General features: G+C 65.1%; 51 protein-coding genes and 2 tRNA genes. 26 read left to right on the top strand and 27 right to left on the bottom strand.

Going from position 1 to position 56,983, the window contains the following annotated elements; genetic code table 11:
• Positions 1 to 167 precede the first annotated feature (167 nt).
• The 4 genes from D5S08_RS09180 to D5S08_RS09165 all read left to right on the top strand — a co-directional run bounded on the left by D5S08_RS09180 (position 168) and on the right by D5S08_RS09165 (position 1,943).
• Positions 168 to 749 (top strand): hypothetical protein, encoded by a 582-nt coding sequence (locus D5S08_RS09180; RefSeq protein WP_126665528.1) that lies wholly within the window; start codon positions 168 to 170, stop codon positions 747 to 749.
• A gap of 158 nt (positions 750 to 907) precedes the next feature.
• Positions 908 to 1,219, top strand: a complete 312-nt coding sequence (locus tag D5S08_RS09175) for a hypothetical protein (RefSeq protein WP_121117774.1) — start codon at positions 908 to 910, stop codon at positions 1,217 to 1,219.
• Entirely contained in the window at positions 1,219 to 1,683 is a 465-nt protein-coding gene (locus D5S08_RS09170; protein WP_121117772.1) for a hypothetical protein, read from the top strand. Before D5S08_RS09175 ends, D5S08_RS09170 begins: the two co-directional genes overlap by 1 nt.
• Positions 1,684 to 1,706: 23 nt before the next feature.
• Positions 1,707 to 1,943: a hypothetical protein gene (locus tag D5S08_RS09165; RefSeq protein WP_121117770.1), complete on the top strand. Its 237-nt coding sequence runs from the start codon at positions 1,707 to 1,709 to the stop codon at positions 1,941 to 1,943.
• A 731-nt stretch (positions 1,944 to 2,674) separates the two neighbouring features.
• Here D5S08_RS09165 and D5S08_RS09160 read toward each other — a convergent pair.
• From D5S08_RS09160 to D5S08_RS09140, 5 genes are all read right to left on the bottom strand, one after another.
• Positions 2,675 to 2,750, bottom strand: a tRNA-Lys gene (locus D5S08_RS09160).
• Positions 2,751 to 2,903: 153 nt separating this feature from the next.
• Positions 2,904 to 4,985 (bottom strand): penicillin-binding protein 2, encoded by a 2,082-nt coding sequence (gene mrdA / locus D5S08_RS09155; protein ID WP_421757458.1) that lies wholly within the window; start codon positions 4,983 to 4,985, stop codon positions 2,904 to 2,906.
• A gap of 34 nt (positions 4,986 to 5,019) precedes the next feature.
• Positions 5,020 to 5,577, bottom strand: a complete 558-nt coding sequence (gene mreD, locus D5S08_RS09150) for a rod shape-determining protein MreD (protein WP_241557326.1) — start codon at positions 5,575 to 5,577, stop codon at positions 5,020 to 5,022.
• Positions 5,570 to 6,577: a rod shape-determining protein MreC gene (locus D5S08_RS09145; protein ID WP_121117768.1), complete on the bottom strand. Its 1,008-nt coding sequence runs from the start codon at positions 6,575 to 6,577 to the stop codon at positions 5,570 to 5,572. Before D5S08_RS09145 ends, mreD begins: the two co-directional genes overlap by 8 nt.
• A gap of 31 nt (positions 6,578 to 6,608) precedes the next feature.
• Complete coding sequence (locus D5S08_RS09140; RefSeq protein ID WP_121117766.1) at positions 6,609 to 7,655, bottom strand: rod shape-determining protein; 1,047 nt, start codon at positions 7,653 to 7,655, stop codon at positions 6,609 to 6,611.
• A 188-nt stretch (positions 7,656 to 7,843) separates the two neighbouring features.
• Here D5S08_RS09140 and mutL point away from each other — a divergent pair, with 188 nt between their 5' ends.
• Together mutL and D5S08_RS09130 are read left to right on the top strand one after the other, a co-directional pair.
• Positions 7,844 to 9,652, top strand: coding sequence for a DNA mismatch repair endonuclease MutL (gene mutL, locus D5S08_RS09135; protein ID WP_121117764.1), 1,809 nt, complete (start codon positions 7,844 to 7,846; stop codon positions 9,650 to 9,652).
• Entirely contained in the window at positions 9,652 to 10,137 is a 486-nt protein-coding gene (locus tag D5S08_RS09130; RefSeq protein WP_121117762.1) for a hypothetical protein, read from the top strand. Before mutL ends, D5S08_RS09130 begins: the two co-directional genes overlap by 1 nt.
• Here the strand turns inward: D5S08_RS09130 and D5S08_RS09125 are convergent, their stop codons facing one another.
• A complete protein-coding gene (locus D5S08_RS09125; protein WP_121117760.1) occupies positions 10,138 to 10,941 on the bottom strand; it encodes a DUF1206 domain-containing protein in 804 nt (267 codons plus the stop codon). It abuts the gene before it with no gap.
• A gap of 129 nt (positions 10,942 to 11,070) precedes the next feature.
• Between D5S08_RS09125 and lipA the strand changes: the two genes are divergently transcribed.
• Positions 11,071 to 12,039: a lipoyl synthase gene (lipA, locus tag D5S08_RS09120; RefSeq protein ID WP_121117758.1), complete on the top strand. Its 969-nt coding sequence runs from the start codon at positions 11,071 to 11,073 to the stop codon at positions 12,037 to 12,039.
• Positions 12,039 to 12,497 (top strand): type II toxin-antitoxin system RatA family toxin, encoded by a 459-nt coding sequence (locus D5S08_RS09115; protein WP_121117756.1) that lies wholly within the window; start codon positions 12,039 to 12,041, stop codon positions 12,495 to 12,497. The genes lipA and D5S08_RS09115 overlap by 1 nt, the downstream gene beginning before the upstream one ends.
• Here the strand turns inward: D5S08_RS09115 and D5S08_RS09110 are convergent.
• Genes D5S08_RS09110 through D5S08_RS09100 form a run of 3 tightly spaced genes read right to left on the bottom strand, consistent with a single transcriptional unit; the run spans position 12,482 to position 14,720 of the window.
• On the bottom strand, positions 12,482 to 13,003 hold the full coding sequence (locus D5S08_RS09110; protein ID WP_121117755.1) for a CinA family protein: 522 nt from the start codon (positions 13,001 to 13,003) through the stop codon (positions 12,482 to 12,484). The two genes, D5S08_RS09115 and D5S08_RS09110, sit on opposite strands and share 16 nt — an antisense overlap.
• Positions 13,000 to 13,542: a hypothetical protein gene (locus tag D5S08_RS09105; protein ID WP_121117753.1), complete on the bottom strand. Its 543-nt coding sequence runs from the start codon at positions 13,540 to 13,542 to the stop codon at positions 13,000 to 13,002. The genes D5S08_RS09110 and D5S08_RS09105 overlap by 4 nt, the downstream gene beginning before the upstream one ends.
• Positions 13,539 to 14,720: a bifunctional 2-C-methyl-D-erythritol 4-phosphate cytidylyltransferase/2-C-methyl-D-erythritol 2,4-cyclodiphosphate synthase gene (locus tag D5S08_RS09100; protein WP_121117751.1), complete on the bottom strand. Its 1,182-nt coding sequence runs from the start codon at positions 14,718 to 14,720 to the stop codon at positions 13,539 to 13,541. Before D5S08_RS09100 ends, D5S08_RS09105 begins: the two co-directional genes overlap by 4 nt.
• A gap of 78 nt (positions 14,721 to 14,798) precedes the next feature.
• On the opposite strand from D5S08_RS09100, the gene dusB reads away from it, so the two are divergent.
• The 7 genes from dusB to hflX all read left to right on the top strand — a co-directional run bounded on the left by dusB (position 14,799) and on the right by hflX (position 24,095).
• Positions 14,799 to 15,818: a tRNA dihydrouridine synthase DusB gene (gene dusB / locus D5S08_RS09095; protein ID WP_121117749.1), complete on the top strand. Its 1,020-nt coding sequence runs from the start codon at positions 14,799 to 14,801 to the stop codon at positions 15,816 to 15,818.
• The gene (locus tag D5S08_RS09090; RefSeq protein WP_241557325.1) at positions 15,815 to 16,906 is read left to right on the top strand and encodes a two-component system sensor histidine kinase NtrB; all 1,092 of its coding nucleotides are present in this window, start codon (positions 15,815 to 15,817) and stop codon (positions 16,904 to 16,906) included. Before dusB ends, D5S08_RS09090 begins: the two co-directional genes overlap by 4 nt.
• Positions 16,903 to 18,306 carry a sigma-54-dependent transcriptional regulator gene (locus tag D5S08_RS09085; RefSeq protein WP_121117747.1) on the top strand — a complete coding sequence of 468 codons (1,404 nt, stop codon included), beginning with the start codon at positions 16,903 to 16,905 and terminating at the stop codon, positions 18,304 to 18,306. Before D5S08_RS09090 ends, D5S08_RS09085 begins: the two co-directional genes overlap by 4 nt.
• Before the next feature lie 64 nt (positions 18,307 to 18,370).
• Complete coding sequence (locus D5S08_RS09080; protein ID WP_241557324.1) at positions 18,371 to 20,632, top strand: sensor histidine kinase; 2,262 nt, start codon at positions 18,371 to 18,373, stop codon at positions 20,630 to 20,632.
• 37 nt (positions 20,633 to 20,669) lie between these two features.
• On the top strand, positions 20,670 to 22,046 hold the full coding sequence (gene ntrX / locus D5S08_RS09075; protein WP_121118123.1) for a nitrogen assimilation response regulator NtrX: 1,377 nt from the start codon (positions 20,670 to 20,672) through the stop codon (positions 22,044 to 22,046).
• A gap of 154 nt (positions 22,047 to 22,200) precedes the next feature.
• Positions 22,201 to 22,776, top strand: a complete 576-nt coding sequence (gene hfq / locus D5S08_RS09070) for an RNA chaperone Hfq (protein ID WP_121117745.1) — start codon at positions 22,201 to 22,203, stop codon at positions 22,774 to 22,776.
• On the top strand, positions 22,773 to 24,095 hold the full coding sequence (gene hflX / locus D5S08_RS09065; RefSeq protein WP_241557340.1) for a GTPase HflX: 1,323 nt from the start codon (positions 22,773 to 22,775) through the stop codon (positions 24,093 to 24,095). Before hfq ends, hflX begins: the two co-directional genes overlap by 4 nt.
• Here hflX and mazG read toward each other — a convergent pair.
• The 8 genes from mazG to D5S08_RS09025 form a co-directional block, all read right to left on the bottom strand.
• Positions 24,092 to 24,853: a nucleoside triphosphate pyrophosphohydrolase gene (gene mazG / locus D5S08_RS09060; RefSeq protein ID WP_121117743.1), complete on the bottom strand. Its 762-nt coding sequence runs from the start codon at positions 24,851 to 24,853 to the stop codon at positions 24,092 to 24,094. The two genes, hflX and mazG, sit on opposite strands and share 4 nt — an antisense overlap.
• 313 nt (positions 24,854 to 25,166) lie before the next feature.
• Complete coding sequence (locus D5S08_RS09055) at positions 25,167 to 25,934, bottom strand: MBL fold metallo-hydrolase (RefSeq protein WP_121117741.1); 768 nt, start codon at positions 25,932 to 25,934, stop codon at positions 25,167 to 25,169.
• Positions 25,931 to 26,722, bottom strand: coding sequence for a TatD family hydrolase (locus tag D5S08_RS09050; protein WP_121117739.1), 792 nt, complete (start codon positions 26,720 to 26,722; stop codon positions 25,931 to 25,933). The genes D5S08_RS09055 and D5S08_RS09050 overlap by 4 nt, the downstream gene beginning before the upstream one ends.
• Positions 26,722 to 28,257 carry a methionine--tRNA ligase gene (gene metG / locus D5S08_RS09045; protein WP_121117737.1) on the bottom strand — a complete coding sequence of 512 codons (1,536 nt, stop codon included), beginning with the start codon at positions 28,255 to 28,257 and terminating at the stop codon, positions 26,722 to 26,724. Before metG ends, D5S08_RS09050 begins: the two co-directional genes overlap by 1 nt.
• Complete coding sequence (locus D5S08_RS09040; RefSeq protein WP_121117735.1) at positions 28,250 to 29,209, bottom strand: DNA polymerase III subunit delta'; 960 nt, start codon at positions 29,207 to 29,209, stop codon at positions 28,250 to 28,252. Before D5S08_RS09040 ends, metG begins: the two co-directional genes overlap by 8 nt.
• The gene (gene tmk, locus D5S08_RS09035) at positions 29,203 to 29,841 is read right to left on the bottom strand and encodes a dTMP kinase (protein WP_121117733.1); all 639 of its coding nucleotides are present in this window, start codon (positions 29,839 to 29,841) and stop codon (positions 29,203 to 29,205) included. The genes D5S08_RS09040 and tmk overlap by 7 nt, the downstream gene beginning before the upstream one ends.
• Positions 29,838 to 31,049, bottom strand: coding sequence for a D-alanyl-D-alanine carboxypeptidase family protein (locus D5S08_RS09030; RefSeq protein WP_241557323.1), 1,212 nt, complete (start codon positions 31,047 to 31,049; stop codon positions 29,838 to 29,840). The genes tmk and D5S08_RS09030 overlap by 4 nt, the downstream gene beginning before the upstream one ends.
• Positions 31,050 to 31,071: 22 nt before the next feature.
• Positions 31,072 to 32,085 carry a lytic murein transglycosylase gene (locus D5S08_RS09025; RefSeq protein ID WP_241557339.1) on the bottom strand — a complete coding sequence of 338 codons (1,014 nt, stop codon included), beginning with the start codon at positions 32,083 to 32,085 and terminating at the stop codon, positions 31,072 to 31,074.
• A gap of 123 nt (positions 32,086 to 32,208) precedes the next feature.
• Between D5S08_RS09025 and D5S08_RS09020 the strand changes: the two genes are divergently transcribed.
• From D5S08_RS09020 to D5S08_RS09010, 3 genes are all read left to right on the top strand, one after another.
• Positions 32,209 to 32,298, top strand: a tRNA-Ser gene (locus D5S08_RS09020).
• A gap of 158 nt (positions 32,299 to 32,456) precedes the next feature.
• Positions 32,457 to 33,713, top strand: coding sequence for a tyrosine-type recombinase/integrase (locus D5S08_RS09015; protein WP_121117729.1), 1,257 nt, complete (start codon positions 32,457 to 32,459; stop codon positions 33,711 to 33,713).
• 28 nt (positions 33,714 to 33,741) lie between these two features.
• A complete protein-coding gene (locus tag D5S08_RS09010; RefSeq protein WP_121117727.1) occupies positions 33,742 to 34,566 on the top strand; it encodes a helix-turn-helix domain-containing protein in 825 nt (274 codons plus the stop codon).
• A gap of 619 nt (positions 34,567 to 35,185) precedes the next feature.
• Here D5S08_RS09010 and D5S08_RS09005 read toward each other — a convergent pair.
• The gene (locus D5S08_RS09005; protein WP_121117725.1) at positions 35,186 to 35,584 is read right to left on the bottom strand and encodes a VOC family protein; all 399 of its coding nucleotides are present in this window, start codon (positions 35,582 to 35,584) and stop codon (positions 35,186 to 35,188) included.
• 346 nt (positions 35,585 to 35,930) lie between these two features.
• Here D5S08_RS09005 and D5S08_RS16425 point away from each other — a divergent pair, with 346 nt between their 5' ends.
• The gene (locus D5S08_RS16425) at positions 35,931 to 36,875 is read left to right on the top strand and encodes a hypothetical protein (protein ID WP_126665527.1); all 945 of its coding nucleotides are present in this window, start codon (positions 35,931 to 35,933) and stop codon (positions 36,873 to 36,875) included.
• 1,347 nt (positions 36,876 to 38,222) lie between these two features.
• Here D5S08_RS16425 and D5S08_RS08995 read toward each other — a convergent pair.
• The 3 genes from D5S08_RS08995 to D5S08_RS08985 all read right to left on the bottom strand — a co-directional run bounded on the left by D5S08_RS08995 (position 38,223) and on the right by D5S08_RS08985 (position 40,340).
• Complete coding sequence (locus D5S08_RS08995; RefSeq protein WP_121118117.1) at positions 38,223 to 39,164, bottom strand: L-lactate dehydrogenase; 942 nt, start codon at positions 39,162 to 39,164, stop codon at positions 38,223 to 38,225.
• A gap of 55 nt (positions 39,165 to 39,219) precedes the next feature.
• On the bottom strand, positions 39,220 to 39,582 hold the full coding sequence (locus D5S08_RS08990) for a histidine kinase (RefSeq protein ID WP_121117723.1): 363 nt from the start codon (positions 39,580 to 39,582) through the stop codon (positions 39,220 to 39,222).
• A gap of 68 nt (positions 39,583 to 39,650) precedes the next feature.
• On the bottom strand, positions 39,651 to 40,340 hold the full coding sequence (locus D5S08_RS08985; RefSeq protein WP_121117721.1) for an alternative oxidase: 690 nt from the start codon (positions 40,338 to 40,340) through the stop codon (positions 39,651 to 39,653).
• A gap of 165 nt (positions 40,341 to 40,505) precedes the next feature.
• On the opposite strand from D5S08_RS08985, the gene D5S08_RS08980 reads away from it, so the two are divergent.
• The 3 genes from D5S08_RS08980 to hmpA all read left to right on the top strand — a co-directional run bounded on the left by D5S08_RS08980 (position 40,506) and on the right by hmpA (position 43,979).
• Positions 40,506 to 42,017 carry a sensor histidine kinase gene (locus D5S08_RS08980; protein ID WP_241557322.1) on the top strand — a complete coding sequence of 504 codons (1,512 nt, stop codon included), beginning with the start codon at positions 40,506 to 40,508 and terminating at the stop codon, positions 42,015 to 42,017.
• Positions 42,007 to 42,618, top strand: coding sequence for a response regulator FixJ (gene fixJ, locus D5S08_RS08975; RefSeq protein ID WP_121117720.1), 612 nt, complete (start codon positions 42,007 to 42,009; stop codon positions 42,616 to 42,618). The genes D5S08_RS08980 and fixJ overlap by 11 nt, the downstream gene beginning before the upstream one ends.
• 149 nt (positions 42,619 to 42,767) lie before the next feature.
• Positions 42,768 to 43,979: an NO-inducible flavohemoprotein gene (gene hmpA / locus D5S08_RS08970; RefSeq protein ID WP_121117718.1), complete on the top strand. Its 1,212-nt coding sequence runs from the start codon at positions 42,768 to 42,770 to the stop codon at positions 43,977 to 43,979.
• Between the two features lie 70 nt (positions 43,980 to 44,049).
• Here the strand turns inward: hmpA and D5S08_RS16680 are convergent, their stop codons facing one another.
• The 4 genes from D5S08_RS16680 to D5S08_RS08955 form a co-directional block, all read right to left on the bottom strand.
• On the bottom strand, positions 44,050 to 44,217 hold the full coding sequence (locus D5S08_RS16680; RefSeq protein ID WP_155522967.1) for a hypothetical protein: 168 nt from the start codon (positions 44,215 to 44,217) through the stop codon (positions 44,050 to 44,052).
• Positions 44,218 to 44,351: 134 nt separating this feature from the next.
• Entirely contained in the window at positions 44,352 to 44,774 is a 423-nt protein-coding gene (rnk, locus tag D5S08_RS08965; protein WP_121117716.1) for a nucleoside diphosphate kinase regulator, read from the bottom strand.
• Positions 44,775 to 45,081: 307 nt separating this feature from the next.
• On the bottom strand, positions 45,082 to 45,885 hold the full coding sequence (locus D5S08_RS08960) for a hypothetical protein (RefSeq protein WP_121117714.1): 804 nt from the start codon (positions 45,883 to 45,885) through the stop codon (positions 45,082 to 45,084).
• Positions 45,886 to 46,464: 579 nt separating this feature from the next.
• Entirely contained in the window at positions 46,465 to 46,809 is a 345-nt protein-coding gene (locus D5S08_RS08955) for a hypothetical protein (protein ID WP_121117713.1), read from the bottom strand.
• Positions 46,810 to 46,995: 186 nt separating this feature from the next.
• Between D5S08_RS08955 and kdgD the strand changes: the two genes are divergently transcribed.
• Genes kdgD through D5S08_RS08940 form a run of 3 tightly spaced genes read left to right on the top strand, consistent with a single transcriptional unit; the run spans position 46,996 to position 50,403 of the window.
• Positions 46,996 to 47,934 (top strand): 5-dehydro-4-deoxyglucarate dehydratase, encoded by a 939-nt coding sequence (gene kdgD, locus D5S08_RS08950; protein ID WP_121117711.1) that lies wholly within the window; start codon positions 46,996 to 46,998, stop codon positions 47,932 to 47,934.
• Between the two features lie 31 nt (positions 47,935 to 47,965).
• Positions 47,966 to 48,853: a LysR substrate-binding domain-containing protein gene (locus D5S08_RS08945; RefSeq protein WP_121117709.1), complete on the top strand. Its 888-nt coding sequence runs from the start codon at positions 47,966 to 47,968 to the stop codon at positions 48,851 to 48,853.
• On the top strand, positions 48,853 to 50,403 hold the full coding sequence (locus D5S08_RS08940; protein WP_121117707.1) for a carboxylesterase/lipase family protein: 1,551 nt from the start codon (positions 48,853 to 48,855) through the stop codon (positions 50,401 to 50,403). Before D5S08_RS08945 ends, D5S08_RS08940 begins: the two co-directional genes overlap by 1 nt.
• A gap of 3 nt (positions 50,404 to 50,406) precedes the next feature.
• On the opposite strand, the gene D5S08_RS08935 is transcribed toward D5S08_RS08940, so the two are convergent.
• A complete protein-coding gene (locus tag D5S08_RS08935) occupies positions 50,407 to 52,248 on the bottom strand; it encodes a DUF8034 domain-containing protein (protein ID WP_175578915.1) in 1,842 nt (613 codons plus the stop codon).
• The gene (locus tag D5S08_RS08930) at positions 52,248 to 53,561 is read right to left on the bottom strand and encodes an MFS transporter (protein WP_121117703.1); all 1,314 of its coding nucleotides are present in this window, start codon (positions 53,559 to 53,561) and stop codon (positions 52,248 to 52,250) included. Before D5S08_RS08930 ends, D5S08_RS08935 begins: the two co-directional genes overlap by 1 nt.
• Before the next feature lie 278 nt (positions 53,562 to 53,839).
• On the opposite strand from D5S08_RS08930, the gene D5S08_RS08925 reads away from it, so the two are divergent.
• Positions 53,840 to 56,662 (top strand): TonB-dependent receptor, encoded by a 2,823-nt coding sequence (locus tag D5S08_RS08925; RefSeq protein WP_121117701.1) that lies wholly within the window; start codon positions 53,840 to 53,842, stop codon positions 56,660 to 56,662.
• Positions 56,663 to 56,983: the final 321 nt, after the last annotated feature.

Here is a 56,983-nt window from a genome sequence, read left to right as displayed (position 1 = left end):
AAGGCAGTCGTAAGTTTTATCAAACTTCGGAGCCTGCAATGCCTGAGCAAGTCGATACCCGCGTCTCGCCTGCACTTCATCCTAGCACGCTGACCGCGCTGGATGGATATGACGAGGACAGCGCCAAGTTCATTGGCGATGCGGAGAGCGCACTCCGTGATGCCTATGTGACCATCGGCAAGGTGCATACAGCCACGGAGGTAGGTCGTAACGACCCGACGCATACCGAGGAACACCGCATCCTGATTGTCGGCAAGGTGGCCGCCAAGGAGCAAGAGCGGCTGCTGCGCCGGTTCGATGTGGCCACAGCCAACATCACGAAGGCGGCGGAGCATATCGAGCGCGAACTGTCCGTACCGGTCGAAAGCAAGGCCAGCCTGAACGTGGCCTCGGAAATCCGGGCGCATTCCAGATCATTGGACAGCAAGGCGGTGGATTTCGTGCGCGAGCGCATCAACAGCGGCGATGACCTGTCTGTGTCGGCCGTGCTGGGCGCGCCTTCCTACCTGTCCGGCCTGTCCGACGAGATGCGGACGGTACTGACGCGCCAATGGCACGAGCGGCAGAACCCGGCGCTGGTCCAGCGCCTGACGCTCATGCGCGCCACGCTCGACAAGCTGAACACCGATGCAGGCAAGGTCTTCATTGAGATGGAGAAGGCCGTGGGAGCCGACCCGTCCAAGGTGCGGAACATCGGTGCCGCGCACGAGGCAGCACAGGCCGCGCTCCGGATCGAGCCGACTGTCTGACCCTGTTCTTCCCCTGTTGAGATCAAATCCCATGCCCGATCACACAGAACAACTGCCTGCGCCGAACAGCCACCGATGGGTCAAGGGTCAGAGCGGCAACCCGCGCGGCAGGCCCGCCCGGTCGTCCAGACGCTCGAACCAAGATCACCCGCGCCCTGATGGACGAGGGGCTGGAGATTGCCCGCGTGGTCACCGAGGCGGCGAAGGAGGGCGATCTGCAAGCCTGCGGTATCGTCCTCGCCCGCATCGCTCCGCCCATGAAGGCGCAGTCAGAACGGGTGGAGTTCGACTTCGACCCGACCGCCAGCACGGCGCAGCAGATCGAGTCCGTTCTTGCAGCCATCGCGTCGGGCGATCTGTCGCCGGACAGCGGGCGTGAGGTGATTGCCGCCATTGGCACCCTGAGCAACGCCCGCGCTGTCGAGGAACTGGAAGCGCGCATCATCACCCTTGAAGCGAGGACCGTCTAATGGCGATCATCAAGACCGAGCGGAACTTCGTGTACGCCTATGACCCGGAACCCGACGATACCTTTGTGAAGGTGGCATGGTTCGGCCCGCCGCAGGACGGCAAGCATCGCATGCAATTCCATACCCGGCCCGAGCCTATCGAAAAGTACGACGAGGCGGTCGCGTGGGCCAAGGAGATGGCGGACCAGATGACCTTTCCCCTCTATGTCGTGCCGATGACTTCGGAGCGCGCGAACGTCGGTGAAGCACCGGCCACCGGCAACGAGAATGGCGCATACGGCATCACGAATGACATGCTCGACGGTCTGCACGGCGTGGAGGTTGCAGCCGTGCAGCGCAGGATCGCGGAGGAGCAGGCGCGCTTGGAGTGGCCCGCCAACGTCAAGGCGGTGCTGGAACTGCTCGTCGAGAGGGTGTCGGAGCTGCAAAAGCGCGTAGCTGCCCTTGAGGCTGGCCGGGGCTGACCACAGTGGCGGCGGTCCGATCCATGCTCGGGAGGGTGCAGCGGCTGGAGCAGGCGCGGGCACCTGCGTTGTCGCCCATCGCTCGTGACTATGGCTCGTTCGACGCCTTTGCCGCCGAATGCGAGGCCAAGATGGCTGCTGGTGAACTGGACCGGCAAGACTTTACCGTCGTCCTGTACTGCCTGTCGCGGTGGGAGACTGACGGCACCTGGGGGGCTTGGCAGCGGCGCGGGCAGGTGTGGGAGCATGGTCGGCGGTGACCACGGCAAGCCCCATCAAGCGGTATCAACGGCCCACCGGGTACAGCGAACCGGAGCCGTGGGATGATGATGGCGGCAAACGGCGGGAGCCGGTGTTGGACACCGACGCTGACCCGCCTCGCGTGGTCAGGAGAGTCGGCTGGCAGCACTGCATCCGCTGCCATAAGCCGTTCTGGTCGGAAGACGTGGTTCGCCTGCGCCTCTGCAACGGAACCGAGGGCGGGTGCCGTCGCGATGAAGATCGCTATGCCTAGGGCGGTAGGTAGAACGAGAATGCCGCAACCGGGTGCGCGGCGGTGCTGTTATGAGCGCCTTGGCTTCCCGGTCTTGCGATCCCAATAGGCTAGCCAACGGTCAGCCCCGAACCGCGAAACTTCCTGTTCAAGCCAAGTCGGGTATCGCGGGTATGCCGCCCGCACGGATGTACTCGTCTTGTGGTGGTGGTCAATTACCACATACCACCACTTTCGCTGTTGAGCGCGAGTACGCGGGTCAAGCACTCTGAGCGCCCGACGCTTGCTGTTCGCCGCAGCCACACGGCCGGCAGTCTGCAAGAAAGATGATGCACGTTTATACATCTTTGTACCCCGCCCGAGAGCGACGAAGGTATGCCCGGTGGCAAACTCACGCAAGCGGTGCTGCTACTTACGATCATCTTACGGGTAAGCAGCGCGCAGCTACCACCCCGCAGGGCGATCCACAGCAGGTAACTGTAAAAGCTAAGGAAAAGGTGGTGGACGCACTTGGGCTCGAACCAAGGACCCGCTGATTAAGAGTCAGCTGCTCTACCAACTGAGCTATGCGTCCATCCCGGCAGTGCCGTGAAGCCCGCGAGGGCGGTCTGCCGCCGCGGGAAGCGCCCCTATACAGATCGGGAGCGGCATGAAAAGCCCCGTAATGACCTTTCATGCAATTTTCTGCCGACGGTCAGTAGGCGAGGCACTCCGGTATCAGCCTCTACTACTGCACGGCCCCGTCGGTACGCCGCGTCGTGACGGCGACTGGCGTGGCAGTCGCGGCCGGGATCGGCCCGCTCTCCGGCTCTGGCGGGGGAGCAACGGCGGCGGTTGCCGCGGCCCGGGGCTGTGGACCGGCGCGGGCCTCCGCATCGACCTGCCGTGCCATGGCGACGAGGTCGGTGGGCGCGGGCGGGGGCACCTCCACGCCGGCGGCGGCGGCATAGCGGGCATAGGTCGCCGCCAGCCGTTCCTGTGCGGTGCCGCCCCATTGCGCTTCCAGCTGGTGCAACGCGTCCAGCGCCTTTGTCGGATCGAACAGGAAAGTCATCACGTCGCGCGCAATCGGGTAGGCAGCGCCGGAGCCGCCACCATGTTCGATCACCACCGCGCAGGCATATCGCGGATTGTCGAACGGCGCGAAGGAGATGAACAGGCCATGGTCGCGATACTTCCATGGCCCGGACTTGCCGCTGGCGACGGAGAGGCTGACGACCTGCGCCGTACCGGTCTTGCCCGCCATCAGGATATTGTCGAGCGGCAGCCGCGCACGGCCGGCGGTGCCGGGCCCGTTGACCACGTCGCTCATCGCCTTCTGCATGACCTGCACATGATCGCCGTGGAAGTTCATGGAATTGAACTGAGGCCGACCCTTGGTCATCAGCAGACGCGGCATGACCTGATTGCCGGTGGCCAGCCGGGCCGCCATCACGGCCAGCTGCAGCGGATTGGCCAGCATGTAGCCCTGGCCGATTGTGGCGTTCACCGTGTCGAACGCCTGCCACTCCCGCTCGTACTTGCGCAACTTCCACGCAGGATCGGGCACCGTGCCGTAGAACTGGCTGGCGACCGGAAGCGGAAATTCCTGTCCCATGCCCAGCCGCTTGGCCATGGGTGCGATCACATCCATGCCCAGTTGCTGCGCGAAGTGATAAAAATACACGTCGCAGGATTGGTAGATTCCCTTGGCCATGTCGACGCTGCCGTGACCACGGCGGTTCCAGCAGTGGAACACGCGATTGCCGACCCGCAGCCCGCCACCGCAACCGACGCTGGCAGTGGGGGACAGGCCAGCCTCCAGGAACGCCATGGCCACCATCGGCTTCACCGTGGAGCCGGGTGGGTAGAGGCCCTTCAGCACCTTGTTGCGCAGCGGTATGCGCTCGTTCTCCGACAGCATCTTGTACTCGACACGGCCGATGCCGTCGGAGAAGCTGTTGGGATCGAAGGAAGGCATGGACGCCATGCACATGAGATCGCCCGTCAGGCAGTCGATCACCACGACGGAGCCGCTTTCCAGCCCGATGCGGCGGGCGGCGTAATCCTGCAAGGGGCCATCGATGGTCAGCTGGATCGGTTGACCCTGCACATCCTCGCGCGTTTCCAGGTCGCGCACGATGCGGCCGCCTGCAGTCACCTCCGCCCGGCGAGCACCGGGCGTGCCGCGCAGCACCTGCTCGAACTGCTTTTCCAGCCCGTCCTTGCCCAGCTTGAAGCCGGGGGTGACCAACAGTGGATTGCGCTCGGCTTCCTCCCACTCCTCCTTGTTGGCCGTGCCTACGAAGCCGATCAGATGGCCGACCGCCGGCCCGGTGGGATAGAAGCGCGAGAAACCACGCTGCGGGATGACGCCGTGCAGTTCGGGCAGCCGCACACTGACAGCGGCAAAGCGATCGTAATTGATCCCGCTCGCTACCTGCACTGCGGCAAAGCGGGAAGAGGCGTTCACCTTGTCGATCAGGTCAGTCTTTTCCACCGGATCAAGCGCGAGCAGTTCGCTCAGGATCTCGATCGTGGCCGCCGGGTCTTCCAGGCGCTCCGGAATGATGTCGATCCGGAACTCGGCCTGATTGGAGGCGAGCGGAGCGCCATTGCGATCCAGGATCCAGCCGCGACGGGGCGGTATCAGGGTGAGATTTACCCGATTGCTTTCCGCCTCCAGTCTGTATCGCTCGTTTTCGGCCACGGCGATGTAGCCCATGCGGGCCGCCAGCAGCAGGCCGATGCCGCCCTGGATGCCACCCACGAGGAAGGAGCGCCGCTCGAAGCTCTGCGCAAGACTGGATGGTGTGAATTTGTGGCGCACGATGCGGGAAGCAACTCGATAGGCAGGGACAGGATCAGTCGATGCGGCGGACCCGTTGCAGACGCAGTCGATCAAGCAAGGCGGTGGTCCGCGCGATAATGGGGAACAGTACCGCACAGAACAAGAGCTGGGAACCGACAAGCTGCACCTGCAGGTCGGTCAGCGGCACCCGCGCGAACAGCGTGGCGGCCGTGAGATAGATCAGCAGCAGGGTGGCTGCCGAGAGCCAGTCGAGCCAGAAGGACCGCCAGGGAAAGCGGATCTCTATCAGGTCGATGGCAATCAGGGCCACGGAGAACAGCAGGATCCCGCTGCCCAGCGGCTGGCCGGAGAACAGGTCGTCGAACAGGCCCAGGGGGAAGCCGGCCCACAAGGGCAAGAGGTTGGGCCGTCCCAGTCGCCAAGCGATCAGCATCATGAAGCCGAGCGGCGGCAGGATGGGCGCAGGCGCTATGATGGGCAGCCAGGGGGCGAGCGATCCCAGCATGATCGTTCCCCACGGAACACCCAGCGCGCGGATCGGCGATTGCGTGCGATTGATGCTGCGCGCCGGGCCGTTGGTGCGCAGGCGGGAGGCGACGGGATCAATCACCGCCTTGCGGCTCCACCACCGGCGTGACTTCCGGTGTTGGCCTGCCGGCGGCGGTTTCCGTCGACGCGGCCGGGCTTGCGGCGATGACGCTGGCGGTTTCAACCGCGTCGGTCCCTTCGGCCTGGGCAATGGACGGCGCCCGCGAGGATGCCACCGCCTCTGCCTGCCAGATCGGTTCCACCAATACCACGTCGGTCGCGGCCGGATTGCTCAAGAGCTGGGCAACGGCGCCGTCGCGCGTGATCCCGGTGACGAGCGCCACCGCCACGCCGGGCCGGAACAGCCCGCCGGCGCCGCTCGTGACGAAGACATCGCCCTTCTTGATCGGGTTGATTCCCAGATTGACCAGCCGGAGGCGCAGCAGCCCGTCTGCCCGCCCTTCGGCGAAGGCGACCACGTCGTCTGTCGCGCGGCGCACCGGCACCATGCTTTCCGGATCGGTCAGCAGCAGCACCCGGCTGGATCGCTGCCCGGTTTCCAGCACGCGCCCGATCAGGCCAAGCGGGCTGCTGACGGGCATGCCCGGTCGCACGCCATCCAGCCGCCCGGCGGAGATCCACGCGAAACGGCGCGTGCTGGAGGCGGTGGAGCCGATCAGGCGCGCGGCGGCGACAGGGCGCGTATCGCCTTCCGTCAGCCGCAGCACGGCTTTCAGGCGCAGATTCTCGCGCCGAAGCGCCTCCGCTTCCGCCAGTTTGACGCGGGCGATGCGCATTTCTTCGCGCAGTTCGGCGTTGCGGCTGCCCGCACGGTAATAGCCGGCAACAGCGTCGAACACGTTCTGCGTGGCGACCCTGCCGCCGGCGCCCGCTTCGCCAGCAGGGCTGGCGATGTCGGCTGCCATCGACCGCAGGCCGGCAAAGGTCTCCGGCCGGAACAGCGACACGCCCAGCAGCGCCGCACCCAGCAGCGCGCCGGAACCGGCCATCAGGTACCCGGCGAACAGGCCCAGCTGGGCCTTCCTGTTGCTACCCGGCCGGCGACCGGAAGGCAGCGCCATGGCTGCAGACCCTTATGCGAGTTTCAGGAGATCAGGCGGTCATCAACACGCCGCGATACAGCGGATCCTCCATCGCCCGGCCGGTGCCCATGGCCACGCAGGACAGCGGATCCTCCGCGATGGAAACAGGCAGGCCAGTCTCTTCGCGCAGATGTTCGTCCAACCGGGCGATCAGCGCGCCACCCCCGGTCATCACGATACCCTGGTCCACGATGTCCGCCGCCAGTTCGGGCGCGGTGTTTTCCAGCGCGATCCGCACGCCTTCGACGATGGCACCGATCGGTTCGGCCAGTGCCTCGGCCAGGTTGCCCTGGTTGATGGTGATTTCCTTGGGCACGCCGTTCACCAGGTCGCGACCCTTGATCGAGATCTGCTCGCCGATTCCGTCTTCCGGCATGACGGCGATGCCGTAATTCTGCTTGATCCGTTCCGCCGTGGCCTCGCCAATCAGCAGGTTGTGGTGGCGGCGGACATAGGAGACGATCGCCTCGTCCATCTTGTCACCGCCGGTGCGCACCGACGTGGTATAAGCCAGGCCGCGCAGGGACAGCACGGCGACTTCCGTAGTGCCACCACCGATATCGACCACCATGGATCCGACCGGCTCCGTCACCGGCATACCGGCGCCGATCGCGGCGGCCATCGGCTCCCAGATCAGGAAGACTTCCGAAGCGCCGGCATTGCTGGCCGCATCGCGGATCGCGCGGCGTTCCACGCTGGTGGAGCCGGACGGCACGCAGATCACGATCTCGGGGTAACGGAACAGGCTCTTCTTGCCGTGCACCTTCTGGATGAAGTGCTTGATCATCGCCTCGGCGATCTCGATGTCGGCGATGACACCGTCGCGCAGGGGGCGGATCGCCTCGATGCTGTCGGGGGTCTTGCCCATCATCAGCTTGGCATCGTCGCCAACGGCCTTCACGCGCTTCACGCCGTTCAGCGTTTCGATCGCGACAACAGACGGTTCGTTCAGCACGATCCCGCGATCCTGCACATAGACCAGAGTATTGGCCGTGCCGAGATCGATAGCCATGTTCTGGGAGCCGAACTTGAACAGTCTGCTGAAGTAGGAACTCATGGATATTCCGTTTATCTGGTGCGCCGGGCCGATGGGTGAGGCAAGAAGCAGGGCAGGGCGACCCGCCGCTCACCCGCGGCTCCTTAGCGCGGTGATGCGCGGAAGGCCAAAATAAATCTGTCCACATCTGCAACACAAATCAACCGCCTGCCTCGAATTGCCGGCAGGCTGTCGCTAGGTTGCCATTCATGCCCCTGATCCGCCGCCTGCCAGAGACCCTGATCAACCGGATCGCCGCCGGCGAGGTGGTGGAACGGCCGGCCAGCGCGCTGAAGGAACTGGTGGAGAATGCCGTCGATGCCGGCGCCACGCGTATTGCGGTGACGTTGCTCGAAGGTGGGCTGGACCGGATCGAGGTGGTGGACGATGGCTGCGGCATGGCGCCGGAGCAGATGGCGCTGGCGCTGGAACGGCACGCCACCTCCAAACTGCCGGAAGCGCTGGTGGGTGCCGAGGGCGCGCTGGAGCAGGTGGCGACGCTGGGCTTTCGCGGGGAGGCGCTGCCCTCCATCGCCAGCGTGGCCAGGCTGGTGCTGGAAAGTCGCCCGCATGGCGCCCTGCAGGGCTGGCGGCGCATGGTGGATCATGGCGCGCTGGCGGAGGATGGCCCCTGCGCCATTCCGCCAGGCACGAAGGTACGGGTGGAGCAGCTGTTTGGGCAGGTGCCCGCCCGGCGCAAGTTCCTGCGCAGTGCCCGCAGCGAATATGCCGCCTGCCTGGACGTGGTGCGCCGGTTGGCCATGGCGCGCCCCGACATCGCCTTCACGCTGCATCATGGCGAGCGCCGCATCCTGCAATTGCAAGGTGGGGAGGGGCATGCCGCCCGCATTGCGCAGGTGATCGATCGCGCCCTGGCCGACAACGGCGTGGCGGTGGACTGGCTGCGCGAGACGGAGAGCGGCCCGATGCGCCTGACGGGCCTTGCCGGATTGCCGACCTTCAATCGCGGAGTGGCCGACCATCAATATCTGTTCGTCAACGGTCGGCCGGTACGCGACCGGCTGCTGATCGGCGCGGTGCGCGGCGCCTATGCCGAGATGCTGGCGCGCGACCGGCATGCCGTGCTGGCGCTGTTCCTGCAGATGCCGCCGTCCGAACTGGATGTGAACGTGCATCCGGCCAAGACGGAGGTGCGGTTCCGCGATGCGCCGGGTGTGCGCGGCTTCATCGTGTCGGCACTCCGGCAGTCGCTGTCGACCGGGGATCGGCGCAGCGCGCAGGCGGCGGATGCCTCGGCCATGGCCCGGTGGCAGATGCCGCCCGCCGGCGAGCAGCCGGCGTGGAGCCCGCAGGCGGCCGATCCGGCTGTCGTGCAGGAGCGAGCGGTGGGCTGGCAGGGCTTCGCAGGCTTGGCGACCGCCGCGCCGCTGGGCCGGGCGGAGGCGGCGGAGGCTGAGCCTGTCTCTGCTGTGCAGCACCCGCTGGGTGTCGCGCGCGGGCAGGTGGCCGCGACCTACATCGTGGCGGAGGCGACCGACGGCCTGGTGATCGTGGATCAGCATGCCGCGCACGAACGGCTGGTGCTGGAGCGGCTGCGCGCCGCGGGCACCGCGCAGAAGGTGGCGGCAGCGCAGGCGCTGCTGATGCCGGAAGTTGTCGAGCTGGACGAGCCCGCCTGCGACCTGCTGGAGGATGCCGCCGAGGCGATGGCCTGCTTCGGCTTGCATTACGAACGGTTCGGGCCGGGCGCGCTGCTGGTGCGGGCGGTCCCGGGCGTGCTGGGGAAGGCCGATCCCGCGCGGCTGCTGCGCGATCTGGCGGATGATCTGGTGCAGCATGGCGCAGCCCTGCTGCTGGAGGAGCGGATCGAGCATGTGCTGGCGACAATGGCCTGTCACGGCTCCGTGCGGGCCGGCCGGGTGCTCTCCGTGGTCGAGATGAACGCTTTGTTACGTGAAATGGAGGTGACGCCGCGGTCCGGGCAGTGCAATCATGGACGACCGACCTGGGTGAAACTGTCCACGGCCGAGGTCGAGAAGCTGTTCGGGAGACATTGATGCGCCGCCTTGCCCCCCTGCTGACACTGGTGCTGCTGGCCGCCTGTTCGCAACCCGATCCGGAGCAGTCCGCCGCTGACGTGGAGCAGGAGATCGCCCTGGTGGAGCAAGCCAACAACGCGCCGCCACCTGTGCGCGAGATCGTGCCGGAGGCGATCGGCGGGCCGGACATGATGCAGCATCAATTGTCGGGCGAGGGCTGCAATTACGCACCCGGCACCAGCCTGGGCGCCCGCGTGCTCGCCGGGCCGCAGGATGCCTGGATGAAGATCGACGGCAAGATGACGCGGTTCGCCGCCGATGCCGGGGCGCAGCAACTGGCGGCGGGATCGTGGAACCGGTATCTTGGCGCCGGCTACGAACTGCAGCTGGCGCTGGATGATGACCCTTCGGATCATCATCACGACGGGACCATCACCTTGCGCGATCCTCACGGCCGCGTGGTCTACCGCGGCGCAGGCTACGCGCAGTGCACCGGCGACTGATCAGGCGCGGGAGGCCGGGATACGGCCGCTGACGTCCATGTCGGGGATGGTGCGATACCGGGCCAGAACCAGGCTGAACACACCGAACAGCAGCAAGCCGACAGCCAGCAGATCAAAGGCGATGCCGGTGTCGGCCAGAGAGGTGATCGCGCCACCGATCGACATCACGCCGTCGCTGTTCTCGCTCCAGGCGGATTGCACCAGGGACCAGCCGATGATCGCGAACACCACGGCCCGTGCGCAATAGCCGATGGTGCCGATCTGTCGTGTCGCCCTCGGTGCGCGCGGGCTGATCCGATGCATGAAGCTGCCGGTCAGACCTTCGCGAGCCTGGAACACGGCGGTCGCCAGGAAGGCCAGCCCAGCCAGCCCCAGCAGCACAGGGCCTAGATTGACGGACAGGACACCAGCGGCAACCTCCTGCGCGCGGGCGCTATCATCCGCCGCCGTGCCAGTGGTGGCGAACTGGAAGGCGCTCCACGCCAGCAGCAGGTGACCGATCGCGCTGCCCCCATGGCCGATGCGCTTGGCCCAGCCGGTCTTGTCGGACCCTTCATGCTCGATATCGAACAGCGGCGATGCCAGCCGGAACAGCGCGTAAGAGACCAGGCCGATCGCCACCAGCCACAGCAGCACCGTGCCGCCGGGCACGTTCCCGATCGCGTCAAAGGCGGCGCGCGGCCCGTCCGAGATCTGGCTGCTGCTGGCGAGCGCCAGCACCCCCAGCAGAATGTAGATCGCTGCCCGGGCAAGGAAGCCGAGCCTCACCGCGCGGTCGAACTGTTCCGACTTGTCGATTGCCATTTCGGCGATAGCCCCCACTGTTGTTCGCGCCATCAACGATGCTGCAGGCGTATCGTGCCCGCCGGCGCAGCATCGGTTGGCCGCGCCAGCCATTGCCAGTGGCGGGTGGCGGGCCTAGATAATCGCGCGATGAACGAGCTATCCCCGATCCAGAGCCCGGAAGGTCAACCCCCGACCGAGAGCCGGCGGCGCAAACCGGACTGGATCCGGGTCAAGGCACCGGTGAGCAAGGGCTACCAGGAAACGCGCAAGCTGATGCGCGACCTGAACCTGAACACCGTGTGCGAGGAAGCGGCGTGCCCGAATATCGGGGAATGCTGGACCAAGAAGCATGCCACGGTGATGATCCTGGGCGATGTGTGCACGCGTGCCTGCGCCTTCTGCAACGTCAAGACCGGCATGCCGCGTGCGGTCGATCCGCTGGAGCCGGAGCACACCGCTGCTGCCGCCGCGGCCATGGGGCTGGAGCATATCGTGATCACCAGCGTCGATCGCGACGATCTGGCCGATGGCGGCGCGGGGCAGTTCGTGAAGGTCATCCAGGCGCTGCGGCGAGAGGCACCCAACACCACGATCGAGATCCTGACGCCGGACTTCCGCGGCAAGATGCGCCCCGCGCTGGAGGCGATCTGCGCCGCCGGCCCGGACGTGTACAATCACAATCTGGAAACCGTGCCGCGGCTCTACCCCACCATCCGGCCAGGCGCGCGCTACTACGCCTCGCTCCGCTTGCTGGAAGAGGTGAAGCGCCACGATCCGCTGATCTTCACCAAGAGCGGGGTCATGCTGGGGCTGGGCGAGCAGCGGCTGGAAGTGCATCAGGTTATGGACGACATGCGCTGCGCGGACGTCGATTTCATCACCATGGGGCAATATCTGCAGCCCACGCCCAAGCACGCCAAGGTGGAGGAGTTCGTCACGCCCAAGAGCTTTGGCGCCTATGGCGCGGTGGCGCGGGCCAAGGGTTTCCTGCAGGTTGCCTCCACGCCGCTGACCCGTTCCAGCTATCACGCGGGAGACGACTTCGCCGTGATGAAGGCTGCGCGCGAGGCGAAGCTGGCCAAGGCGGCCCCGAAGATCGGCATCGCGGTCGTCTGATGCCGGGGATCAGGGAGCAGCGCCGGCTGCCATATTCCGCCGCGCAGATGTTCGATCTGGTGGCGGACGTCACACATTACCCCGACTTCCTGCCGTGGGTGGTGGCAACGCGCATCCGGTCCGATGACGGGACGGAGATGGTTGCCGACATGCTGGTCGGCTTCAAGGCGCTGCGCGAGAAGTTCACCAGCCGCGTGCACAAGGAACGGCCTGACTTCATCCGCGTGCAGTATGTCGACGGGCCTTTGCGTGACCTCGACAATTGCTGGCGCTTCGCCGACCTGCCGGATGGCGGGTGCGAGATCGACTTCTCCGTGGACTTCGCGTTCAAGAACCGCATGTTCGAAATGCTGGCTGGCCAGTACTTCGACCGAGCCTTCCGCAAGATGGTGGAAGCGTTCGAGCGTCGGGCTGACGCGCTCTATGGCGCGGAAGGACAGGTTCAGCCGGTCGGCTGATCCGCGGCCTGCGGCAGCAGCAGCTCCAGCGCGCACAGGGTCGCATCGCGCCGAATGGCGGAGCGGCCATTGTCGGTGAACTGACGCGATTCCGCCTCCGGCTTGTCCTGTCCGCGTACCGCGCGGGCGAACACGACGGTGCCCACCGGCTTGCTGTCGGTGCCGCCGCCCGGCCCGGCAATGCCGCTGATCGCGACCGCGGCGTCAGCCTTGCTGCGCTCCAGCGCGCCCTGGGCCATGGCATAGACGCAGGCGATCGATACTGCGCCGAACGTGTCGATGATGTCGCCCGGCACGCCCAGATCCGCCCGCTTGGCATCGTTGGAATAGGTGACAAAGCCACGCTCGAACACGTCGGACGATCCGGCGATCTCCGTCAGCGCGGCGCTGACCAGCCCGCCGGTGCAGCTTTCCGCAACCGCGATGCGGCGGCCGGCGGCGCGGTTCTCCTCCACCACGCGCGTGGCCAGCGCAACAATGTCGTCTGGCAGCAGATATTCGCTCATGGTCGGGTGGCCGGGCAGATCAGCGCCGGCTGATTGCCGAACAGGCTGATGATCTGGCTGACCAGCGTGCCGGCCACTTCCGGCTCGATCCCCGACATGGTCTGCAGCAATTGTTCGGCCGATCCGCAATCCGCCAGCGGAATGCGGCCGGACAATTCCTGGACCACGAGCGCATCCACCAGCGGGCGGACATGCTCGTCCGGCAGGTTGGCGATCAGGCCGAGATTGTCGCGCACCGGCCCCGCAGTGGCACTGCTGCCCAGCACCTTCAGCAGGCCCGACTTCGCCTGCGGCCAGTTGCGTGCCTGCAGCGCGGCATAGCGGCGGGCGAAGCCACGCCCCTCGCGCGCCAGGAAGCCGTCAGCCCCCAGCTGGTCGGCACAGCGCAGCTCCAACGCCTGCACCGAAGCCGGCACGACGTAGATCGTCATGGCGCGGGTCTCGTCAGGGGTGACGCATTGCTGTGCGACGGCCAGCGTGGGTGTCACCGCACAGGCCATGGCAGCGGCGGCGGCGAGAATGGTGCGCAGACGCCTCATGCCTGATGCTCCCTGGCGGGGACCAGCATCGCAATGGCCTGAGCCGCAATGCCTTCGCCGCGGCCGGCAAAGCCCAGCCGTTCTGTGGTGGTTGCCTTCACGTTGACGGCTTCTACGCCCACCTGCAGCAGTTCGGCAAGCCGCTGCTGCATTGCGGGCTGGTGCGGGCCGATCTTGGGCGCCTCGCAGATCAGCGTCAGGTCCACATTGCCGACGACATAGCCGGCCGCATGAACCAGCCCGATGGCATGCTCCACGAAGCGGTCGGAGGATGCACCGCGCCATTGCGGGTCGGACGGGGGGAAGTGCTGTCCAATATCGCCGGCGCCGATCGCGCCCAGGATGGCGTCCACCACGGCGTGCAGCCCGACATCGGCATCGCTGTGGCCGGACAGGCCCAGCGGATGGTCGATGCGGATACCGCACAGCCACAATTCCTCCCCCGCGGCGAGGCGATGCACGTCGAACCCGGTGCCGCTGCGGGGCCAGCGTGTGGCAACGGCGGGGGCCGGAGCGGGAAAGTCGCCCGCGACGGTAAGCTTGTGCAGCATGTCATCTCCTTCAACCAGCGCCACCACCAGGCCGGCGGCGCGCGCTACCTGCGCATCATCGCCAGCGTCGGGTGCGCCGGGCCATGCACGATGAGCAGCCAATATATCTGCGAAGCTGAATGCTTGCGGAGTTTGAACGCGGCACAGCGCCTCGCGCCGCGCCGGTGCGCCCATCAGGCCATGCTTCGCATGGGCGAGGCTGTCGATGACCGGCAGCACCGGGATCGCCGCCGGGTGCTGCTGCAAGGCCGCCATCAGACGGGCGATCACCTCAGGCGGACAATAGGGGCGGGCGGCATCATGGATCAGCACCTGCGCCGGTGCATCAGCCGCCAGCGCCTCCAAGGCGTTGCGCACCGATGCCTGCCGGGTCGCACCGCCAATAACGAAGTTGACCGCGTCCAGCCCGGCGCAGCAATCGGCAGCGATAGCCTCGGCGCCTTCCGGGATGGCGATCACGATGCGGCCAACCCCGCCTTGGCGCAGCGCAATGGCGGAGCGGCGCAGCACGGGTATGCCGCCCACCTGCGCGAACTGCTTGGGCACCGGCTGCCCGGCGCGCAGGCCTTGCCCGGCGGCGACGATGATCGCTGCAGGGGCGGAGAGGAGGTCAGGTGATAGGGCCATGATCTTGCGCTGAGGCGGCTAGCGGCTTGCGGGACGGGCGGCAATCCACTATGCGCTGCCTGTTTTTTGGGCAGTACGATGCAAGAGCAGACACCTTCTCCCCCCGCATGCCGGCCGATCGCGATCGGGCCGGTAACGATCGCCTGCCCCGTGGTGCTGGCGCCGATGACCGGCGTCACCGACCTGCCGTTCCGCAAGCTGGTGCGCCGCTACGGCAGTGGGCTGAACGTGACGGAGATGATCGCCAGCCCCGCCATGATCCGCGAAACCCGCCAGTCCCTGCAGAAGGCGGCATGGGATCCGGTTGAGGAACCCGTCAGCCTGCAGCTGGCCGGATGCTCGCCCGACGAGATGGCGGAGGCGGCGAAGCTGAACGCCGACCGCGGCGCTGCGATCATCGACATCAATATGGGCTGCCCGGTCAAGAAGGTGGTGAGCGGCGATGCCGGCAGCGCGCTGATGCGCGACCTGCCCTTGGCTGCCCGGCTGATCGACGCGACGGTGAAGGCTGTGGACGTGCCGGTCACGGTGAAGATGCGCATGGGATGGGACCATGACAGCCTGAACGCGCCCGAACTGGCGCGCATCGCGCAGGATCTGGGCGCGCAGCTGATCACCGTTCACGGCCGCACCCGCAACCAGATGTACAAGGGCGAGGCCGACTGGGGCTTCGTCGCACGGGTGAAGCAGGCGGTCAGCGTACCGGTGATCGTCAATGGCGACATCTGCTCGATTGCCGATGCTGCGCAGGCGCTGGCGCAATCAGGCGCCGATGGCGTGATGATCGGGCGGGGCGCGTACGGCAAGCCGTGGCTGCTGGGGCAGGTCATGCGCTGGTGGCAGACCGGCGAGGTCATTGGCGAGCCCTGCATCGACGAGCAATTTGCGCTGCTGATCGAGCATTACGGGCTGATGCTGGACCATTACGGGCGCGACCTGGGGGTCAAGATGGCCCGCAAGCATCTGGGCTGGTACACCAAGGGGCTGACCGGATCGGCGGAGTTCCGCAACAAGGTCAACTTCATCGACAGCGCCGACACGGTGCTGGACGAGCTCGAGCGGTTCTACACCCCATTCCTGAGGCAAAAGGCCGCGTGAGCGACGATGCGCGGGCTGCCTTGTCCGGGGCGCCGGGTCCGCGTGAACAGATCACCGGTCTGGTCTTCGCCGTCCTGCTGGTCACGCCCGACCTGATCATCCGCGACGTCAATCCGGCGGGCGAGAACCTGCTGGGCCAGAGCACGCGCCGGCTGCGCGACCGGCCGCTGCTGGACGTGCTCCGCTTCGCCGATCCGCTGGTGCGCGAACGGCTGGAGGATGGTGACCTGCAACTGACCGCGCGCAATGCGCAGATGCGGGTGGAAGAACGGCAGATCGTCGCCAACCTGACCATCTCGCCCATGCCCAATCACCCGGGCTGGCGGATCATCACCTTGTCCGACAGCGGGCAGGGCGAGCGCCTGGGGGAAGGGGACAGCCGCAGCGCCCTGCGCGGGCCAGCGGTGCTGGCGCATGAGATCAAGAACCCGCTGGCCGCCATCCGGGGCGCGGCCCAATTGGTCAGCCGCAAGCTGGCGGAGGAGGATCGCGGCCTGACCCGGCTGATCACCGACGAGGTCGACCGCATCGCCGAGCTGATCGACCGGATGCAGCGGCTGGGGCGCGAGCGGGCCGATCCGGTGGCGCCGCTGAACCTGCATGCCACCATCCGCCGGGCAATGGAAACGGTCACGGCGGCGCGCGGTCCCATGCTGGTGCGGGAGGAGTTCGATCCCAGCCTGCCCCCGGTTCTGGGTAGCGAAGGGGCGCTGGTGCAGGTCCTGATCAACCTGATCACCAATGCGCGCGATGCCAGCGACGGGGCGGCCCAGCCCGAAGTGGTTATCCGCACTCGCTTTGTCAGCGGGCTGGTGATGAACGTCATCCGCCTGGGGCGCCCGGTCAAGCTGCCGATCGAGGTGCAGGTCAGCGACAACGGGCTCGGGATCGATCCCGCGATCCGTGACCACATATTCGAACCATTCGTATCCGCGAAGAAGAACGGCCAGGGACTGGGGCTGGCGCTGGTCAACAAGCTGGTGCGCGACATGGATGGGCGGATCAGCCATGAACGCGACGCTGCCACGGGCTGGACGCATTTCCGCGTCCACCTGCCGATGGCGCGACAGGAAAAGGATCGCACGTGAGTCGCAAGGCCTTGCTGGTGGAGGATGACGCCGCGATCGCAACCGTGATCATCGCCGCGCTGGAGGAGGAGGCCTTCACCGTGGCCCGCTGCGACAGTATCGCTGTGCGCGACCGGCTGCTGGCAGAGCAGCGATTCGATGTGATGCTGACCGATGTCGTCCTGACGGATGGCGACGGCATCACCACGCTGCCCGGGGCAATGGCGGCCTGTCCGGACATGCCGGTCATCATCCTGTCGGCGCAGAACACCCTGGATACCGCCGTGCGGGCGACCGATACGGGGGCCTTCGAGTATTTTCCCAAGCCGTTCGATCTGGACGAACTGGTGCGTGCGGCCTGCCAGGCGGCGGACGGGCGCGGCGCAATCGATCTGGCGGACAGCGCGAGCACTGGCGCGCTGCCGCTGATCGGGCGCAGTCAGCCGATGCAGGACGTCTACCGCATGATCACGCGGGTCCTGCGCAACGACCTGACGGTGCTGGTGCTGGGCGAGTCCGGCACCGGCAAGGAGCTGGTGGCGGAGGCGATCCACCAGCTGGGCGCGCGCAAGGACGGGCCCTTCGTGGCGGTGAATACTGCCGCCATTCCGCGCGACCTGATCGAGTCCGAGCTGTTCGGACACGAGAAGGGCGCCTTCACCGGCGCCACCGCGCGTCACCTTGGCAAGTTCGAGCAGGCCAATAACGGCACGCTGTTCCTGGATGAGATCGGCGACATGCCGCCCGAGGCGCAGACGCGGCTGCTGCGCGCGCTGCAATCCGGCCGGATCCGCAGGGTGGGCGGCAACGAGGAAGTGGCAATCGATGTGCGGATCATCGCCGCCACGAACCGCGACCTGCAACCGCTGATCGCGGACGGCACGTTTCGAGAGGACTTGTACTATCGTCTGGCGGTGGTGCCCATCCAGCTGCCGGCCTTGCGCGACCGGACCGGCGATGTGGAACCGCTTGCCCGACACTTCCTGCGCTGCGCGGCTCAGGAAGGTTTGCCCGCGCGCAGCCTGAGCGCCGCCGGTGCTGCGTTGCTGGATGCGCAGCCGTGGCGCGGCAATGTGCGGGAGTTGCGCAACTTCATTTACCGTGCCGCCCTGCTGGCGCGGGACGAGGAAATCGACGTAGGCCTGATCGGGCAGCTGCTTGCCGACCGGCCGCTGGCGAGCCAGCCGGGCGCTGCCCCGGTGGACATGGCACAGGCGCTGGATCAATGGCTGGAACAGACCAGCCCGGCACCGGGCACGCTGTACCATGCTGCCCTGTCGGCCTTTGAAAAACCGTTGTTCGAACACGCCTTGCGGCAGACCGGCGGCAACCAGCTGCGCGCCGCTCGTCTGCTGGGAATCAACCGCAATACGTTGCGCAAGCGGCTAACCGACCTGCAGATCGGGTCGGAAGGACACTGACCTGCGCACACATATGTAAAAAAGCCTTGCCTTGCGGCAACAGGGCTGTTGTAAACTTGCAACTGTGAGTGTCAGCGTACCCTCTGCAGCACAGCTGGCCGGCCCGCGCGGCGCAATCCGCCGTTCGCCGCGCTGGTGGCGACGGGTGCAGGTGATCGGCCGGCAGGTTAATCTGTATTTCTGGCTGGCGATCCTGTGCGCTGCCGTCCTCACCGGGATGCTGGTCCGTTCGTACCTGACGCTTGCCGATCTGGCGGACGAGCGGACGCTGGTGCCATCTGGCCAGTCGTCGGCCATGCTGATCGGCACGCTGATCCCGGCGCTGGGCCTGATCATCCTGTTTGGCCGCCGCCTGGCAATCCAGCGGGCAGGGGGCACCACCGCCCGGCTGCACGTTAATCTGGTGTTCTTCTTCTCCTTGGTGGCAGCGGTGCCCACGCTGCTGGTGGCAGTGTTTGCCAGTTTCATGTTCCAGTCCGGCGTGGAGTTCTGGTTTTCCAGCCAGTCGCGCGGCATCCTCGAAAGCGCCAATGAACTGGCGCGCGGTTATTATGACGAGAGCCAGCGCGATGTGGAGCAGGAGACGATCGCCATGGCGGGCGATCTCCGGTCCGAACTGGGGCGCAACGGCCTGGCCAGCACCGGCTTCGGCAGCACCTATTCCTGGCAGGTCCTGCTCCGCAAGTTCAACGAAAGTGCTGTTCTGCAGCAATTGCCTGACGGGCAATTGCGCGTGGAGGTGATCGTCGATCCCGAGGAGGAGAATGTCGATCGCCAGCGCATTTCCGCGGCCACCCTAGCGCGATTGCAGCAAGGGGATGCAGTGGTCGTGACTGCCAGTCCCGAACGGATCGAGGCGGTGACCGCGATCGACAGGGCCAGCGGCCTGTACCTCTATAACGCCCGCAATTCCGATGCTCTGGCGCTAAGCCAGTGGAAGCGCGCGCAAAGCGTGGTGCAGGCCTATGATGTGTTGACGGAACGGGCGCGCAGGTTGCAGCTGACCTTCAACCTGGCGCTGCTGGGGGTGTCGCTGGCGCTGGTCGGCCTGGCGGTATGGTTCGCGCTGCGCTTTGCCGACCGGCAGGTGCAGCCGCTGGCGGACCTGGTCGGTGCAGCGCGCGCGATCGGCGCGGGCAATTATGCGATGCGGGTGACAGGCCGCACCGGTCCGGACGAGATCGGCCTGCTGAACCGCGCCTTCAATCGCATGACGCAGCAGATCGAGCGGCAGACCGACGCGCTGATCGGCGCGAACCGCCAGTTGGCGGAGCGCGGCGCCTTTATCGAAACGGTGCTGCAGTCGATCACCGCCGGCATCGTCTCCGTGGATGCCGCGGGCCGCATCATCCTGATGAACAATTCCGCCCGTGACCTGCTGGCGGAAGGGGCGGATAGTCCCGTCGGGCTCCCCTTGGTGGAACTCTCCCCCCGTCTGGCGGAGCTGCTGCGCGGGGGGGCGGCCGGCAGCACGGTGCAGTTCAACCGACATGGCGAGATGCTGACCTTGGCGGTGCGGCTCGCCCCGTCGGGCAGTGGCCATGTGATCACTTTCGAGGACATCACCCGCCAGTTGCTGGACCAGCGGCAGGCCGCCTGGTCCGACGTGGCGCGCCGGATCGCGCACGAGATCAAGAACCCGCTGACGCCGATCCAACTGGCGACGGAGCGGCTGAAGCGCCGCTATCGCAAGCAGATCCTGGCAGATGGCGAGCTGTTCGATGACCTGACCGGCACGATCATCCGGCAGGTCGGCGATCTCAGGAAGATGGTGGACGAGTTCTCCTCCTTCGCGCGGTTGCCCAAGCCGGTCTTCCGTCGGGAGGATGCAGTGGATCTGGTGCGTCAGGCGATCTTCCTGCAAGAGGTCGGCCATCCCGACGTCCGCTACTTGCTGGATGTGTATGGCGAAGGCCCGGCCATCAGCTGCGACCGGCACCAGATCGGTCAGGCGCTGACCAATGTCCTCAAGAACGCGGCGGAGGCGATCGACAGCCGGCAGCGCGAAGGCAGCCTGCCGGCGGAGCAGGGCCGGATCGCCGTTGTCGTCTCGCTGGAGGTGGCCGGCATCACGATAGAGGTTCACGATAACGGCATCGGCCTGCCGCAGGGGGGCGAACGGATCCTGGAACCGTATGTCACCACGCGGGAGAAGGGGACCGGGCTGGGTCTCGCGATCGTGAAGAAGATCGTGGAGGAACATGGCGGCGAAATCGCCTTCGCCGCCGCGCCGGATGGCGGAACCTGCGCCACGCTGCGGCTGGCACGCGATCCCCTGGCGGTCGCCGACAGCCAGGCGGTGGCGAGCAGCGAGGCGGCCGAATGACATTGACGCGGGCACACATGCAGATGGAGAACAGATGATGGCGCTCGATATCCTGGTCGTGGATGACGAGCTCGACATTCGCGAGCTGGTAGCCGGCGTGTTGAGCGACGAAGGCTATTCGTGCCGCACCGCCGGCGACAGCGTCAGCGCCTTGCGAGCGGTGGACGAGAAGCGCCCTAGCGTGGTGCTGCTCGACGTGTGGCTGCATGGCAGTCCGATGGACGGACTCGAGGTGCTGGACGCGATCAAGGCGCGGGAGCCGGACCTGCCGGTTATCATCTTTTCCGGCCATGGCGGCCTCGACACGGCGGTTTCCGCCGTCAGTCGCGGGGCGATGGATTTCATCGAGAAGCCGTTCGAGGCGGAACGGCTGCTGTTGCTGGTCGCCCGCGCGACCGAGACGGAGCGGCTGCGGCGCGAGAACGCCCGCCTGCGCGAAGGAATCACGCAGGCGGAGGAATTCACCGGCAGCTCCAGCGCGATAAATCAGGTGCGCGCTTTGCTGAAGCGGGTGGCCAACACCGGCAGCCGCGTGCTGATCACCGGGCCTGGCGGGTCGGGCAAGGAAGTCGCCGCCCGGCTGCTGCATTCATGGAGCCCCCGCGCCGACAAGACCTTCGTCACCGTCAATTCCGCCCGCATCACGCCCGAAAGGTTCGAGCAGGAGCTGTTTGGCGAGGAGATCGACGGGCGACTGGTGCGGCCCGGTCTGCTGGAGATGGCCGATGGCGGCACCCTGTTCTTCGACGAAGTGGCCGACATGCCGCTCAGCACGCAGGCTCGTATCCTGCGCGTGCTGACGGAGCAGAGCTTCGTCCGGGCAGGCGGCAGCCGGCAGATCGGCGTGGATGTGCGCGTGGTATCCTCCACCGCCCGCGATCTGGAAGCCGAAATTGCCGAAAAGCGCTTCCGGGAGGATCTGTACTATCGATTGAACGTGGTGCCGATCACGGTCCCTTCGTTGATCGAGCGGCGGGACGATATCCCGGCCCTGGCCGAACATTTCTTCACCCGCTACGCGCGGGAGCAGGGGCTGATCGCGCCGGAGCTGTCTGCCGAGGCATTGGCTGCGATGCAGGCCTATGACTGGCCAGGCAACGTCCGCCAATTGCGCAATGTGGTGGAACGCACTGTGATTCTTGCGCCGCGCGAACGGATCGGCCTGATAGAGGCGGACATGCTGCCGACGGAGATCATCGGGGGCGGTGGGGACACCGGTGCCGGCATACCGGCGCTGATGGGCGTGCCCCTGCGCGAAGCGCGCGAGAATTTCGAGCGCGAGTATCTGCGGGTGCAGATCCGGCGCTTTTCCGGCAACATTTCCAAAACGGCCGGCTTCATCGGCATGGAGCGGTCGGCCTTGCATCGGAAGCTGAAGCTGCTGGGCATGAGTGACCGTGCAGGGGAGGAATGATTGCCTGTCGTGCAGCTGACGTGAAAAGGAACTTCGCAGCCGCACAATAATTTGGCATGGGGGACCCATAGCGAACGGCCCCCGGAGACCTGCTGTCCGGCAGATCGGCCGACAAGAATGCGCAGAATGCGCCAATAAAAAGGAGTCACTCGAAATGACCAAAGGAACGCTGTCCGCCCGCCCGAAGCCGGCGACCGAAGCCACCGCTGCGCCTGCACGCGCCGCGCCTGCGCCCTCCGGCGCGAAGGGTGGCGGCAATCTGCAGGACCTGTTCCTGAACCATCTCCGCCGCGAGAAGACGCCAGTCACCATGTTCCTGGTAAAGGGCGTGAAGTTGCAGGGGATTGTTACCTGGTTTGACAACTTTTCCATTCTGCTGCGGCGGGATGGTCAGTCGCAGCTGGTCTACAAGCACGCGATCTCCACGATCATGCCCGCCCAGCCGGTGGACGTCGAACAGTTCGGCATCGGTGGGGAGGGCGGTCGCAAGCAGAAGCTGCTGCAGGATATCTTCCTTTCGCGCGTGCGCGACGCCGGCGTGGCGGTGACGATGTTCCTGGTCAATGGCGTCATGCTGCAGGGGCGCATCGCCGCTTATGACCTTTTTTGCATGCTGCTGGAACGCGAAGGCTATGTGCAGCTTGCTTACAAGCACGCGGTTTCAACCATCCAGCCCGCAGTGCCGGTGGATCTTACCGCCGATCTGGACGAGGAAGGCGAAGAAAGCTGAATTTCGGTGACGACATAGAAGGCGAGGTCAGCCGCGGCGCACGTGCCCTGATCATTTGCCCTGATATACGAGCCCAGCGGCAGACGCGCGATGCTGACGCCCGCCTTGAAGAGGCCAGGGGACTGGCGCTGGCGATTGGGCTGGACGTGCGCGAAGCGTCAATTGTGCCGGTGCGCGACGTGCGCCCCGGCACGCTGTTCGGCGAAGGGCAGATCGAACGCATCGCGACCGAGGCTACCATGGCCGAAGCTGACCTGATCATCGTGGACGGCGCGCTCTCGGCAATTCAGCAGCGGAATCTGGAAGACAAGCTGAAGCGCAAGGTCATCGACCGGACCGGTCTGATCCTGGAAATTTTCGGCGAACGTGCGGCCACGGCGGAAGGCCGGCTGCAGGTCGAGCTGGCGCATCTGGATTACCAACAGAGCCGCCTGGTGCGCAGCTGGACTCACCTGGAACGGCAGCGCGGCGGCTTCGGCTTCCTGGGCGGACCAGGCGAGACCCAGATCGAGGCGGACCGGCGGATGATCCGCGCTCGAATGGGGCGGCTGAGGCGAGAGCTGGAACAGGTGCGCCGCACCCGTGCGCTGCACCGCAGCCGTCGCGAACGCGCGCCCTGGCCGGTCATCGCGCTGGTCGGCTACACCAATGCCGGCAAGTCCACGATCTTCAACCGCCTGACCGGCGCGGGCGTGATGGCGGAGGATCTGCTGTTCGCCACGTTGGATCCGACAATGCGGGCAATCAGCCTGCCGGGGCTGGAGAAGGCGATCCTGTCCGATACGGTGGGCTTCATCTCCGATCTGCCCACGCAGCTGGTCGCCGCATTCCGTGCGACGCTGGAAGAGGTGACCGCCGCCAGCGTGATCCTGCATGTGCGCGACATCGCCAATCCTGACAGCGCGGACCAGAAGCGGGAGGTGCTGGAGATCTTGGCCGAACTGGGCGTCGGCACGGGCGAGGGCGAGTTCTCCGATATTCCCATCATCGAACTCTGGAATAAGTGGGACCTGCTGCCGGACGATCAGCGAAGCGATCTGGCCCATGTGGCGGAGCAGGAGCCCGACATCCTGCAACTGTCGGCACTGACGGGCGAAGGCATGGATGCCATGCTGGCGCGGCTTGGCGCGGTGCTGACCGGCGGTGCGCGGGTACACGCCATCACGCTGGACGCCGCGGATGGGCAGCGGCTTGCCTGGCTGCATGCCCATGGCGAGGTGCTGGCAGACCATGATGCCGGAGACGGTGCCGCCGGCCCGCGCAGGCGCCTGGACGTGCGCCTGACCGAGCGCGAACTGGGGCGCTTCAATACGCTTTAGCTGGCTCGCTCAGTGGCCTTGACCATCTGCCATAACGCTTCCTGATCCTCTAGGGTACGTTCGGCGAAGTCGCCGCCCGCCAAGGTCTCCATCGCACGATATCGACGCTCGAACTTGTCATTGGCTCTTCGCAGCGCCACTTCCGCATCGACGCCGTGGGCGCGTACCAGATTGACGGCTGCGAACAGCAGGTCTCCGGCTTCTTCCTCCAGGCTGTCGGGGTCTGCCTCCGCCAACTCCTGCATTTCTTCGATGACCTTGTCGCGCTGACCAGTGGTGTCCGGCCAGTCAAAGCCGTCCCGCGCTGCCCGTCGCTGCAGCTTGTCCGCGCGCAGCAGCGCGGGAAGGGCGCGCGCCACGCCGTCCATTGTGCTGGTGGCGCCGGCCGCCTCCCGCTCCGCCGCCTTCAGCGCTTCCCATGAAAACCCATCGGCATCAGCGGTGCCAAAGATATGCGGGTGGCGCGCCTCCATCTTGTTGGCGATTGCGCCGGCGACATCGCCAAAGGCGAACAGGCCAGCTTCCTCTGCGATGCGCGCGTGGAACACCACTTGCAGCAGCAGGTCGCCCAGTTCGCCACGCAGATCATCATGGTCGCCGCGCTCGATCGCATCCGCGACTTCATAGGCTTCTTCGATCGTGTAAGGGGCGATGGTCGCGAAGGTCTGCTGCTGATCCCATTCGCATCCGTCGACCGGGTCACGCAGGCGGGTCATGATGGCGAGCAGGCGATCAAGTTCGTTCATCGTCGTGGTCATCCTGGACAGGCGGTAAGCAGCATCCGTGCAGCCCGGCACGCACTCAATGGGTGAACTTGAGCGTGCTGCCGCAAACACGCCGACGGGAAAGCTGCAGATTGATAATGTGTATTATGTAAAGTGTAAGCGGCTCTCGCGGGTTTTTCAGTGTACCCCACCGATGATCAGCGCCGTCCCGACAAAGATGGCCAGCCAGATCGCTCCCATCGTCAGCGTTCGACGCGCTCCAATGTCCCGCAATGTGCCAGAGCGCCATATGAGGATCGACCAGCCGAGCAGCGCAATTGCGGAGACGAGCGCAGCTTCTGACACTTCAGATGTCCATCCGCAGGCCGTCATGTCCCGGCAGAACGCCGTCCGGCAGTTCTGCGGATAAGGTGCGGTAGTCCATGCTCTTGTCCAGGTGCGTCAGGATCGTCGTTCCCGCGCGGCAGCGGTGTGCGAAGTCCAGCGTCATCGTGAGATGGGAGTGGCTCGGGTGCGGCTCGCGTCGGAGGCAGTCGGCCACGAGGACATCGACGCCTTCGAACAGATCAAGCATCTCGTCCGTAATCGCCGAGAAATCCGTGGCATAGCCGAGAGACCTGCCATCCGCTTCGAACCGTAGACCCGTGCTGCTGATAGGCCCGTGCGGCATCTCGCACCAGTCGATTGCAAAGCCCGACTGAATGCGCACGCGATCCAGCGTGTCGAGTTCCACGACCGTGGGGTAGCCAAACTGACCGGCGAAAACATAGCTGAACCGATTTCGCAAACGGCGCGCAGTTTCCGTATCGGCGAAGCCGGGAATCGGGCCGTGCCGACCGAACCGAAGTGCCCGCAGATCGTCGATACCGTGCGTGTGATCCGCATGATCATGCGTCCAGAACACAGCGTCGACCCGGCCAATGTCGTTGTCGAGCAATTGGTTGCGAATGTCTGGCGGCGTGTCGACCAGCAGCCGCATGCCTGCCGCACTTTCGACGATGATCGAGACGCGCGTGCGACGGTTGCGCGGCTCGGCCGGATCACAATCGCCCCAATCATTGCCGATGCGCGGCACGCCGGTCGATGTGCCGGACCCGAGCATGATCAGCTTCACGGCGTGGCCTGCACTGTTGCCGCCTTGGAAAACAGGGCGCGGAAGTTGCCGGTCGTGATGTCAGCCAGGTGCTCAGGCTGCTCGCCTCGCAAGGCGGCGACAAACCGGGCGGTGTCGCGCACGAAGGCAGGCTCACACGGTTTGCCCCGGTGCGGCACTGGTGCGAGGAACGGGCTATCCGTCTCCAGCAGCAGTCTATCTGCGGGGATCGTTGTTACGAACTCCTGCAGGTCACGTGCGTTCTTGAAGGTGACGATGCCCGAGATCGAGATCGTCAAACCAAGGTCCAGAACCGCCCGGCCGAAGGCCGCAGTGCCGGTGAAGCAGTGGATCAGCGCCGGAAAAGCACCCTGCCCCAGTTCTTCCTGCAGGATCGCCAACGTATCCTCCTCCGCATCGCGGGTGTGGATGACGACGGGCAGCCCGGTGTTGCGCGCCACGGCGATATGCGTGCGGAACAAAGCCTGCTGCAGCGCGCGATCGGAGTGGTCGTAATGATAGTCGAGACCAGTTTCGCCCAAGGCGATCACCCGCGGATGTGCCGCTTGCGCCAGCAGATCGTCGGCGGTGAGTCCGGCATGCTGGTCAGCCTCATGCGGGTGAATGCCGACGCATGCCCAGACGTCCGGCTCCCGCTCCGCCGTGGCGAGGACGTCGGCCCATTCGCTCTGCCGGGTGGAAATGTTGAGGAACCCGCCGACCCCAGCTGCCCGCGCATTGGCGAGCACCTCTGCCTGCCGTTCGGCCACGCCCTTGTAGTTGAGGTGACAATGGCTGTCGACGAGCATCAGGCCTCCAGATCGAGCCGCGGAAACACCGGGACGGGCTTGTCGATCCGGAACGTTTCCGGAGCTTCGGCCGCCAAGCTGTTGTAATCGCGCTGGTCAGCCGGAATGGTCATGGCATCGAGCAGCTTGGCCGAAGCTGTCGGAATGACCGGCGCCACTGCGACGGCCAATTGCCTGATGCAGTCGCACAGGACGTGCAGCACGGCCTGCATGCGGGCGGGATCAGTCTTGCGCAAGGCCCATGGCGCCTGCTCGTCGACATAGGCGTTGCAGGCGAACACCGCCTGCATCCATGCCTCCAGACCGGCCGCGAAGGCCAGTCGCTCGAACGCTCCGGGCAGTTCCACCTGACAGGCATTGCGCACCTTGGCCAGCAGGGCCTGATCCGCGTCGGACGGTTCGCCCGATGCCGTTACGATGCCTTCGCAGTTCTTGGCGATGAAGCTCAGCACACGCTGCGCCAGGTTGCCGAAGCTGTTGGCGAGTTCGGAATTGGCGCGGCTGACTATCGCCTCGGGCGACCAGGTGCCGTCCTGACCGAAGCTGAACTCGCGCAACAGGAAGTAGCGCAGTACATCCACCCCGAACCGGTCGGCCAGCGCAGTGGGATCGGTGACGTTGCCGAGCGACTTGGACTCCTTCTGCCCGCGATTGAGCAGGAACCCATGCGCGAAGACAGCCTTGGGCAACGGCAGGCCCGCGCTCAGCAGGAACGCCGGCCAGTAGACCGCGTGGAAGCGCACGATGTCCTTGCCGATCAGGTGAAGATCCGCCGGCCAGAACTTCTCGAACATCTCGGTATCGTCGGGGTAGCCGATGCCGGTGAGATAGTTGGTCAGGGCGTCGACCCAGACATACATGACGTGATCGTCGGCGCCGGGCACCTTCACGCCCCAGTCGAAGCTGGTCCGGCTGACGGACAGATCGTTCAGCCCGCCTTCCAGGAAGCGCACGACCTCGTTGCGGCTGCGGTCCGGCTGCACCCAGTCGGGATTGTCGCGGAACAACGCCAGCAACGGCTCCTGATAACGCGACAGGCGGAAGAACCAGCTCTCCTCCGCCGTCCACTCGACGGGTGTGCCCTGCGGAGAGAGCTTTTCACCCCCTTCCCCGACCGTCAGCTCCGCTTCGTCGTAATAGGCTTCGTCCCGGACGGAATACCAACCTTCATAGCGATCCAGATACAGGTCGCCCTTCGCCTCCATCGCCTGCCACAAGGCCTGGCTGGCGCGATGATGCGCATCCTCACTGGTGCGGAAGAATCGATCATAGCTGATGCCAAGAGCATCGAACAGGTCGCGGAAATGACTGGACATTTCATCTGCCAAGGCCCGCGGTTCGAGCCCGAGCTCGCGTGCCTTCTGCGCCATCTTGAGGCCATGTTCGTCCGTGCCGGTCTGGAACCGTACCTCTCGCCCGCGGGCACGCTGGAACCGTGCCAGCACATCGGCGGCTACGGTTTCGTAGGCGTGGCCCAGATGCGGGCGGCCGTTGGGATAGTGGATCGCGGTCGTCAGATAGAAAGGGTCAGCCATGCGCGGCTTCCCTAGGGGGCGCCATGCGGGCGAGCAAGCCGCCGATTTCCATCACCAGCAATCCGGGATCGTAATTGTGTGTGGGCGCCTGCACGCCGAGCTGCACCAGCTGCGCATGGCCGTCCGCCAGGACACGCCGTGCCGAGGGCGGCGTGTCGCGCAACCGCGAGACAGCAACGGCCCGCGCCAGGTCGATGGCCGCCAGCTGCCGCCGTCGGTCCGGCCGTGCGCCGATCGCCTCGGCCAACCGACCCCGGCGGGAGAAGTCGCGATCACCGTGAAGAGCGATCTCGCGCATCAGCTGGTGGATCGGCCCCAGATCCAGCTCCACGAAGTCCAGAGCCATCCCGGGCGACCCGCCCGAGCTTTCGATCGCGGCCTCACGCGCCGCAGCGTCAGCCTGAGGCGCTTCGACCTGCAGGATGCCGTCCATCTGTTGCGCAGAAAGCGTCGGGAACTGCAGCGTGCGACAGCGTGAGCGGATCGTGGGAAGCAAGCGACCGAGCCGGTGGGCGATCAGCAGGAAGTACGTGCCAACGGGCGGCTCTTCCAGGCTCTTGAGCAGCGCATTGGCCGATGCCGGCTCCAGATCATCGGCCGCGTCGATGATGATTGCCCGGCGCGCACCCAGCGTTGGCCTGGTCGTGAGGCGTCCCTGCATCTGGCGCACCTGATCCACGGCGATGTTGCGCTTCGTCTGGTACGGCTTGCCCTCGTCGCGCTTCTTCTCCTCGTCCGCATTGTTTGGCAAAGGCTGCAGCAGCAGGATGTCGGGGTGATCGCCCGCTGGCTGCGCGCTCCCGTCTTCCGCAACCAGCGCGCGGGCAGCGGCGAGCGCGAAGTGCCGCTTGCCGATCCCGCGCCGTCCGGCAAGGATCCAGCCATGCTGCAGCCGCGGCCCGGTCAGGGCGCGCTGCCATTCGGCCCAAGGCTCCTCGTGACCCGTCAGCATGGCGCCGGCAGATCGAGTGCCGTCAAGATGCGGCCATGCACCGCCTCCGGACTGCCGTCGGCATCTATGCGGATGAAGCGCTGAGGATCCTTGTCCGCCAAGTCTGCAAAGCGTGCGCCGACTGCCGCGTGGTAGGTGGCTCCCCTGCCGCCGATGGCATCGCTGGTGTCGCCGTCGCGTGCGTGCAGCCGCTCGCTGGCCGGCCCGGCACCGAGTTCCAGCAGCAGGGTCGTGTCCGGCAGCAATCCGGTGGAGCCGATGCGATGCAAGGTCAGCAGGTCCTCGTCTGTCAGCCCGCCTGCGCCACCCTGATATGCGCGGGAGGAGTCGAGGAAGCGGTCGCACACCACCCAGGCACCCCGCGCGAGTGCCGGAGCGATTGCCTGCGAGACATGGTCGGCCCGCGCCGCTGCGAAGAGCAAGGCTTCGGCCGCCGCGTTCCAGCCGGGAGCCGGTGGGGCGAGCAGCAACTGGCGGATCGCCTCCGCACCCGGCGTGCCACCGGGCTCGCGGGTCAGCAGCACTTCTAGCCCCCGTTGCTCCAGCGCCCTGGCCAGCAGGCGCGCCTGGGTCGACTTGCCGGCGCCCTCGCCTCCTTCCAGCGAGATGAACCGTCCCGCCGGCCGGGTCACGAGACGAAGCCGACCAGGCCGTTGCGCAACCGCCGGAACAGGCCGGCTTCGGCCACGTCCTCCGCCGCGATCAGCGGTACATCATGCGCGACCTGCCCCGGGGCCGATACGCGCAGGAAGGCCACTGTCTGCCCGGCCTTGACCGGAGCTTCCAGCGGACCGCGATAGTGCACCTCGATGCGGGTTTCGGCTACGGTTCCCCGCGCCATGCTGGACAGGACCGGTGCGGTCGTCTGCAAGGCCACGCTGTCGGCAGCGCCCCCTTGGACCAGCGCTTCACCCACAGGGGCGCCGCCGGGCAGGAGCTGGCGGCTGTCAAAGGCCGAAAAGCCCCACTCCATCAGGTCGCGTGCCACCTGGTTGCGCATGGGGATGTTCGGCACGGCGCCCAGCACGATCACCAGCCGCCGGTCGCCACGCTGCGCCGATCCCACAAAGGTATAGCCGGCCTGCCGCGTGTAGCCGGTCTTGATCCCGTCCGCACCCTCCACCCGTCCGGTGATCGGGTCATGATTGGCCTGCGTGATGCCGCGCCAGGTGAAGCCGTGATTGCCGATATAACGACTGTAAAGCTGCGGGTAGCGGGTGACCATCGCCTCCGCGAGGCGCGCCAGATCGCGCGCGCTGGAATAGGTGCGGCCCTCGTCCGGATAGCCGTTGGGCGATCCGTAATGCGTGTCGCGCATCCCCAGTTCGGCCGCATTGGCATTCATCACGTCCAGCCAGCCTGGCAGACTGCCTGCCGCGGTCACAGCCAGCATGACGGCGGCGTCATTGCCGGAGACGGTGGTCGTGCCCATCAGCAGTTGGTCGATCGTGACCTGCTCGCCTTCCTTCAGGAACATGGAGGAGCCCTCCCCCGACCACACCTCTGCCACTTCGCGCGGCACGGTGACGACCTGCTCCGGCTTCAGCGCTCCCTCGCCCAGCAGCTTGAACACACTATAGGCCGTCATCACCTTCGTGACCGATGCCGGCACGAAGCGGCGCCCGGCATCGCGTTCGAACAGGATCTGCCCGCTGGACAGGTCCACCAGATAGGCGACCGGCAGTTCGGGCGGGACGGGCGCCGTATCGGCCAGCGGTGCCAGCACGATGGCAGGGTTCTGCGTGTCGGCCACGGCCGGCACCGGCGTTCGGTTCGCCTGCGCCAGAGCCACCCCACCGCACAGGACCATCGCGCCGAGCGCGAGCAACTTCTTCACCATGCAATCCTTCAAAGCCGCCGGATCAGCGGGCAATCTCGTCCGCCAGCAGGCCGACGCTCATCGCATAATAGTTGGAGCAATTGTACTCCAGGATTACGCGATAATTCTGGGTGATCAGGTACCCAGGCGCCGAAGGTCCATCGGGTTCGAACAGGGCGACCATCGCATCATCTGCGATCGGGCCTTGCGGGGTCACGCCCAGGGCACGCCATTCGGCAACCGTGCGCCACTGACTGTGCCGGACATGAACCCGCGGACAGACCGGCGCGACGACTTCCGTCGTCAGTGCAGCCCGGTCCACGGTGTTGGGCGTGTATGCGCGCACACCCCACGGCTGCCCTGCCCTCCATCCGGCATCGCGGAAGTAGTTGGCGATGGAATACAGCGTGTCTGCCTCGCTGGTCCAGATGTCACGCACGCCATCGCCATCGCCATCCACCGCCAGCCGCAGATAGACCGACGGCAGGAATTGCGGGTTGCCGAAGGCCCCGGCCCAGCTGCCAACCATGGTCTGGCGCGGAATGCCGGTGTCCAGGATGCGCAGCGTGTCGATCAGCTCGCCCTCAAACAGTTCGCGCCTTCGCCCTTCCCACGCCAAGGTCGCCAGCGATCGCACCAGATCAAAATTGCCACGCACCGCGCCATAGGATGTCTCGTGCCCCCAGATGGCGAACAGGATAGGCGCGGGCACTCCATACCGTGCCTCTACCTGCGCGGCGAGCGGCCGCAGCCGTTGATATGCCCTGCGGCCACCATCAATCCGCGCCTGCGTGTTGTGACTTTCCAGATACGGCGCCAGCGGCGGGAACCCCCGCGCTGCGCCGCCGGAAGAGGTGTTGTCCCCGTCCAGCGCGATGACCCGCTGGTTGGGGGTCAGGCCGGCAAAGGCGCTGGCGATGGTCGACTGGGTGACGCCGGCATCGCGCGCCCTGGCCGCGACCTGCTGCAGATAGGCATCGAACGACGTATCCTGCGCGCACGCCGGGACACAGGCGAACAGCGCCACGCAGGCGGCGAGTAGCGGACGGAATGGCATGAACATGGTGCCCCTTGTGGCAAAAGCGCAGGTCCGGTGCAAACCATCGGGTCGCCTATCTGCTCCGCCCGGTCGCCATTTCACTTGGCGAGGCCCCGTTCGCAAGCTAGCGGCATCGCCCAAGGACAGATGGCCGAGTGGTTTAAGGCAGCGGTCTTGAAAACCGCCGTGGGTTCACGCTCACCGTGGGTTCGAATCCCACTCTGTCCGCCAAATACCTGTGTCACTCGGTGCCAGGTTGTCTCACAAGCCGCGGAAAAGCGGAACTTCTTGCGTCTCGTTCGTCTCACGTTATCTCACGTCGTGTCATACGAGCGCGGCGCAGGTGGGGGCATTATGGGGGCACAGGTTTGCAGAAGCGGGGGCATCGCATGCTGACCGACCTGCAGTGCCGCAAGGCCAAGCCCGCCGAGAAGGACTACAAGCTCGCCGATTCTCGCGGCCTGTACCTGTTCGTGACGCGCACCGGCTTTCGGTCTTGGCGCTGGAAGTACCGCTATCTCGGCAAGGAGAAGCGGCTGGTGCTGGGCAGCTACCCGGAGATGGGCCTTGGCGCAGCGCGCGAGGCGCGGGAAGATGCCGCACGATTGCTGAAGAGCGGGGTCGATCCATCGCTCAATGCACGGCAGCTTGCAGCGGTCCGCCAGCAGGAAGCGGATACAACCTTCGAGGCCGTGGCGCGCGACTGGCATCAAGGACAGGCCAGCTCCTGGGTGCCGCAACACGCGGCAGATGTCCTCGGCAGTCTGGAGCGGGACGTGTTCCCGCGGATCGGCGGATTGCCGATCAAAGGCATCACCTCGCCTATGGTGCTAGAGGTGGTGCGGGCAATCGAGAACAGGCCATCGATCGAGACGGCGCGCCGGGTCAGGCAGCGCATCTCGGCAGTCTATGGCTATGCGATCGCCACCGGATTGGCGGAGAGCGATCCAGCCATGCCGATCAAGGCTGCGCTCAAGCCGCTGATCAAAGGACGCCAGCCGGCACTGACGACGCTGGAGGAAGCACGCGCCTTGCTGCGCACGGTGGAAGCCGCACCAGCGCACCCGATGACCAAGCTTGCCTCACGTCTGCTGGCACTCACGGCGTTGCGCCAAGGCGTGCTTCGGACCACCGCGTGGTCGGAGCTCGACGGACTCGATCCCGAGCAGCCCGTCTGGCGGGTGCCTGCCGCCCGCATGAAGCTGAAGCTCGAGCGCAAGCTCGATGCTCGCTTCGACTTTCTGCTGCCGCTCTCGTGGCAGGCGGTCGAAGTGCTGCAGGCGGCGCGCACCCTCGCGCCGTACAGCAAGCTGGTGTTTCCCAGCCAGCGGCATGCCCACCGACCGATCAGCGAGAACGCCGTCGGCTATCTCTACAATCGGCAGACCGCCAATGGCAGGCATGTACCCCATGGTTGGCGAGCGACCTTCTCGACCGTCATGAACGAGCGGGCTCAGCAGCAAGGGCTGGCCGGCGATCGCGCGATCATCGACCTGATGCTGGCACATATCCCGACCAGCGTGGAAGCCAGCTACAACCGGGCAGCCTATCTGCCCCGTCGCCGCGAGATCGCGCAGGAATGGGCGGACCTGCTGCTCGAGGGCATGCCGCCGGCGATGGAGTTGCTGGAAGGTCCACGCCGCTAGCGCGAGCAGCTGAGCTGGGAGGTGCGGCATGAGCCGGCGCACTCACTTCGGCGCACTGCCCTGCCCTGCCCCGCAAGGCCAACGTGCTTCGGCATGGCGCCGAAGTTACGATGTCGCCGATCCCCGTGCGCAGGTGGCGACCACCTGCTGGCAGGCCAGCGATGGCAAGGCCGGCGCGTTCAAGTTCTTTGACGTGCTGCGCAAAGCCATCTGGCGATACTCTGACCATGTCCGTGAGGCCGGCAAGCCACAGCCAATCTGCGCCAACGCGATGCGGGTGTTTGAGGCGCTCGTGAGCCACATGGATTTTACCACCGGCAGGTGCGATCCGGCACTCGACACGATCACGGCCACCTGCCGGCTGTCGCGCCGCACCGTGGTGCGGCAGTTGGAGGTGCTGCGGCGTCAGCGGATCGTTGATTGGGTTAGGCGCACGGTGCCGACCGGCAACGCTCCTGGCGAGGGGCCGCAGCGCAAGCAGACCAGCAATGCATACTTCATCGATCTTGCGCGGGTGCCGGTCGAGATCCTCCGCTACCTGCGTCAGAAGCTGGGCGATCGCCTGCGTGAACCAGCAACTCAGCGCACCGGCTCAGGCCCTGTGCCAACGCGCATGGCCGGCAAAGCGGGACGGCTGATTGCCGGCTTCGCAGCCACCGTTGCCACGTCGCTCGGTCAAGAACGCACCGACAGACGCCGCCTTGCCTACGCATCGCCCGAAGAGCGTTTTGCCCACATGTACCGCGGCAACCCTGACGGCTTGCGGCAGCACCTCGAGTTGGTCGAACTCTTCAGCAGCCCTAGTGCGAGTGCCAACCTGGCATTGTACCCCTCCATCAGAACTAAGGGATAGAAGATTGAAGGCCGCTGGCGCGCCCTCAGGCGCTGCAATGATCGATCATCCGGTCTGTAGGGCCAGTGCCGCACCACCAGCGGAGCGTCAGCGGCAGCGGCGTGCGGGGCGGCTTGCGCCGCCAGGGCTTGGCAGGAGGGCCAAGCGCAAAGGCCGGGCCAAGCCACCGTAGGTGGAGGCGAAAGCACTGGTCGGCATGCCGATCCTAACAGGCCAACCAGGTGCATCATATCGCATCAGCGCGAGACTGATCTCCAAGCTCGGAATGCGCAGGATTGCTGCGGGTTTGCGAACCTAAGCCAGGTGCATCAAAACCGACATAAGAAGTGCGCGGGCGAGGCGGGGGGAGAAGCGCGTTTGAAGGGGTGACAGCGACGAGAGCGGCGGGTCATCGCGGTGGGCTGCTTCCTATGACCGATGGCGCTAAAAAATCGCCCTCCGGTCGTGGAGCGCAGCCTTGTCGCTGCCAGAAAGCCGCCAATCGTTCAGGCCATTCGGCGACTGCTTTCGGACCGCCTGATCACTTGCTTAAATGGCTGAAAGTGGGTGGCAAGCGGACATCCGCGGGGCCGCATGATTGAGGTTCGCTAGGGTTAGAAGCGGGCCCCTGCGGGACGGGTCAGGCAGGAAAATGAATTCCGCACAGTTTGTTGCCGTCGGGGTCACGAAAATATGCCAGTTCGATGGTTCCCATGGAGCCAGTTTCGCGCGGTCCGGGCGGAGCTTCGATCGAGGTTCCGCCAGCGGCAACGGCGGTGTCGTGAAGCTGCTTCACCTGCTCCGGCGAATCGCAGGAGAAGGCGACGGTGCTGCCGTTAGCGACGCTTGCCGGTTCGTCGTTGATCGGCTGACTGACAATGAAGTTGGTCCCATTGCCGTTATTGTAGATCAGACGTGTATGACCGCTGTCGGCGATGTTCCGCGTCCCTTCCCCTGCACCCAAGGTGCCGAGCACCGTGTCGTAGAAGCGCTTGGACCGTTCAATGTCGTTCGATCCGACCATGGTGTGAAAAAGCACGCATACTCTCCTGAAGACTGATCGACTTCCGATCGCCATTCGCGTTACCGCCTAACCGGTAGATAACCCGCGGTCACCCCTGGGCTCTCAAATTGTCCGCTTCGGGGCGTAAGCTGAACAGCAGGTTCTGGTCAGGGTAGGGCCAAAGCCGCCCTTCCGGTTTCAGGCGAGCTTCGCTTGCCTCCGTATGGCCGAAACTGGGTGGTTTCCTGCCATTAGGCTTAAGGCGACTTAGAAGTGGCCGCACGCTCAACCCAGGTGCGGAAGCGAAGATCGAAGTATGTCGACTGACTGGGCTGTGATAGAGTGGCGCTCTGGCATGAGTTACCGCGATAGGGCTAGCAGAATGGCGCTGCTTGAAGGGTTCACCCAATCAATTCCGCTAATCCTCTCGAGGGGACGTTTCCTAAGCGTTGGCGCAACAATTTTGTGTTTGGCTCAGTCCGTACCAACACAGGCGCAAGCAAGCTCCTGCGGTGAAGCTCCGGATTCCGCCCCGTACAGACGCTACCTTGAAAACGGAAGTCACGAGATCCCAGGCTATCGGGAGGTGCTCGCTCGATGGAATGAATGCAATGCTATCCGCGCTGATGAGTTGATGCGGCAGGCTAAAGAGGCGTGGCAAATTGCTAATGACCTCCGCAACAACGGTGGACAAGAGGCGGTAGCAAGTTCTTTGACCAGCCAAATTGATAACGTCATGGGAACGACCTCTTCCGCCCCCTCGGCAGTCATCGAACACGGAAAAGAGTTGATAGCAGAAGTTTATCGTACACCAGCCGGCGGTAGCGGAGTAGCGAATGTTGTTGGTCGGACAGCTACCACTGCATCGCTCGAAGCGACAGCGCAGGCTGCGGCGAACTTCGATGCAGCCATGGCACGAACCATGGGAGCTTCCGATCAATTTACACCTGTTTACGCCCCCACTTTCGGGGAAGTCAGAAGCTCTACAAATGCGGATGCTCGCGTTGCGGCTTTTGAAACCGCGACGGCGCGCACCGCATTGCATGACGGTGGAGCGGTTGCACGGATGCAGAGTGACTATGAGCAACGCCTAGAGGAAGCGCGTGACGACGCCGCCTCTGTTAATCAGATGTATCGTGACCGTGCTGCCGCTCGCCGAGCGGCAGCGGACGATGCTACCTTTGCCGTTGCGATGGCGCGGGCTAACGTCGAGGCTTGGAAGAGCAGCAGGTCGACGACGGAAGCGCGCTCTGGCTTGGACGATGCAGATAGAGCAGGCGACTGGAGCACCGAATTAGGTAGCAGTCGATGTGCGCGAGGGTGTTAAAAATACTATCTTGGTGGCGGCTGTTCTTGTTGCCTGTTCTGCTTACGTTCCATAGTTGGGCATCGGCGCAGTCATCTGTATCTTCAGAACTGCGTCGAACTCTGAGCGGCACTTGGTACGCTCAGGATGCATTTCGCGAAAACTGGGACGGAAAGCGCTTTGGTTTAAATACCGGGCGAGAGGCACTCTGCGTTTATTGCTGTGGCCAAACGTACAGAGTGACCTCCCGCATCATTCTTGATGTCTCGCCACCTGACAGCCCGCGGGTCTTGGCAGGTGAGTACCATACGAATTATGAGGCCACTGATAATATAAAGCCCACTTCAGAGAGCGAGTTAGATTATCCAGCATGGGAAATAGTGTGCGGACCAAATCCAAACCCTAGCAGAGCTCTAGGATATTCTAAGGGCGACGCTGAGATATTACAGGATCCGGCAGATACAGCTTCGCTGCTAATAAGGTTATCACCAAGCGACTATGATAAAGACACATTTCCTATTAAAGTAGTAGATGGCAACACGTTCGAGTTATTAATCCTGCCAGCACATCTAAATAATGGCATCAATGCGACTAGGACTTTCTTTAAATAAGTAGGGCATTAGCTCCGGAGCTAGCTGGCTTTCGTGATAACGGACCACTCCGCTGCTCGGGTCGCTTTGATTGGTCCTTCCTTACTGGAACACCGAACTTTACGCACAAGCCGCAACGGCGGCCACACAGTTTGGCAGCCGTGCGGTGCTTCTGGTGGGGAGGCTGAGGCGAAGACCAGATCAGGTGCTGGTGCGAAGCTGTGCGCCGCACCAGCACCTGTTGCCGCATGCAGCAGCGGTGGTTCACCACGGAGGCCTCGGGACCACCGGGCAGGCACTCAGCTTGGGCGGCGCAATTCGCATAGGCGGTTGCTATCCGACAGCCGTATAAGGCAGCGAACGCCTCTAGCGCGGCTCGGCCGCGAGTTGCTTCCCGTTCAGCAGAAGAGGCGCGGAGATAGGCTCGGATAAGTCCCCATAGTCCTTTTTAGATGGTCCTCCGAGGTTAAGTCCGTTTCACGTTGCTGGCGAACGGAAAAGAGACCGCTTTGTACCTGGTCTTCCAAAGGCATACCCAAAAGGCACCGGCTATGGCGGAGATTGGCATAGCTTGAGGCGTAGGCCATTCGGTCGCGCCTGCAACACGTTACGTAGATGTCTTCTCCGGGCGATCGGTTCTGCCTGGCGCTCGCTTGGCACGGCGCCTTGTCAGCGTGGACCAGTGACATGAGCTGGAACAAGGTTGCTGATGCCGCCGAGTTAAAGATTGTAGCTGGACACCTCGACCGCTTGATGTAATGATTTCCCTTGGGCGGCTTCAGTCAGACGCCCCGGAAAGGCTTGCCACCACTCGCTTCAATATGTCGGCGGAGCGGCGCAGCCCCTCGATCTCGACCTCCGACAGATCCGGGGCCAGCACCCGCAGGATGCCCTCGGACCCGATCAGGCATGGCAGGCTCAGGCACACGCCCTCGATCCCGAACGCACCATCCGCGCGGGTGGAGACGGGCAGCACCACCCGCTCATCCCGGCGGATCGCCTCGCAGATGCGAACGATGGCGGTCGCGATGCCGAACGACGTATACCCCTTGCCATGCACGATCGTGTAGGCTGCCCGCATCACGTCCTCGGCAATCGTTGCGCGCGGGATCTGCCGTGACCCCAGAAAGCTGTCCAGCGCTACGCCGCCGATTCGCACGGTGGAGAATGCGGCAACCTCGCTGTCGCCATGTTCCCCCAGGATCAGCGCCTCGACCGCCGCCGGCGCCACTTTCAGCTGGCTCGCCAGTCGCTGCCGGAATCGGGCACTATCGAGCAGCGTGCCCGTGCCGATCACCCGGTCCGGCGCCAGGCCCGCTGCCTCCTGCGCGATTTGGGTCATCGCATCGACCGGATTCGCGGCAACGACCAGGATGCCGGTGAAGCCCGCCTGCATGATGTTGGCGACACATTCGCGCACGATGACCGCGCTGCGCCCGGCGACCGACAGCCGCGTCTCGTCCCCATGGGTCGCGGCGCCGGCCGTTAGCACCACGATCCGGGCATCGGCGGCATCGGCGTAACTGCCGCTGCGGATCTGGCCGGGGCGTGCCAGGGCGTTCGCATCGGCAATGTCGGTCGCCTCGGCAGTTGCCCTGCCCTCGTCCGCATCGATCAGCACGATTTCGGTGAACAGCCCGCGCAGCATCAGCGCGTAAGCTGCCGTCGCGCCCACATGCCCGGCGCCGACGATCACAATCCTGTCCTTTGCGACTGCCACGATGCTGCTCCTCAATGGTGATTGCTCTTAAGGTTCTGCGCTTTGCCTGATCATCTCACGCGGCGACCTGCGTGTCACATAGGTGATGAAGCACCTGCGTCAGCCTGTCGCCAAGGAGAGGCTTCTCTACCAAGATCGCCCCGGCTTCGATGGCCTGCGACTTGGTGGCGGCGGGCGGATTGGTCGCCAACAGGATGGCAGGCGCACGCAACCCGCGAGCACGAAGCCGGTCAAGCAGGCGGAGCCCGGTATCCGCGTGGCGACGTTGTTCGATGATCAAGCAGGCGGCGCCTGCCGGATCGGTCGCGCGGCTTTCCCCATCCACTACGCGGTACCCTTCCAATGCCAGCGCGAACTGCAGCGAGGCGAGCACTGCGCGATCCTGTTCAAACACGATGATCGGGCGCGGATTGAGCATGGTCCTACCTCGGCTGCATGAACGGGTGTCGGTCGGCGGAATTGCCCGCCGACCCGGCTCTCTGGTGGTCAGGCCGCCTGCTTCCAGGTCGGCTCCAGTGCGGCGTGCGGTGGGCACGGCGCCACCTCGCCCACGGGCAAACCGGCGAGTTCGTTGGCATAGCCGTGGTTCACATCGCGGTGATGCGCCTCGTCCGCCCGCACCACCAGCACCACATCGCGCAGGGTCGCGTCATCGGGCAGGCCCCAATAGTCCTTGGCGAGCTGCGGCGCGGGCACGTTCGGGCTGCGCCCCTCGTCGATCTCCTTGAGGTAGTGGGTATAGCTGATCACCGCCTCTTCCTCGAAGTAGCCGACGACGCGGTGCGCTGTCTTGGAGCTGACGAGATAGAGCGCGAAGAAGAACAGGTAGAATACCCATTGCACGCCGATGATCACCGCCCGTTCGAACCAGGTAGGCTGCGACACCTCGATGAAGGTCATCAGGTGCATCCGCTCGTTCTCGGCCTCGTCCATCAGGGTCTTGATCCAGCCCTTGTCGTCACACATGCGGCGAAGGCAGGCGAGGTGGTTGATCGTGGCGCCGACCATGCCGGGCACTGCCGCCACCGTTTCCAGGACCACCGCGCGGTGCCCGTAACGCTCCGCGAAGAAGGTGTCGGCGCACCAGCGCAGCACCTTGGTGAAGCCGAACGCGACCCGGTCGGACAAGCCGGCGGGCTTGTGATGCACGCCAAGGTCGATGAAGGGGGCAGTCATTGATAGTCTCCGTCTCTGCCGGCGCGTTCACCCGAACGTCGCTGTCGAACCGGAGTTAGGCGTGTCGCAGGAGGCGGAACATTTGGATCATGTACCTACCCCCCTTCCCCTAAGGGCCTTACCGGAGGTGGCGACGCAGGTCCAAGCACGGCAGGGGGTTGAACGGTGAGCGCCCTCGACGCAGCCCGGCACTTCCGGTTCAACCTCCCTCGGCTTGGCCTGCCTGGCGCACTGGCGCTGGGTGCGTTGGTGATCGTCATCGGTGCGGGGATCCGCCTCGCCTTTGCCGATGATCTGGGCCAGCGCGCGACATTCATCTTCTTCGTCCCGGCGGTGGTGGTCGCCGGCGCGTTTTCCGGCATCCGCGCGGGGATCGCCGCCAGCTTGGCCGGCGCGCTGGCGGGCCTCGCCTGCGATCGGCTGATCGGCCCTCTCGCCTCCGGCAGCTGGATTGCCGCCGGTGCCTTTGTCCTGATCGGACTGGCCGTCGCTATCGGCGGTGAATGGTTCCAGCGCGCCCGGCTGGAGGCGGAACGGGTCAACGCCGACCTGCTGCGGCGCGAGGCGCATTTGCGATCCATCCTGGAAACCGTGCCCGATGCGATGGTGGTGATCGACCAGCACGGCATCATCGGGGAGTTCAGCCCGGCGGCGGAACGTCTGTTCGGCTGGAGTGCGGCGGAAGTAGCTGGTCGCAACGTCGCGCTGCTGATGCCCTCTCCTCACCGGGAGGCGCATGACAGCTACCTGCACCGCTACTACGCCACCGGGGAACGGCGGATCATCGGCACAGGCCGGGTGGTGGTTGGCCAGCGGCGCGATGGCTCTACCTTCCCGATGGAACTGGCCGTAGGCGAGATGCGCCTGAACGGCGCCCCTCATTTCACCGGCTTCATCCGCGATCTGACCGAACGCCAGCAGACCGAAACGCGCCTGCAGGAACTGCAAAGCGAGCTTGTTCATGTCTCCCGTCTTACGGCCCTGGGCGAGATGGCGTCTGCCCTGGCGCACGAATTGAACCAGCCGCTATCCGCCATTGCCAATTATCTAAAGGGCAGCCGCATGCTGCTGGCGCGCGAGGCTGTACCGCACGACATGGTGGCCGATGCGGTGGAGCGTGCGGGTGAAGAAGCCCTGCGCGCCGGGGCCATCATCCGCCGCCTGCGCGATTTCGTCGCCCGTGGGGAGACGGAGCGGACGGTGGAAAGCCTGCCCCGGATCATCGAGGAAGCCAGTGCGCTGGCGCTGGTGGGCGCACGTGAACATGGGATCGACATACGTTACACCTTCGACCCGGCGGTCGATCTGGTGCTGGTGGACAAGGTGCAGATCCAGCAGGTGGTCGTGAACCTAGTCCGCAATGCGGTGGATTCCATGGTCGCGGGCGCCCTGCCCCGTCGTGAACTGTCGGTGCGCATCGACCCTGAAGGGTCGGACCTGGCGCAGGTCAGCGTCTCGGACACCGGGCCCGGCATCAGTCCTGACATCGCCGCCCAGCTGTTCCAGCCATTCATCACCACCAAGCGGACGGGCATGGGCGTCGGCCTGTCCATTTCGCGCACCATCGTGGAGGCGCACGGCGGTCGCATCCGGGCGGAGGCTCAACCAGGCGGCGGAGCGCTGTTCGCCTTCACCGTGCCGCGCGTGACGCAAGAGGAGTTGTCCGATGACGAGTGACCCCATTGTTCATGTGATCGACGATGATGAAGGCGCCCGCCATTCACTCGAATTCCTGCTCGACTGTGCCGGGCTGAAGGTGCGGTCCTTTCCGTCTGCCGATACCTTCCTAAAGGCGGAACCGCCGCTGGATCATGCCTGCGTCATCACCGACGTGCGGATGCCCGGCATGAACGGCATCGAGCTGGCGCAGGAATTGAAGCGGCGCGGCGCGCATGTGCCGGTGATCGTCATCACCGGCCATGCGGACGTGCCGCTGGCGGTGCAGGCGATGCATGCGGGGGTGTCGGACTTTATCGAGAAGCCCTATGATGACGATAAGATCCTGGGCGCGATCCGCACGGCACTGGCCCGGCAGGCCGATCGCGGCGCCGTCGAGGCCGAACGCGACCGGGCGCAGGAATTGCTGGTCACACTGTCCGCGCGGGAGCGGGAGGTGATGGAAGGGCTGGTCGCGGGAGAGGCGAACAAGGCAATCGCCTATGACCTTGGCATCAGTGCCCGCACTGTGGAGGTCTATCGCGCCAACGTTATGCTGAAGATGCAGGCGAAGACCCTGTCCGAACTGGTCCGCATGGTTACGATCTCCCGCTTCACCTGATTGGCGGCGCACAGAGGCGGTTCCGGGCTCAACTCCGGTACGGCCCGTAGGGAGATGACCGAAACTGACAGGCCACCACCATGATCCTAGGTCGGCAGAGGAGCGTTGCGGCGCCCTTTCCCTTTGCCAACCAGATCAGGACCACATCCATGTCACGCACCCTCAACGATCAAACCATCGCGATCGTCAAGGCCACGGTGCCGGCGCTGCAGGCGCACGGGCTGGACATCACCCGCACCATGTATGCCCGCCTTTTCCAGGATCCCGCGATGCGCGACCTGTTCAACCAGTCGCATCATGGAGAAACCGGCTCGCAGCCCAAGGCGCTGGCGAACGCGGTACTCGCCTATGCGCAGAACATCGACAATCTGGGCGTGCTGGGCGATGCGGTGGAGCGGATCGCGCAGAAGCATGTCGGCCTGCAGATCCTGCCCGAGCATTACCCGTTCGTTGCCGATGCCCTGCTCGCCGCCATCAAGGACGTTCTGGGCAATGCTGCCACCGACGAGATCCTGACCGCCTGGGGCGAAGCATACTGGTTCCTCGCTGATATCTTGATCGGCCGAGAGACGATGCTGTACGATACGCTGGCCGAACAGCCCGGTGGCTGGCGTGGCTGGCGCGACTTCCGGGTGGTCGAGAAGCGTCGGGAGAGTGACGTCATCACGTCCTTCGTGCTGCGCCCGATCGATGGCGCCCCGGTTGTCCGGCATCGGCCGGGGCAGTACCTGACGCTGTGGCTTGATATTCCGGGACAGCACCCGCTGAAACGCAATTACAGCATCTCGGCCGCAGCCAATGGGGAAAGCTACCGCATCAGCGTGAAGCAGGAGCCGCAGGGAGTCGCCTCCGGCTGGCTGCACCATGCGGCCGATGTCGGGACGATCGTGAAAGCTTCGGTTCCGGCAGGCGAGTTCTTCCTGTCCGACACGGTCGACCGCCCAGTGGTGCTGCTCAGCGGCGGTGTCGGACTGACCCCCATGCTCAGCATGCTGGAAGCGCTGGTTCAGCAGAGGGCGTCCGCCGCTGTCTATTATGTACATGGCACCCTGAACGGCTCCACCCACGCCATGCGCGACCATGTCCGCGAACTGGCTGCGCAAGGCGGCGATTTCCGCGTGACCACCTTTTACGAACAGCCCCGCACCGCCGATGCGCAGGGTCGGGACTATGACGAGCAGGGCCTGATCACCGGCGAATGGCTGCGCGACCACACGCCTGTTGCAGCGGCTGATTTCTACCTGTGCGGCCCCAAGGCTTTCCTCCGCCACTTCGTTGGCGAACTGACGCTGGCTGGCGTGTCCGGAGACCGCATCCACTACGAGTTCTTCGGACCCGCAGACGAGTTGATCGCGGCGTGAGGTCTGGGCTATGACCACCTGAAAGTCTGCGGCCCACGCGCTTTTAAAGGCACTTGTCCAGTGGCCGCGATCAATCGGATCGATCGCTCTCGGCCCGGACCTTCGACATTCCTTCGAAAGTGGACACTTTCACCTCAGGCTTGCAGGTGCATCGAGCCAGGTCATGCTGGAGCAATTCTCCGGTGGCGACGATCTCGAAGGTGATGGCGTCGATGTATCGAACCGGCTCGCCACTCATCAACGCCATCCATGTAGCGCCACGATGTTCGCGAGAGCCAGAACTACCCCGCGTTGCGAACACATGACGCCGCTCGACGACACACAGATCCGTCCCGTCGTCCCCGACGCAGTGATGTCTGGCAAGTTCCTCGATCACAGGTGCGACCGGTCGGGAGGCGAAACGGACACGATACGAAGCATGCGATCATGGCCGTCGCGATCAGGCCACCGGATGGAGTGACCTGCGGTCATACCGATCAGGCCGGCACCGATCGGGGTCAGCACCGAAACACGCCCGGCGCCGATGTCTGCATCGCGCGGGTAGACGAGCTGGACGGTGCGCTGCGCCCCGCTGGCCTCATCGACGAAGTCGATCCAAGAATTCATCACGACCGTCTGTTCCGGCAGCTCGCCCGGGTCACAGAGTTCGGCGCGATCAAGTTCGGCCAGGATCATTGCCGACGATTGGGGATGCCGGTGCACCGCGTTCAGAGCGAGGTTGGAGAGCGCATCGCATTCACTGGCGAGGACATGGATGGCCGGGCGATCGCACGGCGAGATGGTGCCTTGATTCATTGCAGCAGATTTCACTTATTCGAGATCGAACGCTTCGCGCGCGTTCCTTGAAACAGATCGAACAAGGCCCGAACTCAGGCGGCTGAAAGCCCGCCCAAGCTCGGGCTAGGCACGCGCGGCAAGTTGCCCGGCGTGATGGAGAAATCGCCTGTATGTCGCGGGAGCGTACATCTACCAAAAGTGATGCCCCCCGCGCGACATGTCAAGCCGAAGCCTTCAGCCGCACCATACCGGCGAGACGACGGCCGATCAGCCTGGGTGGGGAGCGGACATGAAGAGTAGCTTGCTCGCTGCTTATGGCCCAGTTTCAGACGACGCACGGGTTAGTGATCAGCGATTGCACTGCAGCTTGAACCCTCTCCGAGTCCAGCAACCCATGTAAGTAGACGTGCTCAACATCATCATCGACGCGCCTGACGATGACAAGAGATCCGCGCTTGCCATGGCTATCAATCAGCCAGACATCAATAAGATCAGCCGTACAGACCGTCCGGTACACTTGTTGCGTCATCGGCGTCAGCCAAGTAATGCCTTCATGTGTGACTTCAATGCTGCCAATCACATCAAAAAGCCAGGACTTAATCTCCTCAAGGCAAACCACTATGATAGGTATAACGGTGCAGCAAAGGAGCGACAAAGGAAGCAGGATAAAGAATAGCTTTAAGGTGATGCTGCTTTCACCAGTTAAAATATTCCATATCCATAGCAACAACAAAGAAGGCATAGTTATTAGGATCATTGAACCTGCGACGCGCCCCCCTCGAAAGCTGCGCCAGTTATTCCTAGCTGACCAGAGCACAGGCTTGTCAGAACCAACATCGGGCTCCTCAATCTGAGGCTCTGTCGTTCTCCAAAGGTGCCGCAGATTACGCCAATAAATCCAACCAACACAGGCGGCGCAAAGAAACAGCATCGGGACAAGTACAGCGAGCCCCAGCTCTCGCGTGATCGGCACCTTCATGCCAGGGCGCCGCATGTAGTATGTCCCATCGGGCTCTATCAGGAATGCCGCACTAGCAACAAAGAATATGACGAAGAAAACCAGGCTAGAACAGATGATGGCACTGCGCTTCTTGCGCGACATACCGGTATCGTCGTCCTGGTCCTCCACCGATGGTCCTTTCCGTAGGCGAACTCGCTTGCGACATTGCACATTACTCGTGAAGAATGTCTCATCATCCGGTGATGTATCTGTCAGGTCGGTGGATCTGACCTGTTCCATGATGGTGTCGCGTTCGCAGTGAAGTTTCAATTAGGTACGAGCGCCGAGGCAAGTGCACGCATCATCAAACTTGGCCATCAAACCGCCATGTCCGCTTTGGGGCGAAAGCGGAACGGCAGCTATGCGGCGCCAGTGACCCCACCGCGGTCATTCAGCACCTTTGTCGGGGGTACCCAGCGTCGGACGCTCGTTAATATGAGCCGGTCGGCACTCCACGTGGATACATTGAGGACGCGGGCGGAGAGAAGTGGGACTTTGCCGCCGTTCCTGCTCGGCTGGCTAAACGTCGGTTTTCGACAAGAGCCGACGTACGCGTGCTTGGTGAGTTAAGATCGGCTTTCAGCGAGCATCAGCCTACCCGCTGTTGGCGGAAAGACCCTAAGTCAGACGTTCAGCGCCAAGGTGCCGCTCCTCCAAACCGGTCGTCGGTTCATCATCATCTCACGAGCAAGTTGTGGTGCCTGCCCGCTAACCTCTGATTGGTTCTGAGATCGCAGGAAGTGGGCCCGGCAATAACCGAGCTTTATACCAAGTTGCGGCGATCACCATCAGCGCGGTCGATGTGAAGTCCATGATCACCGGCTCGGGCGTGACGAACACGTAGGCGCTTTGCGTGAGCATAAGGCCCGGCCCGGCCCGGCCCGGCCCGGCAACGAACCGCGCGGGAAGGCGCAGTCGTTCCATCGTGTTGGCGTCTACCGGGTGACCGGTGCTGGAATGTACAAGCATTTTCAACAGCGTTCTGTGCAGCGCATTGCTGGACCCCGCAGTGAGGAACGAGACAAGTGCACCGAGCCGCCCGTGATAAAACATCCTGGCCCGCGCAGCTAAACTGCTTCTTGCGGAACAGGCTTGTAGGCCGCTCCTGTGCTGATCAAGCCAACTCCTGCATCGACCGAAACGACCTTTGGCTTGGACGCACCGCCGGGCGAAGCATAGCGAGATGGCAGCTGCCGTTTGCGCGAAACGTCGCGACCGCATCATGGGAGAGCCGCTGCAATGCCGAAACTGAACCTCACCGACATTGCAGGCCGCATCGGCGGCGGGCTGCTGTCGTTCCCCGTCACCCACTTCAATGCGGATGGCGCCTTCCAGGAAGAACCCTACCGCGCGCATTGCGCATGGATGCTCGATCACGAGCTCGCCGGTCTGTTCGCGGCTGGCGGCACGGGGGAGTTCTTCTCCTTGACCCCGGGGGAGGTGCGGCAGGTCGTCGCCGCGGCCGTAGCGGAAACAGGCGGGCGTATTCCGGTGATCTCCGGCTGCGGCTATGGCACCGCCATCGCCACCGGCATCGCCCGTGATGCGGAGGCCGTCGGCGCCGATGGCCTGCTGCTGCTGCCGCCCTATCTGATGTCTGCCAAGCAGGAAGGGCTGTTCAATCACATCGACGCCGTGTGCAAGAGCACCGGCCTGGGCGTGATCGTCTACAACCGTGACAATGCGGTGGTGGATGACGAGACACTGGCCCGCCTGTGCGATGCAAATCCCAATCTGGTGGGCTTCAAGGATGGCGTCGGCGATATCGAGCTGATGACCCGCATCTATGCCCGCATGGGCGACCGGCTGACCTATATTGGCGGCCTGCCGACGGCAGAGACCTTTGCCACCCCGTACCTGACCATGGGCGTGACGACCTATTCTTCCGCCATCTTCAACTTCATGCCGGAATGGGCGCTGCACTTCTACCGCTCCGTCCGGGCGGACGACCGGGCCGAGGTGCTGAAGCAGCTGCGCGATTTCGTGCTGCCCTACATCACCCTGCGCAATCGCGGGCGCGGTTATGCCGTGTCGATCGTGAAAGCGGGCATGCGCGTGGTCGGGCGTGACGCCGGCCCCGTGCGCTCGCCCCTGACCGACATGAGCGAGGCCGAGCAGGAGGAGTTGCGCGTGCTGGTGGAGCGGGCAACCGCTTCGGTGATGACGGCGGCGGGGTGACAGGCGCCCCTTGCGCATTTAGCTTCGGCTGATGTTTGAACTCAGTCAGTTGCGCTGCTTCGTCGCCGCCGCCGAAGAACTGCACTTCGGCCGCGCGGCGCAGCGGCTCAACATGACGCAATCGCCGCTCAGCCGGCAGATCCAGCTGCTCGAACGTATTCTCAACGTGACCCTGCTGGAACGCACCAGCCGCACGGTCAGCCTGACCCCATCAGGCCAGGTGTTCCTGATAGAGGCACGCCGGATCGTTCGTCTGGCCGAAAGCGCCGCCCTCTCCGCCCGTCGGGTCGCAAACGGCGATGCGGGACGCATCTCGATCGGCTTCACCGCGGTCTCCGGCTACCATCTGGTGCCGAAGATCGTGGCGCAGGCGCGCGCATCATTGCCCAATGTGGAGCTGGACCTGCGCGAAATGGTGACGGGCGACCAGGTCGATGCGCTGCTGATCGGCCTGATCGATGTCGGCTTCGTCCGCCCGCCGGTCGACCGGCAGGAATTCGACACGCTGTGCGTGCTCAACGAACCGATGGTCGCCGCCTTGCCGGCCGGCGACGCCCGCCTTGGACAGGCCACACTCGCCCCGGCCGATTTCGACGGGCGCCCGCTGATCATGTATTCCCGGCAGGGCGCTGGCTACTTTCACAACATGCTGCTGCAGCAATTTGACGAGGCGGGCGTGATGCCGGACTATGTGCAACATGTGACACAGATCCACTCCATGCTGGGGCTGGTCCATGCCGGGCTGGCCGCCGCGATCGTGCCGGAATCCGCATCTGGCCTCCACATGCTGGACGTGCAGTTCCGCCGCTTCACCACCACGCCGGAAAAGCCGGTCGAACTGCACATGGCGTGGCGGCGCGACAACGCCAATCCGGCGCTGGAGCCCATGCGACGGCTGTGTGCGGAGATCGCGGGCTGATGCGCCGGCGTGAGTTCGTGGGGGCGCTGGCGGCCGCTCCGCTGGTGCTGGCACCACGCCGCGCGGCGGCCGCCGGCGATCCGGTGGCGGCAACGGCGCATGGCCGCGTGCGCGGCCTCACCGAAGATGGCGCGCTGGTGTTCCGCGGCGTCCGCTATGGTGCGGACACGGCGACGACGCGGTTCCGCCGCGCCGTTCCGCCCGCTACGTGGAGCGGTGTCGCCGATGCCACCAGCTACGGCCCGGCCGCCCCGCAGACCCGCGCGAAGGAGCCGACGTCGGAGGATTGCCTGTTCCTCAACGTCTGGACTCCCGCGCTGGACGGCGCGCGGCGCCCGGTGATGGTCTATCTGCATGGCGGTGCTCATGCCCACGGCTCCGGCTCCGACCCGCTCTATGATGGCGGCAATCTGGTGCGCCGGGGCGATGTGGTGGTGGTGACGCTCAACCACCGGCTGGCAGGCATGGGCTATTGCTACCTGGCGCAGTTGGGCGGGCCGGCGGAATCGGGCAATGTCGGCAATCTGGACATCGTGCTGGCGCTGCAATGGGTGCGCGACAACATCGCTGCGTTCGGCGGCGATCCGCGATGCGTCATGCTGTTCGGTCAGTCCGGCGGCGGGGGCAAGGCGATCACGCTGATGGCCATGCCGGAGGCACGCCCGCTGATCCACCGCGTCGCCACCATGAGCGGACAGCACGTCACCGCCGCCGGCCCCAACAACGCCACCCGTCGCGCCCGCGCCTTCATGGCGGCGGCTGGCGTCAGCGATTATGCCGCACTCGCGAGCTTGCCGATCGAACGGCTGGTCGAGGCGATGGCCAACACCGACCCGCTGGAGGGCAAGGGCGAGATCAGCTTCGTTTCCACGCTGGACCACGGCGCCCTGCCCCGGCACCCCTTTGTGCCCGACGCCCCGCAGGAAGCCGCGCATATCCCGCTGATCGTGGGCAACACGCATGATGAAACCGGCGCCTGGCTGCGCGCGCAATTGCTGGCGGGCGACACCACCTGGGACAACCTGCCCGACCGGCTGATGGGCCAGATGGTCAAGGACCTCGCCCCCGATCACGTCATCCGCCAGTACCGCGCCTTCTATCCCGATCGCAGCCCGGCGCAGATCCTGCTCGCGGCCAGCACCGCCGGCCGGTCCTGGCCCGGCCATCTGCTGCAGGCGGAGGCGCGCGCGCGGATCGGCGCGCCGACCTGGATGTACCAGCTGGACTGGCCCTCGCCCGAGGATGGCGGCGTGCTGGGCGCGTACCACACGCTCGACATCCCGCTGGTGTTCGACAACACCGCCCGCGCTGGCCAGCAGACGGGCAACGGCCCGGCCGCACGCGCACTGGCGGCGCACATGGCCGACAGCTTCATCGCCTTTGCCCGCACCGGCGATCCCAACACCGCCGCCCTGCCTGCCTGGCCGGCCTACGATCTGGACCGGCGCGGCACGATGATCTTCGATACGACCTGCCGGATAGAGAACGACCCCCGGCGGGAGGAACGGCTGCTGTTCGCCGTCGCCCCCTACATCAAGCCCGGCGGGTAGGTCTCAGACCCGATCCCACGGGAAAGCCAGTGTCGGACGGTCGGCATAACGCTGCATGGCGACCGTCAGCCGTGCGCCGCAACGGGGCGCCAGCTGTACCGCCACGTCACGCCCGCCGCCGGCCACCTGCCGACCGTCGACCGTCACGCCCTGCAGGCGATGCTCGGAATAGGCGCCGCCCTGCACCACCACATTGCGGACGTCGTCGGACAGATTGACCAGCGTCACCTCCACCGCATCGTCGCGCATCGTGTGAACCAGCGCCGCGCAGTCGGGCGGCAGGCCGGCGCGACGGCGGACGGGGTCGAAATAGCGCAGGCGGCAATGCAGCGTCACCCCGCCCTGCGGTGGCGACTGACGTGACCATGCCGGACGGGCGATATGCAGCCCGCCAGTCATCAGCTGCACCAAGCTTTTCACGCTCGCCGGGTTCTTGTCCAACGGCCAGTCCGCCAGCCGGGTCTGCGGCGTGGTGTCGTCCGCCAGCCGCCTCGCATCGCACTCCGCAATGTGCTGCAGATCGGCATTCAGCACCTCCAGCGGATAGCCGGGATTGCGGCCGTCGAGATATTCCAGCCACGGCTCCGCTCCGGCGGTCTCGCGGTCATCGGCGCGCTGCGTGACATACCAGATCTCGCCTGCGTTCTGGCGATTGGGGCCGGGGCGCCAGCCATACCAGCCATCCGCCCCGTGCATCGTCGGGGTGGCGAACTTTCCATCGACCGTCCGGCCGAGATCGTTCAGCCTGGCAACCTGCCGCCGCCACAGATCGATAAATGCATTGTCGCCGCTCAGCAGCGTGCCGTTCATGAAGGCGGTGATCGATCGCGGCACCCGGTTGCGGTCCTGCCGCTCCCCCGTCTGCGGCACGACCGGGGAGAAGCCCCAGCCATAGACTCCACCCCACCAGCCGCCAGCGCTGGAACCGATCACGCCATCGGGGCCGACATTGCTGGGCAGGATGTCGCCATTGGCCCGCGCCCGTTCCACCCACGCACCCAGATAATCCAGCGCCCAGTCCCGGAACCGGTCCCCCGCACCCAGCGCATAGGCATTCAGCCCCAGTGTGGTGGATTGCAGGTTCAGCGGGCTGTCGCCGACCACATCTGTATATTCGCGGTAATGGTCCAGCGTCTGCTGGTAGTTCTCCTCGCCATGCTCCAGGTGGAACAGGCTGGTATCGAACGGGTCGCCCGCCCAGTCGAGCGCGGTCGCAGGGCGCATCATCGGCCCCAGGCTACCGTTCATCATGCTGCGGATCACGCGGTGCTGGGGATCGTAGTTCTGCACCGCCGGATCGGCACCGGTGTAGAAATCGGCATAACGCCGCGTCCGCTGCCGCAATCTTGCGTCCGTCGGCGCGGACAGGCCCATCAGGTTGAACGATGACAGCCCTTCCGCATTATGCTGCCAGTCCAGCTGCGTCGGGAACTCGAACCGGTACATGCCATTGCGGCCCGCCGGCGTCTCCACCGTGCGGGCGATGGTGTACTGGTCTAGGTGCCCTTCCCAGAACCGCTGCGACAGCTGCAGGATGCGATCATCGCCGCCCAGTGCGTGCAGCAGCAGCCAGTCATTGGTGGCTTCCGCCGCATCGTCCGGCCCATCATTCGCGCCCCAGCGCACAAAGACCTTCAGCCAGTCCCGCTCGTCGACATAGGTGCGGTAATATTCGACGCAGGACCGGGCATTCTCCGCCAGCAGCCGGCGTTGCAGCACGGCCCAGTCCGGCGCCGCCATCGGAGTATCGATCTGCATCTGCGGCCGGGCGGCGCGGACCGGCGCGGCGGTCAGGGCCAGCGCGGCGACTCCAGTGCCCAGCAGTGTGCGGCGCGTGGTGTGCATCAGTTAAGCTCCAGCCGGCGGATCGGCCCGACGATCACCAAGAAGGCGAAGATCGTCAGTAGGCAATGCGCCCCAACGAAGATCAGCGCACCGTCGAACGATCCGGTGGACGCCACGATGTAGCCGATGACGATCGGCGTGACGATGCCCGCGACATTGCCGAACATATTGAACACGCCTCCGGCAAGCCCCGCCAGCTGGCGCGGCGACACATCGGACATCACCGCCCAGCCCAGAGATGCCACGCCCTTGCCGAAGAAGGCGAGCGACAGCAGCAGGATGACCAGCCACTCCTCCTCCGCATAGACGCAGCCGATGATCATCGTCGCCAGCAGCATGCCGACCACCAGCGGGGCCTTGCGCGCCAGGTCGATGGAGCCGGTCCGCTTCAGCAGCCGGTCCGACAGGTAACCGCCTGCCACCCCGCCGACAAAGCCGCACAAGGCCGGCACCGCAGCGGAAAAGCCCGCCTCCAGGATCGTCATGCCCCGGTCGCGCACCAGATAGATCGGGAACCAGGTCACGAAGAAATAGGTCAGCACATTGATCGAATACTGGCCCAGATAGATGCCCAGCATCATCCGGTTGCCCAGCAGCTGCGCCACGTTCTTGCGGGTGAAGGTCGCCACGCGCGATCCCGCCGGCGCGTCCTCCATCCGTATCAGCCCGCCACCTGCCTCGATATGCTCCAGCTCGGCCGCATTGATGGCAGGGTGACGCACGGGCGAATGTATCAGCTTGGCAAAGGCCAGCGCCGCCAGCAGGCCCAGCGCGCCCATGACGAAGAACACCGACCGCCAGCCGAAATCATGTGCCAGCCAGCCCATCAGCGGTGCGAACACCACCAGGCTGAAATATTGCGCGGAATTGAAGATCGCGGATGCCGTGCCCCGCTCTGCCCCTGGAAACCACGCGGCGACCAGCCGGGCATTGCCGGGGAAGGACGGCGCCTCCGCCGCGCCGACGCAGAAGCGCAGCACGAACAGCATGGTCATGGCGGATACGCCCGGCAGCCAGCCGGCGAAGCCCTGCGTGGCGGTGAACAGCGACCAGATGGCAATGGCCCCGGCATAGATCCGCTTGGTCCCGAACCGGTCCAGCAAGGCGCCGCCGGGCACCTGCGCCAGCACATAGGCCCAGGCGAAGGCGGACAGGATATATCCGGTCTGCACCGCACTGAGGCCCAGCTCCTGCGATGCCTGCTCCCCGGCAATGGAGAAGGTCGCACGATCGGCATAGTTGATGACTGTGACGACGAAGATCAGCGCGATGATCCGATACCGGATGCGTGTCTGTGTGCCCGTGGGCGCCATCAACTGTTCCTCTCCGTTGCGGCCGATCCGTCATGCGCGGATCGTGCCTGATCGTCCGAAGCTATAGCGTGCGGGCATGCGCGTCCAAGTCCCAGACCGGGATGATCCAGCCAAAGCTTGGCATGAACGCCGGGGCATGCGTCAGCGCCGCAGGGTGTTCAGTGCGCAGCGCGCATCGATCAATGCCGGATTGGCGCTGGCGGGTGCGTCGCTGCCCGGCTTAACAGCAAGGTGGAGCGGCCCCCAGAGAGGCCGCGCATCACGGAAGAGGTTCAGCCATGACGGGCAATCTGCACCACAAGACCATCCTTTCCCTGTCCAGCGCGCTGGTCGGTACCCTGCTGGCGACCGCACCCGCCCTGGCGCAGGGCACCCCGCCCGCCGGCAGCGCAGCCGTTCCCAGCGAGGCGCAGCCGCAGACCGACGTGCCCGGCGCCGGGGCGGAGATCGTGGTCACCGGCTTTCGCCAGAGCCTGGCCAGCGCGATCAACCTGAAGCGCAACAGTTCGGGCGTGGTCGATGCCATCAAGGCGGAGGACATCGCCCAGTTCCCCGACCTGAACCTGGCGGAATCGCTGCAGCGCATCCCCGGTGTCGCGATCACCCGCGTGCAGGGCGAAGGCCGCTCCATCTCCGTGCGCGGCCTCGGCTCCGAATATACCCGCGTCCGCATCAACGGGATGGAGGCGCTGACCACCTCCAGCGGCACAGCCAATAGCGGCGGCACCAATCGCGGGCGCGGGTTCGACTTCAACATCTTCTCGTCCGACCTGTTCAACGAACTGGTCGTGCGCAAATCCGCCAGCGCGGATGTGGAGGAAGGCTCTCTGGGCGCGACGGTGGACCTGCGCACCGCGCGCCCGTTCGACTTCACCGGCCCGCGCCTCGTCGCCTCGGCCCAGGCCAGCTACAACGACCTGGCGGAAAAGGTCACGCCGCGCCTGTCGCTGCTGGCCAGCGACCGCTTCCTGGACGGACGACTGGGCGTGCTGGTGTCCGCCGCTTATGAGAAGCGCCGCCTGATCGAGGAAGGCGCGAACATCACCCGCTGGGAACCCGCCGGTGACAATGGCGGCTTCAACGCGGCCTCCACCCTGCCCGGCTATACGCTGGCTGACCTGCAGGTGCGCGGGACCGAAGCGATCTTCGTTCCGCGCATCCCGTCCTATGTCAGCTATGATGTGGAGTCCGAACGCATCGGCGTGACCGGATCGGTCCAGTACGAAGCGACCGACCAGATGGTGATCGGCGTCGACGCGCTCTATTCCCGCCTGAACGGCACGCGGAGCGAGGCGCAGCTGCAGGCGATCGGCCTCAGCCGCGGCGGCACGGGCAAGCCCAACACGATCATCCGCGATGGCGTGGTGGACGAGAACAACAATCTGGTCACCGCCACGTTCGACAATGTCGATCTGCGCACCCAGACCAGCTATGATGAACTCAATACCGAATTCCTGCAGGTCACCGGCACGATCGACCAGGATTTCGGCAACGGGCTGAAGATCGGCTTCCTGGGCGGCTATGCCGACAGCAAGTTTGGCTCCCCCGTGTCCACCACCGTCACCTTCGACCGGGTGGACAGCGACGGCTTCACCTATGATTTCGCCAATGGCCGCTTCCCCGCGCTGACCTACGGCTTCGACCTCAGCGATCCAGCCAACTGGTCGCACCTGGACGGCACGTCCGAAGTGCGCATCCGCCCCAGTGCCGTGCGCAACCGGTTCGAAAACGCCAAGATCTTCGGCGAATACGAATTCGTGCCGGAGCTGGTGCTGCGTGCCGGCGTGGATTTCCGCCGCTTCCGCTACGATTCGACCGAACGGCGCCGCGCCCGTGAACTGACGGTACAGACGCTCACGTCACAGCAGGTCGCGGACCTGTCCTATACCTTTGACGATTTCGGTCGCGGCATCGACCTTGGGGCCGGCGCGCCCTCGGCCTGGCTCACCCCAGATCTGGAGAAGTACGCCAGCGCCTTCGATATCTACAGCAACACGGGCATCTACCAGACCTTCGGGGTGGAAAACAGCTCCGCCCGGGGCAACAACGAGAATGTGCAGGAGAAAACTTGGGGCGCCTATGCCCAGCTGGACTTCAACCTGGAGGCGGGCCTCCCGCTGCGCGGCAATGTCGGCGTGCGCTACTTCAGCACCCGGCAGGACGGCACCGCCTTCGCCGCGGTCGGCAATGTGTTCGAACAGGTGTCGATCGGCCGCCGGTACGACATGCTGCTGCCATCGCTGAACCTGGTCGCGGATGTGTCGCCCACCCTGGTCGCTCGTTTCGCCGCGGCGCAGACCATCGCCCGCCCCGGCCTCGGCAGCGTATCGCCGGGCGGCAATGTCAGCGTGCAGGGCGCGAACCGCAACTATTCCACCGGCAACCCCTTCCTTGCCCCCACCAAGTCGAACAATCTCGACCTGTCGCTGGAATGGTACCCGCAAAGCGGCGCGATCTTCGCCATCGGCCTGTTCTACAAGGACATCGACACCTTCGTGCAGACCCTGCGGCGCGATGCCGCCTACAACACGCTGGGTCTGCCGCTGGAACTGCTGGCCGGCACCGGCGCATCCCCGGACGAGATCTTCCAGGTCACGCAGCCGGTCAATTCGGATGGCGGCCCGCTCAAGGGGCTGGAACTGAACGTGCAGCAACCCTTCACCTTCCTGCCCGGCGCGCTCGCCAATTTCGGCATCCAGGCCAATTACACCTTTGTCGATTCGTCCATCGAATACCTCACCTCCACCGCACCTGGCGCACCGACGGTGGACGCCACGCTGGTCGGCCTGTCGCGCCACGCGGCCAACGGTACGCTGTATTACGAGGATACCCGTTTCAGCGTCCGCGGATCCATTGCTTACCGCTCGGGCTACCTGACCTCCGTGCCCGCCAGCAACAGCAACGATGTGCAGGGCGTGCGCGGCACGATCAACGTGGATGCACAAGCATCGTACAACCTCAACGATCGCGTCCAGCTCAGCATCGAGGCGGTGAACCTGACCGACCAGTACAATGACGGGTACGTCGACAGCAGCAACCGGCTGAACGTCTATACCCACACGGGCCGGCAGTTCTTTTTCGGCGTTCGCTACGCGCTGTAGTGTCGGTTGCCGCGCATACATGGGTGGGCGACGATCCGGAGAGGCGAGTGCAAGGGCGGGCAAATCGGCAGCTCTGCGCCGGCGCATGCACCTTTCCGGATCCCCACACTTCATGCCAAGGTCAGGTCACCGAAATGGCAAGCTCCGATCACGGGAGCAGCCGCCGATGGGAGAGCCGTAAATGATCAGCCGCCGCCATCTGCTGGGGAGCGCTGCGGCGCTGTCGCTTACCCTGCAGTTCAGCCCCGCTCTCGCAGCCTCACCCGGGCGCGAGCAGATCCTGGAGACCATGCGCCGGGCGACCCGCTTCATGGTCGAGGA

This window comes from Croceibacterium ferulae, assembly GCF_003660445.1.
In the GTDB taxonomy this organism is placed as follows: domain Bacteria; phylum Pseudomonadota; class Alphaproteobacteria; order Sphingomonadales; family Sphingomonadaceae; genus Croceibacterium; species Croceibacterium ferulae.
This window is presented reverse-complemented; position numbering and strand designations above follow the sequence as displayed.

Bases quoted from the DNA above. Each gene is read 5' to 3' on its own strand.
- D5S08_RS08935 (WP_175578915.1), bottom strand. From the start codon at position 52,248: ATGCACACCACGCGCCGCACACTGCTGGGCACTGGAGTCGCCGCGCTG.
- D5S08_RS09125 (WP_121117760.1), bottom strand. From the start codon at position 10,941: ATGGCAATCGACAAGTCGGAACAGTTCGACCGCGCGGTGAGGCTCGGC.
- D5S08_RS08945 (WP_121117709.1), top strand. From the start codon at position 47,966: ATGTTTGAACTCAGTCAGTTGCGCTGCTTCGTCGCCGCCGCCGAAGAA.
- D5S08_RS09050 (WP_121117739.1), bottom strand. From the start codon at position 26,722: ATGCTCGTCGACAGCCATTGTCACCTCAACTACAAGGGCGTGGCCGAA.
- ntrX (WP_121118123.1), top strand. From the start codon at position 20,670: ATGGCGCTCGATATCCTGGTCGTGGATGACGAGCTCGACATTCGCGAG.
- mutL (WP_121117764.1), top strand. From the start codon at position 7,844: ATGCCCCTGATCCGCCGCCTGCCAGAGACCCTGATCAACCGGATCGCC.
- D5S08_RS09115 (WP_121117756.1), top strand. From the start codon at position 12,039: ATGCCGGGGATCAGGGAGCAGCGCCGGCTGCCATATTCCGCCGCGCAG.
- kdgD (WP_121117711.1), top strand. From the start codon at position 46,996: ATGCCGAAACTGAACCTCACCGACATTGCAGGCCGCATCGGCGGCGGG.
- D5S08_RS09145 (WP_121117768.1), bottom strand. From the start codon at position 6,577: ATGGCGCTGCCTTCCGGTCGCCGGCCGGGTAGCAACAGGAAGGCCCAG.
- D5S08_RS09110 (WP_121117755.1), bottom strand. From the start codon at position 13,003: ATGAGCGAATATCTGCTGCCAGACGACATTGTTGCGCTGGCCACGCGC.
- hfq (WP_121117745.1), top strand. From the start codon at position 22,201: ATGACCAAAGGAACGCTGTCCGCCCGCCCGAAGCCGGCGACCGAAGCC.
- D5S08_RS16680 (WP_155522967.1), bottom strand. From the start codon at position 44,217: ATGAGTGGCGAGCCGGTTCGATACATCGACGCCATCACCTTCGAGATC.
- dusB (WP_121117749.1), top strand. From the start codon at position 14,799: ATGCAAGAGCAGACACCTTCTCCCCCCGCATGCCGGCCGATCGCGATC.
- rnk (WP_121117716.1), bottom strand. From the start codon at position 44,774: ATGAATCAAGGCACCATCTCGCCGTGCGATCGCCCGGCCATCCATGTC.
- D5S08_RS09010 (WP_121117727.1), top strand. From the start codon at position 33,742: ATGAGCCGGCGCACTCACTTCGGCGCACTGCCCTGCCCTGCCCCGCAA.
- D5S08_RS08940 (WP_121117707.1), top strand. From the start codon at position 48,853: ATGCGCCGGCGTGAGTTCGTGGGGGCGCTGGCGGCCGCTCCGCTGGTG.
- D5S08_RS16425 (WP_126665527.1), top strand. From the start codon at position 35,931: ATGGCGCTGCTTGAAGGGTTCACCCAATCAATTCCGCTAATCCTCTCG.
- D5S08_RS08930 (WP_121117703.1), bottom strand. From the start codon at position 53,561: ATGGCGCCCACGGGCACACAGACACGCATCCGGTATCGGATCATCGCG.
- D5S08_RS09100 (WP_121117751.1), bottom strand. From the start codon at position 14,720: ATGGCCCTATCACCTGACCTCCTCTCCGCCCCTGCAGCGATCATCGTC.
- D5S08_RS09140 (WP_121117766.1), bottom strand. From the start codon at position 7,655: ATGAGTTCCTACTTCAGCAGACTGTTCAAGTTCGGCTCCCAGAACATG.
- D5S08_RS08925 (WP_121117701.1), top strand. From the start codon at position 53,840: ATGACGGGCAATCTGCACCACAAGACCATCCTTTCCCTGTCCAGCGCG.
- D5S08_RS09030 (WP_241557323.1), bottom strand. From the start codon at position 31,049: ATGGTGAAGAAGTTGCTCGCGCTCGGCGCGATGGTCCTGTGCGGTGGG.
- D5S08_RS09130 (WP_121117762.1), top strand. From the start codon at position 9,652: ATGCGCCGCCTTGCCCCCCTGCTGACACTGGTGCTGCTGGCCGCCTGT.
- mazG (WP_121117743.1), bottom strand. From the start codon at position 24,853: ATGACCACGACGATGAACGAACTTGATCGCCTGCTCGCCATCATGACC.
- D5S08_RS09175 (WP_121117774.1), top strand. From the start codon at position 908: ATGGACGAGGGGCTGGAGATTGCCCGCGTGGTCACCGAGGCGGCGAAG.
- D5S08_RS09040 (WP_121117735.1), bottom strand. From the start codon at position 29,209: ATGCTGACGGGTCACGAGGAGCCTTGGGCCGAATGGCAGCGCGCCCTG.
- D5S08_RS08985 (WP_121117721.1), bottom strand. From the start codon at position 40,340: ATGACTGCCCCCTTCATCGACCTTGGCGTGCATCACAAGCCCGCCGGC.
- D5S08_RS09015 (WP_121117729.1), top strand. From the start codon at position 32,457: ATGCTGACCGACCTGCAGTGCCGCAAGGCCAAGCCCGCCGAGAAGGAC.
- D5S08_RS08990 (WP_121117723.1), bottom strand. From the start codon at position 39,582: ATGCTCAATCCGCGCCCGATCATCGTGTTTGAACAGGATCGCGCAGTG.
- fixJ (WP_121117720.1), top strand. From the start codon at position 42,007: ATGACGAGTGACCCCATTGTTCATGTGATCGACGATGATGAAGGCGCC.
- D5S08_RS09165 (WP_121117770.1), top strand. From the start codon at position 1,707: ATGCTCGGGAGGGTGCAGCGGCTGGAGCAGGCGCGGGCACCTGCGTTG.
- hmpA (WP_121117718.1), top strand. From the start codon at position 42,768: ATGTCACGCACCCTCAACGATCAAACCATCGCGATCGTCAAGGCCACG.
- metG (WP_121117737.1), bottom strand. From the start codon at position 28,257: ATGGCTGACCCTTTCTATCTGACGACCGCGATCCACTATCCCAACGGC.
- D5S08_RS09170 (WP_121117772.1), top strand. From the start codon at position 1,219: ATGGCGATCATCAAGACCGAGCGGAACTTCGTGTACGCCTATGACCCG.
- D5S08_RS09025 (WP_241557339.1), bottom strand. From the start codon at position 32,085: ATGCCATTCCGTCCGCTACTCGCCGCCTGCGTGGCGCTGTTCGCCTGT.
- D5S08_RS09105 (WP_121117753.1), bottom strand. From the start codon at position 13,542: ATGAGGCGTCTGCGCACCATTCTCGCCGCCGCCGCTGCCATGGCCTGT.
- lipA (WP_121117758.1), top strand. From the start codon at position 11,071: ATGAACGAGCTATCCCCGATCCAGAGCCCGGAAGGTCAACCCCCGACC.
- D5S08_RS08955 (WP_121117713.1), bottom strand. From the start codon at position 46,809: ATGTTTTATCACGGGCGGCTCGGTGCACTTGTCTCGTTCCTCACTGCG.